The 53,951-nt window shown below is 73.2% G+C and carries 55 protein-coding genes; 31 read left to right on the plus strand and 24 right to left on the minus strand.

Annotated features, from left to right (window positions below):
• Positions 1–223: 223 nt before the first annotated feature.
• Both ACGFYY_RS06520 and ACGFYY_RS06525 read right to left on the minus strand, forming a co-directional pair.
• A complete protein-coding gene (locus ACGFYY_RS06520) occupies positions 224–1,627 on the minus strand; it encodes an alpha/beta hydrolase family protein (RefSeq protein WP_393707401.1) in 1,404 nt (467 codons plus the stop codon).
• 413 nt (positions 1,628–2,040) lie between these two features.
• Positions 2,041–2,709, minus strand: coding sequence for a TetR/AcrR family transcriptional regulator (locus ACGFYY_RS06525; protein ID WP_393707402.1), 669 nt, complete (start codon positions 2,707–2,709; stop codon positions 2,041–2,043).
• A gap of 96 nt (positions 2,710–2,805) precedes the next feature.
• On the opposite strand from ACGFYY_RS06525, the gene ACGFYY_RS06530 reads away from it, so the two are divergent.
• Entirely contained in the window at positions 2,806–4,014 is a 1,209-nt protein-coding gene (locus ACGFYY_RS06530) for an FAD-dependent monooxygenase (protein WP_393707403.1), read from the plus strand.
• Between the two features lie 40 nt (positions 4,015–4,054).
• On the plus strand, positions 4,055–4,504 hold the full coding sequence (locus ACGFYY_RS06535; RefSeq protein ID WP_365280378.1) for a nitroreductase family deazaflavin-dependent oxidoreductase: 450 nt from the start codon (positions 4,055–4,057) through the stop codon (positions 4,502–4,504).
• A gap of 91 nt (positions 4,505–4,595) precedes the next feature.
• Here ACGFYY_RS06535 and ACGFYY_RS06540 read toward each other — a convergent pair whose 3' ends face one another.
• Positions 4,596–5,003 (minus strand): PPOX class F420-dependent oxidoreductase, encoded by a 408-nt coding sequence (locus ACGFYY_RS06540; protein ID WP_109781942.1) that lies wholly within the window; start codon positions 5,001–5,003, stop codon positions 4,596–4,598.
• A 238-nt stretch (positions 5,004–5,241) separates the two neighbouring features.
• Between ACGFYY_RS06540 and ACGFYY_RS06545 the strand changes: the two genes are divergently transcribed.
• Entirely contained in the window at positions 5,242–5,718 is a 477-nt protein-coding gene (locus tag ACGFYY_RS06545) for a hypothetical protein (RefSeq protein ID WP_393707404.1), read from the plus strand.
• Here ACGFYY_RS06545 and ACGFYY_RS06550 read toward each other — a convergent pair.
• Genes ACGFYY_RS06550 through ACGFYY_RS06560 form a run of 3 tightly spaced genes read right to left on the minus strand, consistent with a single transcriptional unit; the run spans position 5,715 to position 10,323 of the window.
• Positions 5,715–7,283, minus strand: a complete 1,569-nt coding sequence (locus ACGFYY_RS06550) for a phytoene desaturase family protein (RefSeq protein ID WP_393707405.1) — start codon at positions 7,281–7,283, stop codon at positions 5,715–5,717. The genes ACGFYY_RS06545 and ACGFYY_RS06550 overlap by 4 nt on opposite strands.
• Positions 7,280–9,391: a tetratricopeptide repeat protein gene (locus ACGFYY_RS06555; RefSeq protein WP_393707406.1), complete on the minus strand. Its 2,112-nt coding sequence runs from the start codon at positions 9,389–9,391 to the stop codon at positions 7,280–7,282. The genes ACGFYY_RS06550 and ACGFYY_RS06555 overlap by 4 nt, the downstream gene beginning before the upstream one ends.
• Before the next feature lie 26 nt (positions 9,392–9,417).
• Positions 9,418–10,323 (minus strand): oxygenase MpaB family protein, encoded by a 906-nt coding sequence (locus ACGFYY_RS06560; RefSeq protein WP_393707407.1) that lies wholly within the window; start codon positions 10,321–10,323, stop codon positions 9,418–9,420.
• A 166-nt stretch (positions 10,324–10,489) separates the two neighbouring features.
• Here ACGFYY_RS06560 and ACGFYY_RS06565 point away from each other — a divergent pair, with 166 nt between their 5' ends.
• Positions 10,490–10,882 (plus strand): TOBE domain-containing protein, encoded by a 393-nt coding sequence (locus tag ACGFYY_RS06565; protein ID WP_365281592.1) that lies wholly within the window; start codon positions 10,490–10,492, stop codon positions 10,880–10,882.
• A 31-nt stretch (positions 10,883–10,913) separates the two neighbouring features.
• Here ACGFYY_RS06565 and ACGFYY_RS06570 read toward each other — a convergent pair whose 3' ends face one another.
• Positions 10,914–11,039 (minus strand): hypothetical protein, encoded by a 126-nt coding sequence (locus ACGFYY_RS06570; RefSeq protein ID WP_393707645.1) that lies wholly within the window; start codon positions 11,037–11,039, stop codon positions 10,914–10,916.
• A gap of 314 nt (positions 11,040–11,353) precedes the next feature.
• Here ACGFYY_RS06570 and ACGFYY_RS06575 point away from each other — a divergent pair, with 314 nt between their 5' ends.
• The 6 genes from ACGFYY_RS06575 (at position 11,354) to ACGFYY_RS06600 (ending at position 16,849) form a co-directional block, all read left to right on the plus strand.
• Positions 11,354–11,917 (plus strand): MepB family protein, encoded by a 564-nt coding sequence (locus tag ACGFYY_RS06575; RefSeq protein ID WP_393707408.1) that lies wholly within the window; start codon positions 11,354–11,356, stop codon positions 11,915–11,917.
• On the plus strand, positions 11,914–12,366 hold the full coding sequence (locus ACGFYY_RS06580; protein WP_393707409.1) for a VOC family protein: 453 nt from the start codon (positions 11,914–11,916) through the stop codon (positions 12,364–12,366). Before ACGFYY_RS06575 ends, ACGFYY_RS06580 begins: the two co-directional genes overlap by 4 nt.
• Before the next feature lie 109 nt (positions 12,367–12,475).
• Positions 12,476–12,664 (plus strand): hypothetical protein, encoded by a 189-nt coding sequence (locus ACGFYY_RS06585; protein ID WP_393707410.1) that lies wholly within the window; start codon positions 12,476–12,478, stop codon positions 12,662–12,664.
• Between the two features lie 33 nt (positions 12,665–12,697).
• Entirely contained in the window at positions 12,698–13,471 is a 774-nt protein-coding gene (locus tag ACGFYY_RS06590) for a DUF6338 family protein (RefSeq protein WP_393707411.1), read from the plus strand.
• A 38-nt stretch (positions 13,472–13,509) separates the two neighbouring features.
• Positions 13,510–16,431 carry a CHAT domain-containing protein gene (locus ACGFYY_RS06595; protein ID WP_393707412.1) on the plus strand — a complete coding sequence of 974 codons (2,922 nt, stop codon included), beginning with the start codon at positions 13,510–13,512 and terminating at the stop codon, positions 16,429–16,431.
• A gap of 31 nt (positions 16,432–16,462) precedes the next feature.
• Positions 16,463–16,849 (plus strand): hypothetical protein, encoded by a 387-nt coding sequence (locus ACGFYY_RS06600; protein ID WP_393707413.1) that lies wholly within the window; start codon positions 16,463–16,465, stop codon positions 16,847–16,849.
• Between the two features lie 50 nt (positions 16,850–16,899).
• Here ACGFYY_RS06600 and ACGFYY_RS06605 read toward each other — a convergent pair whose 3' ends face one another.
• Together ACGFYY_RS06605 and ACGFYY_RS06610 are read right to left on the minus strand one after the other, a co-directional pair.
• Positions 16,900–17,496, minus strand: a complete 597-nt coding sequence (locus ACGFYY_RS06605) for an NADPH-dependent F420 reductase (protein WP_393707414.1) — start codon at positions 17,494–17,496, stop codon at positions 16,900–16,902.
• A 42-nt stretch (positions 17,497–17,538) separates the two neighbouring features.
• Positions 17,539–18,369 (minus strand): inositol monophosphatase family protein, encoded by an 831-nt coding sequence (locus tag ACGFYY_RS06610; RefSeq protein ID WP_393707415.1) that lies wholly within the window; start codon positions 18,367–18,369, stop codon positions 17,539–17,541.
• A gap of 139 nt (positions 18,370–18,508) precedes the next feature.
• On the opposite strand from ACGFYY_RS06610, the gene ACGFYY_RS06615 reads away from it, so the two are divergent.
• Positions 18,509–19,414 carry a LysR family transcriptional regulator gene (locus ACGFYY_RS06615; RefSeq protein ID WP_393707416.1) on the plus strand — a complete coding sequence of 302 codons (906 nt, stop codon included), beginning with the start codon at positions 18,509–18,511 and terminating at the stop codon, positions 19,412–19,414.
• Positions 19,415–19,504: 90 nt separating this feature from the next.
• Positions 19,505–19,867 (plus strand): DUF1330 domain-containing protein, encoded by a 363-nt coding sequence (locus ACGFYY_RS06620; protein ID WP_393707417.1) that lies wholly within the window; start codon positions 19,505–19,507, stop codon positions 19,865–19,867.
• A gap of 42 nt (positions 19,868–19,909) precedes the next feature.
• Here ACGFYY_RS06620 and ACGFYY_RS06625 read toward each other — a convergent pair whose 3' ends face one another.
• Positions 19,910–21,100, minus strand: coding sequence for an acyl-CoA dehydrogenase family protein (locus tag ACGFYY_RS06625; RefSeq protein WP_393707418.1), 1,191 nt, complete (start codon positions 21,098–21,100; stop codon positions 19,910–19,912).
• Between the two features lie 124 nt (positions 21,101–21,224).
• Here ACGFYY_RS06625 and ACGFYY_RS06630 point away from each other — a divergent pair, with 124 nt between their 5' ends.
• Together ACGFYY_RS06630 and ACGFYY_RS06635 are read left to right on the plus strand one after the other, a co-directional pair.
• Positions 21,225–21,776, plus strand: coding sequence for a DinB family protein (locus ACGFYY_RS06630; protein WP_393707419.1), 552 nt, complete (start codon positions 21,225–21,227; stop codon positions 21,774–21,776).
• Between the two features lie 86 nt (positions 21,777–21,862).
• Entirely contained in the window at positions 21,863–22,549 is a 687-nt protein-coding gene (locus tag ACGFYY_RS06635) for a hypothetical protein (protein ID WP_393707420.1), read from the plus strand.
• 40 nt (positions 22,550–22,589) lie between these two features.
• On the opposite strand, the gene ACGFYY_RS06640 is transcribed toward ACGFYY_RS06635, so the two are convergent.
• From ACGFYY_RS06640 to ACGFYY_RS06650, 3 genes are all read right to left on the minus strand, one after another.
• Positions 22,590–23,129, minus strand: coding sequence for a hypothetical protein (locus tag ACGFYY_RS06640; protein WP_393707421.1), 540 nt, complete (start codon positions 23,127–23,129; stop codon positions 22,590–22,592).
• A gap of 84 nt (positions 23,130–23,213) precedes the next feature.
• Entirely contained in the window at positions 23,214–24,050 is an 837-nt protein-coding gene (locus ACGFYY_RS06645) for a class II fructose-bisphosphate aldolase (RefSeq protein ID WP_393707422.1), read from the minus strand.
• On the minus strand, positions 24,047–24,949 hold the full coding sequence (locus tag ACGFYY_RS06650; RefSeq protein ID WP_393707423.1) for an SIS domain-containing protein: 903 nt from the start codon (positions 24,947–24,949) through the stop codon (positions 24,047–24,049). The genes ACGFYY_RS06645 and ACGFYY_RS06650 overlap by 4 nt, the downstream gene beginning before the upstream one ends.
• Before the next feature lie 225 nt (positions 24,950–25,174).
• Between ACGFYY_RS06650 and ACGFYY_RS06655 the strand changes: the two genes are divergently transcribed.
• Entirely contained in the window at positions 25,175–25,954 is a 780-nt protein-coding gene (locus ACGFYY_RS06655) for a DeoR/GlpR family DNA-binding transcription regulator (protein ID WP_393707424.1), read from the plus strand.
• A gap of 90 nt (positions 25,955–26,044) precedes the next feature.
• Here the strand turns inward: ACGFYY_RS06655 and ACGFYY_RS06660 are convergent, their stop codons facing one another.
• The 3 genes from ACGFYY_RS06660 to tdh form a co-directional block, all read right to left on the minus strand.
• Entirely contained in the window at positions 26,045–26,959 is a 915-nt protein-coding gene (locus tag ACGFYY_RS06660) for a LysR family transcriptional regulator (RefSeq protein WP_109781967.1), read from the minus strand.
• An 84-nt stretch (positions 26,960–27,043) separates the two neighbouring features.
• The gene (locus tag ACGFYY_RS06665) at positions 27,044–28,252 is read right to left on the minus strand and encodes a glycine C-acetyltransferase (protein WP_393707425.1); all 1,209 of its coding nucleotides are present in this window, start codon (positions 28,250–28,252) and stop codon (positions 27,044–27,046) included.
• Between the two features lie 171 nt (positions 28,253–28,423).
• The gene (gene tdh, locus ACGFYY_RS06670) at positions 28,424–29,452 is read right to left on the minus strand and encodes an L-threonine 3-dehydrogenase (RefSeq protein ID WP_365277353.1); all 1,029 of its coding nucleotides are present in this window, start codon (positions 29,450–29,452) and stop codon (positions 28,424–28,426) included.
• A gap of 211 nt (positions 29,453–29,663) precedes the next feature.
• On the opposite strand from tdh, the gene ACGFYY_RS06675 reads away from it, so the two are divergent.
• The gene (locus ACGFYY_RS06675) at positions 29,664–30,572 is read left to right on the plus strand and encodes an alpha/beta hydrolase fold domain-containing protein (RefSeq protein WP_393707426.1); all 909 of its coding nucleotides are present in this window, start codon (positions 29,664–29,666) and stop codon (positions 30,570–30,572) included.
• 35 nt (positions 30,573–30,607) lie between these two features.
• Here ACGFYY_RS06675 and ACGFYY_RS06680 read toward each other — a convergent pair whose 3' ends face one another.
• Positions 30,608–31,345, minus strand: coding sequence for a class I SAM-dependent methyltransferase (locus ACGFYY_RS06680; RefSeq protein WP_393707427.1), 738 nt, complete (start codon positions 31,343–31,345; stop codon positions 30,608–30,610).
• A 187-nt stretch (positions 31,346–31,532) separates the two neighbouring features.
• Here ACGFYY_RS06680 and ACGFYY_RS06685 point away from each other — a divergent pair, with 187 nt between their 5' ends.
• Positions 31,533–33,785 carry a SpoIIE family protein phosphatase gene (locus ACGFYY_RS06685; protein ID WP_393707630.1) on the plus strand — a complete coding sequence of 751 codons (2,253 nt, stop codon included), beginning with the start codon at positions 31,533–31,535 and terminating at the stop codon, positions 33,783–33,785.
• A gap of 28 nt (positions 33,786–33,813) precedes the next feature.
• Here the strand turns inward: ACGFYY_RS06685 and ACGFYY_RS06690 are convergent, their stop codons facing one another.
• From ACGFYY_RS06690 to ACGFYY_RS06700, 3 genes are all read right to left on the minus strand, one after another.
• Positions 33,814–35,598: a glycoside hydrolase family 15 protein gene (locus ACGFYY_RS06690; RefSeq protein WP_365280229.1), complete on the minus strand. Its 1,785-nt coding sequence runs from the start codon at positions 35,596–35,598 to the stop codon at positions 33,814–33,816.
• A gap of 63 nt (positions 35,599–35,661) precedes the next feature.
• Positions 35,662–38,217: a discoidin domain-containing protein gene (locus tag ACGFYY_RS06695; protein ID WP_365280226.1), complete on the minus strand. Its 2,556-nt coding sequence runs from the start codon at positions 38,215–38,217 to the stop codon at positions 35,662–35,664.
• A gap of 169 nt (positions 38,218–38,386) precedes the next feature.
• Positions 38,387–38,950, minus strand: a complete 564-nt coding sequence (locus ACGFYY_RS06700; RefSeq protein ID WP_393707428.1) for a DoxX family protein — start codon at positions 38,948–38,950, stop codon at positions 38,387–38,389.
• Between the two features lie 125 nt (positions 38,951–39,075).
• Between ACGFYY_RS06700 and ACGFYY_RS06705 the strand changes: the two genes are divergently transcribed.
• Together ACGFYY_RS06705 and ACGFYY_RS06710 are read left to right on the plus strand one after the other, a co-directional pair.
• Positions 39,076–39,588, plus strand: coding sequence for a MarR family transcriptional regulator (locus ACGFYY_RS06705; RefSeq protein WP_365280220.1), 513 nt, complete (start codon positions 39,076–39,078; stop codon positions 39,586–39,588).
• A gap of 7 nt (positions 39,589–39,595) precedes the next feature.
• Positions 39,596–39,892 (plus strand): YkvA family protein, encoded by a 297-nt coding sequence (locus ACGFYY_RS06710; protein WP_365280218.1) that lies wholly within the window; start codon positions 39,596–39,598, stop codon positions 39,890–39,892.
• A gap of 39 nt (positions 39,893–39,931) precedes the next feature.
• Here the strand turns inward: ACGFYY_RS06710 and ACGFYY_RS06715 are convergent, their stop codons facing one another.
• Positions 39,932–40,567, minus strand: a complete 636-nt coding sequence (locus ACGFYY_RS06715) for an alpha-ketoglutarate-dependent dioxygenase AlkB (protein WP_393707429.1) — start codon at positions 40,565–40,567, stop codon at positions 39,932–39,934.
• A gap of 70 nt (positions 40,568–40,637) precedes the next feature.
• Positions 40,638–41,003: a VOC family protein gene (locus ACGFYY_RS06720; RefSeq protein ID WP_393707430.1), complete on the minus strand. Its 366-nt coding sequence runs from the start codon at positions 41,001–41,003 to the stop codon at positions 40,638–40,640.
• A gap of 194 nt (positions 41,004–41,197) precedes the next feature.
• Here ACGFYY_RS06720 and ACGFYY_RS06725 point away from each other — a divergent pair, with 194 nt between their 5' ends.
• The gene (locus ACGFYY_RS06725) at positions 41,198–41,641 is read left to right on the plus strand and encodes a hypothetical protein (protein WP_393707431.1); all 444 of its coding nucleotides are present in this window, start codon (positions 41,198–41,200) and stop codon (positions 41,639–41,641) included.
• Here ACGFYY_RS06725 and ACGFYY_RS06730 read toward each other — a convergent pair.
• Entirely contained in the window at positions 41,623–42,840 is a 1,218-nt protein-coding gene (locus ACGFYY_RS06730; protein WP_393707432.1) for an MFS transporter, read from the minus strand. The genes ACGFYY_RS06725 and ACGFYY_RS06730 overlap by 19 nt on opposite strands.
• Before the next feature lie 366 nt (positions 42,841–43,206).
• Between ACGFYY_RS06730 and ACGFYY_RS06735 the strand changes: the two genes are divergently transcribed.
• From ACGFYY_RS06735 to ACGFYY_RS06785, 11 genes are all read left to right on the plus strand, one after another.
• Positions 43,207–43,437, plus strand: a complete 231-nt coding sequence (locus tag ACGFYY_RS06735; protein WP_393707433.1) for a CbtB-domain containing protein — start codon at positions 43,207–43,209, stop codon at positions 43,435–43,437.
• 12 nt (positions 43,438–43,449) lie between these two features.
• Complete coding sequence (locus tag ACGFYY_RS06740) at positions 43,450–44,280, plus strand: CbtA family protein (protein ID WP_393707434.1); 831 nt, start codon at positions 43,450–43,452, stop codon at positions 44,278–44,280.
• A gap of 106 nt (positions 44,281–44,386) precedes the next feature.
• The gene (locus ACGFYY_RS06745; RefSeq protein ID WP_393707435.1) at positions 44,387–44,782 is read left to right on the plus strand and encodes an ArsR/SmtB family transcription factor; all 396 of its coding nucleotides are present in this window, start codon (positions 44,387–44,389) and stop codon (positions 44,780–44,782) included.
• Positions 44,783–44,952: 170 nt separating this feature from the next.
• A complete protein-coding gene (locus ACGFYY_RS06750) occupies positions 44,953–46,335 on the plus strand; it encodes an MFS transporter (protein ID WP_393707436.1) in 1,383 nt (460 codons plus the stop codon).
• A gap of 52 nt (positions 46,336–46,387) precedes the next feature.
• Positions 46,388–47,818, plus strand: coding sequence for a hypothetical protein (locus tag ACGFYY_RS06755; protein ID WP_393707437.1), 1,431 nt, complete (start codon positions 46,388–46,390; stop codon positions 47,816–47,818).
• A 96-nt stretch (positions 47,819–47,914) separates the two neighbouring features.
• Positions 47,915–49,171 carry an AAA family ATPase gene (locus ACGFYY_RS06760; protein WP_393707438.1) on the plus strand — a complete coding sequence of 419 codons (1,257 nt, stop codon included), beginning with the start codon at positions 47,915–47,917 and terminating at the stop codon, positions 49,169–49,171.
• Positions 49,168–50,439, plus strand: coding sequence for a VWA-like domain-containing protein (locus tag ACGFYY_RS06765; RefSeq protein WP_393707439.1), 1,272 nt, complete (start codon positions 49,168–49,170; stop codon positions 50,437–50,439). Before ACGFYY_RS06760 ends, ACGFYY_RS06765 begins: the two co-directional genes overlap by 4 nt.
• Positions 50,440–50,486: 47 nt before the next feature.
• Positions 50,487–51,071 (plus strand): RNA 2',3'-cyclic phosphodiesterase, encoded by a 585-nt coding sequence (gene thpR / locus ACGFYY_RS06770; RefSeq protein ID WP_393707440.1) that lies wholly within the window; start codon positions 50,487–50,489, stop codon positions 51,069–51,071.
• A 210-nt stretch (positions 51,072–51,281) separates the two neighbouring features.
• Entirely contained in the window at positions 51,282–52,286 is a 1,005-nt protein-coding gene (gene dhaK, locus ACGFYY_RS06775) for a dihydroxyacetone kinase subunit DhaK (protein WP_393707441.1), read from the plus strand.
• 51 nt (positions 52,287–52,337) lie between these two features.
• Positions 52,338–52,952: a dihydroxyacetone kinase subunit DhaL gene (dhaL, locus tag ACGFYY_RS06780; RefSeq protein WP_393707442.1), complete on the plus strand. Its 615-nt coding sequence runs from the start codon at positions 52,338–52,340 to the stop codon at positions 52,950–52,952.
• Positions 52,949–53,392: a PTS-dependent dihydroxyacetone kinase phosphotransferase subunit DhaM gene (locus ACGFYY_RS06785; RefSeq protein WP_393707443.1), complete on the plus strand. Its 444-nt coding sequence runs from the start codon at positions 52,949–52,951 to the stop codon at positions 53,390–53,392. Before dhaL ends, ACGFYY_RS06785 begins: the two co-directional genes overlap by 4 nt.
• A 74-nt stretch (positions 53,393–53,466) precedes the next feature.
• Here ACGFYY_RS06785 and ACGFYY_RS06790 read toward each other — a convergent pair whose 3' ends face one another.
• On the minus strand, positions 53,467–53,853 hold the full coding sequence (locus ACGFYY_RS06790) for an RNA-binding S4 domain-containing protein (RefSeq protein ID WP_030772809.1): 387 nt from the start codon (positions 53,851–53,853) through the stop codon (positions 53,467–53,469).
• Positions 53,854–53,951 lie beyond the last annotated feature (98 nt).

Raw genomic sequence — 53,951 nt, forward strand, 5'->3', positions numbered from 1 at the left:
CTCTTCGTCGGGGTGCTCTGCTCCCTGCGGGCGGCGCGCCGGCGCGCGGCCGCCCTCGGGCGGGCCGCCCCCGCCCCCCCGCGCCCCGCCCCCCCCCCCCGGCCCCCCCCCCACGTCCCCATGATGCGGAGTCGGGGCGGCCCCGGCCAGGGGTTTGTGTCCTGCCGGGTCCGTCCTGCGGCGGCCGGCCGGCCGTCAGCGGTCAGCCGTCAGCGGTCAGCCGTCAGCGGTCAGGGAGCGTCTTCTGGAGCCAGTCGAAGACGACTTCGCAGTGCAGCTGGGGGGCCATCGGGGAGCAGTGCAGCTGGGCGCCTTCGGCGGCCGTCAGTTTCAGGTAGTCCTTGGGCGAGGTGAGGGCGTCGTACATGCGGCGTGGCTGGCCGGGGTAGAACTGCTCGCCCTCGTAGTCCAGCACCAGGGTGGGGGCCTTGATCCGGCCGACGACATCGGTGATGGACAGCGCCTGGATCCGGGTGGCGGGGGTGTAGAAGTCGGTGAACAGCTTGCCCTGCCGGGCTTCGAGCATGGCCGGGACGGAGAAGGGCTCGAAGCGCTTCTTCATCACGTCGGCCGCGTCCGGAGGCAGTTCGGGGACGACCTCCTTGTTCCAGATGTCGTTCGTCTCCTGTTTGTCGGGGGTGAGGATCTGTCGGATCTCGGGCGGGAAACCCAGCCACGGCTCCAGACAGCCGGGCATGGCGACCAGCGCGGCGATCCTGGTCTCGAAGGCCGCCGCTCTCGGGGCGAGGTCCCCCGCCATGCTCAGACCCGTCAGGGCGATCCGCGCGGGGTCCACGTCGGGGCGGGCCGACAGCCAGTCGACGAGGGGCGTGACGACCTTCTCCCAGGTGGGCGTGAACACCACCTGGTCCACGAAGAGCAGCTGGCCCTGACCCGGCCCGTCGTAGACGAGCGCGTTCCAGCCCCGGTCCAGCGCGGCGGGGACCCCGTAGGTCCACATGTCGACGTTCTGGCCGTCGCTCCCGTTGGTCAGGATGACCGTCGGGCGGGGGGTGTTGCTCGTGTCGGGGCGGAAGAACCACACGGGCAGCGGCGTGCTCCCGTAGGGCACGTTCGCCTTCACCGGGGCGGGATCGCACAGGTCGCAGAAGGTGTCCCAGGCTCCGCGTCCGGCCTTGTAGAGCTGTTCCTCGCTGCCGGGGTCGTCCGACCCGAGGACGAAGAAGAGCGCCTGACCGTAGTACTGGGCGGCGCGCAGCGCCCGGAATTGCTTGGTCCGGCCGTCGGCCGGCGCGCCCGGAGGCGCCTTCAGCAGCTGGTCGCCGAGGGCACGGAAGGTCTTCACGTACGTCTGGGCGGTCAGTCCGGAGCCGTTGATCGTGTTCACGGCCGTCAGGACCTCGCCGACCTCGGCGGCGCCGGCGCCCGAGGCGCCGAGCGCCAGGAGGCCGTTGAAGTTGTAGCCCGGGTCCTTGAACAGGGTCATCACGCCCGGGGTGATGCCGCCGGCGGCCGCGGTGGGTGTGGCCGCGCTGCTGGAGGCCGCCGCCGGAGCACCGGGGGTGCCGCCCCGCGCGCAACCCGCCGCGAGGGCCGCACCGGCCCCGGCGGTGAGCAGGGCGCGTCGGGTGGGGCCGGAGTGCCGATCACCAGGTATGCGGTTCATGCCTCCGGAACGTAGCGCCGACCCGGTGCGCCGGCCTCCCGTCCGGTTCCGCGCGGGCCGCTCGGGGTCCGGCCCGGGTCCCGGTCGGCCGCCCTGAGCGGCAGGTGGCGGGGCCGGGGACCCGCGCGGGAGTGCGGCCGCACGGGCGACGCCGGTCTTGCGCCGTCCGGGGGACACGGCGCCGGGTTTCCGTACCCCGACCACCTGGGCGCAACGACGGCGGCGCCGCCGTACGCATGGGCCCCGACCGGCCGGGGGGGGAGAGGCCGATCGGGGCGGGCCCGGGCCGACCGGGGGGGGATGGTCGGCCAGGGCGTCCGGGGGTGGGCACGCGGTCCCACACCTGGATGAACGGTCAACCAACCCGGGAAGTTCCCGGCCTCGGTCGCGATCTCCGGAGCCCCCGCCGGCGGTCAGGACCCCGCGAGGACCGCGTCGAGCATCCGCCGGGTCACGGCGGTCAGTTCGGTGAGGTCCGGGGCCGGGCGGGAGCGGGCGAGGGCGCCGGCCAGCCGGTCGTAGAGCAGCCCGTCCGTCCAGGCGACCAGGAGGTCGGCGGCCTCCTCGGGCCGCCGTGCCCCGAGCGCTGCGAGGATGCCCGAGGCGCGGGCCCGGGCTCCCTGTCCCGCCCGGTGGAAGTCCGCCTCCAGTTCGGGGTTGCGGGCCGCCTCCAGGCTGAGTTCGAAGCGGGCCAGCTGACGCGCGCGGCCCACCGTCAGCCAGCGGTGCACCAGTCCGGCCAGCGCGGCCGCGGCGCTCTCCCGGTCCGCCGGTACCGGCGCGGGCCCGGGCGGCGGTGGGCCGTCCCCGCCGGATGCGCCGATGTCACCGATGTCATGGCTGTCGCCGAAATCTCCCACGTCGCCGAGGTCCAGCTCGGCCAGTCGCGCGTAGCAGGCCCCGATCAGCGCCGTCCTCGTACGGAAGTAGTACGAGGTGCTCCCGGCCGGTAGCCCCGCGGCGCCGTCGACCGCGCGGTGGGTCAGGCCCCGCAGCCCGGCGGAGGCGACGAGGTCGATCGCGGTGTCGGCGATCAGCGTTCTGCGGTCCGCCGCGGGCGGGCTCGTACGTGGGGTGGACATCGCCCCACTCTACAGCTGTAGAGTGACGGCATCGGACTCTACGGATGTAGAGGATCCGCGGAGGAGTACCGAGGAAGAGGAAGCGGGGGACTCGTCATGTCGACAGTTCAGCGTCACGCGGTCGTTGCGGGCGCGGGGATCGGCGGGCTCACCGCGGCCCTGGCCCTGCACCGGCACGGCTGGCGGGTCACCGTGTGCGAGCGGGCGACCGGGCCGACCGCCGTCGGCGCCGGAATCGTGCTCGCCCCCAACGCCCTGCGCGCCTTCGACACCATCGGCTTCGACATCACCCGTGCGGCGGGCCGCGTCGTCCCCGCCGCGATGGGCCTGCGCCGCCCGGACGGCCGCTGGCTCAGCCGCGCCGACACCGCCGCACCGGCCGCCCGCTTCGGGGGCCCGCCGCTCGCCCTGCACCGCTCGGCCCTCGCCGACGCCCTGGCCGGGGCCCTCCCCGCCGAGGCGATCCGCTACGGCGTCGCCGTCACCTCGGTGGACGACGCCGACGGCTCCCCCGTGGTCCGCACGGACGCCGGGGACCTCGACGGCGCCGACCTCGTCATCGCCGCCGACGGCATCCACAGCCCGTTGCGCCGCCAGTACTTCCCCGACCACCCCGGCCTGCACCACAGCGGCGAGACCGCCTGGCGTACGGTCCTGCCCGCCACCGTGAGCCCCGCCGGCGCGGTGACCGCCGAGACGTGGGGCCGCGGTGAGCGCTTCGGCGTGGTTCCGCTCGCCGATGGCAGGACCTACGTCTACGCCACGGCCGTCGCCCCCGAGGGATACCGCCCCGCCGACGTGCGCGCCGAACTCCTGCGCCGCTACGGCACCTGGCACGACCCGATCCCGGCCCTGCTGGAGCGGATCGACCCGGCGGCCGTGCTCCAGCACGACCTGTACGACCTGGCGGCCCCGCTCCCCCGCTTCCACCACGGCCGCCTGGCCTGGCTCGGCGACGCCGCGCACGCCATGACCCCCAACCTGGGCCAGGGCGGATGCCAGGCCGTCGAGGACGCAGCGGTCCTCGGCCACCTGCTGGCCGACGCCGGCCCCGAGCACGTCCCGGCCGCCCTCGCCGCCTACAGCGCGGCGCGCTGCGCCCGCACCGACGCCATCCGCGTCCGCGCCCGCCGGGCCGGCCGGGTCGCCGCCCTCACCCACCCTCTCGCCGTGGCCGTCCGCGACCTCGCCGTCCGCGCCACCCCGGCCCGGGCCACGAACCGGGCGATGGCTGCGCTGTTCGACGGATTCACGCTCCCGGACGGAATGGACACCGTGCCCACGGGCGTTGGTGCTCGTTGGTGAGGTTCGCTGACTGTTTCGACGCGAAGGCAGGCGGAGGCACATGACGACCGACATCGACTGGGACCACCCCACCGACCCCAAGGAGGGGAGCTGGCAGCTGGACCACGTCAAGCTCTACGTGGGGTCGGGCGGCTCGGAGGGGCAGTACTGGAACGGCACCCAGACCCTCCTGCTCACCACCCTGGGCCGGGTGTCCGGCAAGCCTGTGCGGACCCCGCTCATCTACGGTGAGGCCGACGGCGGTTATCTGGTCGTCGCGTCCAAGGGCGGCGACGCCGCGCACCCGCTCTGGTACCGGAACCTCTCCGAGCACCCCACGGTGCGCATCCAGGTCGGCACGAAGATCATGCAGGGGACGGCCCGGACCGCCACCTCGGAGGAACGCGCGGCGTACTGGCCGGTGATGGTCGGGCACTGGCCCGCGTACGACGAGTACCAGGCCAAGACGGACCGCGAGATCCCGATCGTCGTCATCGAACCCGTCGGCTGACGACAGCGGCCGGCGGGCCTCGGCCCAGGGCCGGCGGGCCTCGGCCCAGGGCCGGCGGGAGTCTCCCTCCCGGCGGCCCCTCCGGCGGGCGTCAGATCGAGCCCACGACCTTGCGCGGGGTGACCCGGACGACGACACGCTCGGCGTCGTCCTTCGACGCCGGGTTGAAGTCCGCGTAGTCCTTGCCCGTGTACTTGCGGGACAGGGCGTCGATCAGCTCGTACCCACCCTCCGTGGTCAGTGCGGCAGTGCCCCGGACCTCGGCGTAGGAGTAGGGCGCGTCCGCCGGGTTGATCATGACCGTGATCCGCGGGTCCGCGCGCAGGTTCTTCTCCTTGCGGCGGCCGACCGTCGTGGAGACCAGCAGGTCGTCGCCGTCCCGGGTGAGCCAGGTGATCGACAGCTGCGGACTGCCGTCCGGCTGGATCGTGGCCACGGTCGCGAAGACCGGGCTGTCGTCGATGAGCTTCTTCAGGTCGTCGGAGAGTGCGGCGGGCACGCGGCGGTTCCTTCCCTCGGCTGGCTGCCGTCCCCGGGCCGATGGGCCTCGGAGGGGAGCGACAACGCACAGCCTGCAAAATCGCCGGCGCCACGGGGGCCCGGCGGGCGGACGCGGCAGGCACGATCCACCCGTCCGGCCGAGCGCCGTCGCACCGCACCGGCCGCCCTCGGGCCGGGGGCCGGGCCGCGCATGGGCTGCTCCTACGATGGCCGGGACGACCAAGGAGCGAAACGCAGTGGAACTGATACCGCCGGTACCGGAGCGCGACCACGGACCGTACGAGTTGGACAGGGACGGGATCGCGTCTCTACTGGCCCGCTACGCGTTCGGTGACGCCTGTGTCCGTCGCGTCGTCCTCGATCAGGAATTCGGTCCGCGGACGCGGGGGCGCGTCGCCCGGATCGTGATCGATGCCCGGGTCGTGGCGGAGGACCTCCGGTGGGAGCCGGTGTGCCTGGACCTGACGGGCGTACAGCACCTGCGGATCGACGAGAGCCAGCACTTCTCCTGGGTCCTCTACGATCCGCCGATGTTCACTCATTTCGACGGGCTCATGCGGGTGGATCTGTGCGCCGAACGCTTCGGCCGCTCGTCCCCGCAGAACGCGCGGGAGGTCTTCGAGGGCTCGGACCTGGTCTTCTCGGCGACCGGTGGCACCTGGAGCGCCCTCCGGCCGTGGCAGGAGCAGGAGCGGAGACCGGTACGGCCCTAGCGCCCGAGTACCGCCATCGCCGCGTTGTGCCCGGGGACCCCGCTGACGCCGCCGCCGCGGACCGCGCCCGCCCCGCACAGCAGGACGTTGCGGTGGGCGGTCTCCACGCCCCACCGACCGCCCGCCTCGGCGTACGGCCAGGACAGGTCCCGGTGGAAGATGTGGCCGCCGGGCAGCCGCAGGTCGCGTTCCAGGTCCAGCGGGGTCTTCGCCTCGATGCACGGGCGGCCGTCCGCGTCGAAGGCGAGGCAGTCGGTGAGCGGCTCGGCCAGGTGTGCGTCGAGCTGCGCGAGGGTGGCGGTCAGGAGCACCTCGCGGGCCTGCTGGTTGTCCTTCTCGAACAGCCTGGCCGGGGCGTGCAGGCCGAAGAGGGTCAGGGTCTGGTAGCCCTGCTCCACCAGTTCCGGCCCGAGGATCGTCGGGTCGGTCAGCGAGTGGCAGTAGATCTCCGAGGGCGGTACGGAGGGCAGTTCGCCCGAGGCGGCCTCCGCATAGGCGCGGGCGAGCTCGGCGTAGCCCTCGGCGATGTGGAAGGTGCCGCCGAAGGCCTCGCTCGGGTCCACCGAGGTGTCCCGGAGCCGGGGCAGTCGCCGCAGGAGCATGTTGACCTTGAGCTGGGCGCCCTCGGGGGCCGGCGCCGCGCCCGCTGCCGGGGTCTCGCCGAGGAGTTCGGCCAGGGCCTTCGGGGAGGCGTTCACCAGGACCGTACGGCCCACCACGCGGCCCTCCCCGGCCGCCGTGCGGAACACCACCTCGGCCGGGGCGACCCCGTCCGTGTCGATCCGCAGCACCTCGTGGCCGGTCGCGATCTCGGCTCCGGCCGCCCGGGCCGCCGCCGCGAGGGCGTCCGTCAGCGCGCCCATGCCGCCGACGGGGACGTCCCAGTCGCCGGTCCCGCCGCCGATGACGTGGTACAGGAAGCAGCGGTTCTGCGCGAGGGAGGGGTCGTGCGCGTCCGCGAAGGTACCGATCAGCCCGTCCGTGAGGACCACCCCGCGCACCAGGTCGTCGGCGAAGTTCCGCTCCACGGCCTCCCCGAGGGGCTCCTCGAACAGCATCCGCCAGGCGGCCTCGTCGTCGATCCGGGCCCGCAGCTCCGCCCGCGTGGGCAGCGGCTCCGTCAGCGTCGGGAAGACCCGCTCGGCGACCCGCCCGGTGGTGCCGTAGAAGGCGCGCCAGTTCTCGTACTCCCGCTCCGAACCCGTCAGTCGCGCGAAGGACTCCCGGGTGCGCTGCTCACCGCCCCCGACGAGCAGTCCGCCGGGTCGCCCACCGCGCTCGGTGGGCGTGTACGAGGAGATCGTCCGGCGGCGTACCGCGAACCGCAGGTCGAGGTCGCGCACGATCTTCGACGGGAGCAGGGAGACGAGGTAGGAGTAGCGCGAGAGTCTGGCGTCGACGCCCACGAAGGGACGGCTGGAGATCGCCGCACCGCCCGTGTTCCCGAGCCGCTCCAGGACCAGCACCGATCGGCCGGCCCGGGCCAGGTACGCGGCGGCCACCAGACCGTTGTGCCCACCGCCCACGATCACGTCGTCGTACACGTCCCGCCCGAAGGTCGTCATGGCTCTTGGTAGCACACCTGGCCGAGCCGCTCCAGACAGTGTGCCTCGTCGGCGTGGGCCAGGACCGTGTCGGGATGTTCGTCGCCGAGGGACCGTTCGCGGATCCCGGAGAGGTCGCGGTAGATGGGCAACGCCTCGTCCCAGCGGCCCAGCCGGCCCAGCCCTCCGGCCAGTTCCCGGCGGCTGACCAGGGTGTCCGGGTGCTCGGGGCCGAGCACCTCGGCCCGTAGGGCACCCACCTGGCGGGCCTCGGCCACCGCTTCCGCCCAGCGTTCCAGACGGCCCAGGTTGACCCCGAGGACGTGCCGGGCGCGCAGCGTCTCGGGATCGGTGACCCCGTAGGCGCGGGTGCGGTCGCGGACCAGGGCCCGGAACAGGTCGAGGGCCTGGGCGCTCCTGCCGGTGCGGCCGAGCGCGATGCCGACCTCGTAGCGGGCGGCCAGGGTGTCGGGGTGGTCGGGGCCGAGTGCCCGTTCCCTCACGAGGGCGACCTCGTGGAAGGCGACCAGGGCTTCCTGCCAGCGGTCCAGGCGGCCGAGCGCGTACGCCGCCTCGTACCGGGTCAGCAGGGTGTCGGCGTGCTCGGCGCCCAGGACGGCGGCCCGGTCGGCGGCGACCTCGGCGGCGGTGGCGTGGGCGTCGGCGAACCGGCCCAGCGCGCCCAGTGCGCAGGCCAGGTTGTGCCGGCAGCGCAGCGTGTCGGGGTGGAGCGGGCCCATCGTTCGCTCGCGGGCGACGAGCACCGCGCGGTAGACGTCGTGCGCCTCCTGGTGGCGCCCGAGCCGACCCAGCTCGTACGCCGTCTCCTGGCGCGCCGCGAGGGTGTCGGCGTGGTCCGCGCCGAGTACCCGCATGCGCCCCTCGGCGACGGCCGTGTACCCGGCGAGCGCCTCCGCGGGCCGACCCTCGCGGCTGAGGGCGTACGCGCGCGCGTGGCCGGCATCGAGCGCGTCGGGGCCGCTGCCGCGCGGGCCGGCGGGGCGCGGGAATCCGTACGCGGCGGTGAGCCGCGGGTCCTCGGCGGGCGCGGGTCGGACGATGGTGGTGGTGCCGGGGTGGACCGCGGGGTGCTCGACGCGCGGGTGCGGGACCGACGGCCGGCCGGCGGGGCGCGCGGCCGTCCAGGCTCCGGTGAGCACGGCCCATTCGCCGCTGGCGGGCCGGGCGTCGATCCCGGCCTTGCGTCCGGCGGTCATTCCGCGGGCCCAGGGCGGGAGCGGGGCCTGGGCGCCGGGCAGCCCGCCCGGTCCCAGCCGTGCCTCGACGAGCCGGCGGTGCACGTGGCGGGCGTCGCCGGGCCGGTCCTCGGGGCGCTTGGCGAGCAGGTCGAGGACCACCTCGTCGAAGTAGCCGGGCAGCTCGGGGCGGTGCTCGCGCAGCGGTACGGGCGCGTTGTCGCGGTGGCCGACCAGCACCGACCAGGAATCGCCGAGGTCGAAGGGCGGGGCGCCGGTGGCGATCTCGTACAGGACGCAGCCGAACGAGTAGAGGTCGCTGCGGTGGTCGACCTCGCCGCCCGCGATCTGTTCGGGCGACATGTAGTGCGGGGTGCCCATGGCCATGCCACCGCCGGTGAGCTTGGCGGTGAAGCCGATGTCGTGGGCGAGGCGGGCGATGCCGAAGTCGCAGATCTTCACGGTGCCGTCGGTGAGCCGCATGATGTTGGCGGGCTTCAGGTCACGGTGGACGACGCCCTGGTCATGGGTGTAGCCGAGGGCGGCGGCCATCTGCTCGGCGATGTCGACGACGACGTCCACGGGGAGCGGCCGGGTGTCGTTGTCCTCCAGGAGCTGGCTGAGGTTGCGGCCTTCGAGGAGTTCCATGACGAGGTACAGGGGGCCGCCGGCGGCGCTGTCGTCACCGAAGTCGTGGACGACGGTGACCCCGCGGTGCTGGAGGGAGGCGGCCACGCGTGCCTCGCGCCGGAACCGCTCGCGGAGCACCTGGGTGAAGTGGGCGTCCTGCTCGGCGCCGATCGGCTTGAGGCACTTCACGGCGACCTGTCGGCCCAGCGATTCGTCCCGGGCGCGCCATACCTCGCCCATGCCGCCGCGCCCGATCAGATCGAGCGACCGGTAACGGCCCTGGATCAGTCTGGACTCCGCCATGTCTTAAAGCCGCCCCCGTTTTCGTGCTACGCCCTCCCCGGCCGGTCCAGTATGGCCGCTGATGTACGCAGTGTGTACGGCGAGGGGCGACTCCCGGGGCCCACGCGACGCATCGCTTTCAAGATGTGACCTGGAGGCAGCTGCCAGCGTAGACCTGCGGGAATGCTGCGCAGCACGTGTCCGGTGAGGCGCAGGCGCCGGGTGACGCTGCGCGGGGCCGGTGCGGGCCGCCCGTACAGCTGGTGCGCCCAGCCCGGGAGGGAACCGTACGCCAGACCGGCGATCGGCGGCCACAGCAGGTTTCGGCCACGTACGAGAAGGGCAGGGACGGGCGGGCCGCGCAGGAAGTCGTCCACGGCGAGGGCGTCGGGGCCGGCGGCGAGTTCGGGGCGGATCTCCTCGAAGTACGCGGCGAGCCCGGCGGTGTCGGCGGGGACCTCGGTCGGGTCGAGGCCGACGAGGCGGGCGCCCACGCGGTTCTCGTCGACGTAGCGGTCGGCCTGGGCGGGGGTGAGGCGGACGCCGGAGCGGCGCAGCACGTGCAGGAAGCTGTCGATCTGAGCGCAGTGGATCCACAGCAGCAGCTCGGGGTCGTCGACGGGGAAGCGTTCACCGGTGTCCGGATCGGTGGCGGACAGTTTGCGGTGGATGGCGCGGACGCGGAGGCCGGCGCGCTCGGCGGCCTCGGTGGTGCCGTAGGTGAGGGTGCCGACGAAGTCGGCGGTGCGCAGCAGCCGTCCCCAGGCGTCCTGCCGGAAGTCGGAGTTCTCCATGACCCCGCGGACGGCGCGCGGGTGGAGGGCCTGGAGGTAGAGGGCGCGGAGTCCGGCGATCCACATCATCGGGTCGCCGTGGCACTGCCAGGTGACGGACGACGGGCCGTACAGACCCGGGTCGGCTCCGGGGCGTGGTCCGGTCACGGTGGTCCCCATCGCGTTCCTCCCCGTCACAGGCGGCCGGCGGCTCCAGCCTACCGAGCCGGGGCGGCCGTCGGCAGGACCTCGGGAGCAGGGCCGCCGTCCCCTCCTGGCACCCGCCGATCTCCCGCCGGGACGTCGGCGGGACGTCGGCGGGACGTCGGCGGCATAGAGTTGCGGCGTGCAGCTCTACACGATCGGCGAGGCCGCCCAACTCCTCCGCGTCAGCACCGACACCGCCCGCCGCTGGGCGGACGCGGGCCGCTTCCCGACCCTGCGGGAAGGCAACAAGCGAATGATCGAGGGCGGGCATCTGGCCGCCTTCTGCGTGGCGCTCGCCCAGGAGGCCGCCGAGGGGGACGGCGAGTCCGCGACCTCGGCGCGCAACGCGCTGCCCGGGATCGTGACGGCGGTGACGCTCGGCGAGGTCTCCGCCCAGGTCGAGATCCAGTCCGGCCCGCACCGGGTGGTCTCCCTGCTGACCCGCGAGGCGGTCGAGGAACTCGGACTCGCGGTCGGCGTGCGAGCCGTCGCCCGGGTGAAGTCCACCAGCGTCCACATCGACCTCGACTGACCGCGCCGCCCCGGTGGCTTCGCCGGCCTGCTCAGGCCTTGTCGAGTTCCGTGTCGAGGGCGAGGGCCGCGACGATCAGGGCGAGGTGGGTGAAGCCCTGCGGGAAGTTGCCCCACTGCTCGCCCGTGCGCCCGATCTCCTCCACGAAGAGCCCCACGTGGTTCGCGTGGGCGAGTCGAAGCGGGGCGCGCAGAACCGGTTCAGCACTCCCTCGGAGGAGGCCCGCGCGCAGGTCTTGAGGTCCCCGATCGGACCGTGCTCGGCGATGGGCGGACAGGGACGCATCGGCCCTCCACGGTTCGCGGGGCGGCCTGGGGCCGCGAGGACCGCGGCCACGGCCTGGCGTGGCCCGGGCCGCCTCTCCTTCTCGGGGCCCGCACCGGTGATCGCCACGCGGACACCGGCGCGGGCCCCGAGCCCCGGACTCCGGGCCGGCCGCGGGTCCGGTCCGGGCCATGACAGGGTGACGGCATGACGACGCACCACGAACCCGCATCCCCGCCCCGCCCCCGGCCCTGGTCGGACACCACCACGACCCACGCGGACCTCGTCGCGGTGAAGGCGCTCGTCTACGACCCCTGCGGCTTCACCTGCTCGCGACCGGTCCCGGAAGCGGAGAGCGCCGATTACGCCGCCCACACCCTCACCGTGGCCGGCCTGGCCGTCCGGTTCCGCGCGGCGCGGACGACCCCCACGAAGGTCGGCCAGTTCGTCACCGTCTGGAAGCGCTCGCCGGAGGGGCCGATCCAGCCGTTCGACGCCGCGGACCCGGTGGACCTCTTCGTCATCAGTACCCGCGACGGTGAGCACTTCGGCCAGTTCGTGCTCCCGCTGGACGCGCTCCGCCGGCACGGCGTCGTATCGACGGGCGGATCCGGCGGCAAGCGCGCCTTCCGCGTCTATCCGCCCTGGGTGACCACCACCAACCGCACGGCCGACAGCGCGCAGAAGTGGCAGCTGGACCACTTCCTGCCGCTGCCCCGGCCCGAGGACGGTCCGGTCGACCTGGACCGCGCCCGGAAGCTCTACACGTGAGCCGGCCGGCCGGTGGCACGCTGCATCACATCGAGCTGTGGGTGCCGGACCTCGACCGCGCGATCACGTCGCTCGGCTGGCTCCTGGAGGCCCTGGGACACACCCCGTACCAGCACTGGGCCGACGGCCGCAGCTGGCGCCTCGGGCCGACCTACCTGGTCGTCGAGCGGTCCCCGGCCCTCACCGCCGACCGGCACGACCGCTGCCGGCCGGGACTGAACCACCTGGCCTTCCACGTGGAGGACGCGGTCGCGGTCGACCGCCTGACCGCGGAATCGACCCGCCACGGGTGGCGGCTGATGTTCCCGGATCGCCATCCCCACGCGGGCGGCCCGCGGCACTACGCCGCCTACCTGGAGAACGACGACGGCTTCGAGATCGAACTCGTCGCGCTTCCCTCCCCTCAACAGAGCGGGGAAGAAGGGGAATTCACCCGTACTCCGGAGTAGCCGGGCAGTGGGTCCCTACCATGGACGACGAAGCGTCCGCCGCCGCGCGTGACGGCACGCCGACCCCGTCCGACCCCAGCCCGCGGGAGCACCCATGCCCAGTCCCCGGATGCCTGACGACGCCGAGACGGATCCCGCCGAGGACCTGACCTCGGACGGCCACCGTGCCACCGACATGCCCTCGATCGGCGACCCCGCTCGTATCGCGCTGCCGGACCCGTTCGCCGAGGCGGACGCCGAACTGCTCCGACAACCGGCGCCGTCCATGGATCCCGAACCGACCGACGACCGGTCCTGACCCGACGCGGAGCGGCCGACGCGAGCACCGCCGATGCCCACGACGTTCACCGCCCTCGCCGTACTCCTGGCGGCCGCGGCTCCCGGATACGCGTTCGTCCGTATCGTCGAAGTCAAAGTTCCCCGGCGGCGCCGGAGTTCCGTGATGGAACTCGTGGACCTGGTGTGTGTCGGAGCCGCCGGCAGTGTCGTCGCCGTACTGACGGTCCTCCTCCTGGCCCGTCGCTGGACGGCTCTGCTCCCCCTGGAGGGGCTGCTCCTCGGGACTTCCTACGTACGCCCGCACATCTGGCAGGCCATCTGGTCGGTCGTCCTCGCGCTCACCGTCAGCGTCTGCCTGTCCGCGGCGGCCGGCCTGGGAGAGGTCTGGCGTCGACGCTCGGCCACACGCAGCACCTCGGCCTCCGCCCTCCACCGGGTCGCCGAGACGACACCGCCGGGACTCCACCCCTTCCTCGCGGTGCACCTGGCCGACGGCCGGGTGTGGGAGGGCTTCCTGAAAGGCATGGACGACGAGCGTGGTCCTCTCGGTGAGGGCGATCTCGTTCTCCAGGGGCCCCTCTCGGTCACCGTCCCTTCCCGGGGCCGGATCCGACACCCCGCGCAGTTCGCCGTACTGCCCGGATCGCAGATCGTCCTCGTGTACGGGTCCTACCTGCGCCCCGAGGCGCGAGTGCCGTCACCGACCGACCCGCCGGGCCACCAGCCGACGAACTCACCGGACGACGCACCGGCCGACCCACCGACCGTCGCACCGGTCACCCCTCACCCACCCCGTACCGTCGTCCCACCCGAGGCCATGCCATGAACGCACAGGACCGTGCCCGACCGGACGACACCCCGGCAGTGTCGACGGAGAGGGCCCTCGCCGCTCTCGGCGTCACGGAACCACCCGGTGAGGCCGGCCTGCACCGGCTGCGCGCCCCCGTACTGCTGGACCGCTCCCCCGACGGCGTGGACGAGGTGCGCCGGACCGTCGCACAGGCACGCGCGGACGGGGACGACCACCTGCTCGGGCGCGCGCTCTTCCTGCTCGCCCAATACGCCTGGCAGCAGGACGACTATCCGTCGACCGTGGAGAACGCCGACCTCGCCCGCGCCGCCTACGAACGAGCCGGAGACCGGGTGGGTGTCGCCCGAGCCGCGCAGTCCAGGGCCAACGTCCTGCGCATCACCTCCCACCGGGACGCGGAGGGCGCGCTGACCGAGGCCCTGCTGCTCGCACGACGCGCCCAGGACGCCGTCACCGAGGCCACGCTCTGGTTGGACCTCGCCCTGGTGGCCCAGAAATCGGGCGACACGGCCACCTACGCGGCAAGGATCGAGGAGGCGGAGCGGTGCCTGCGACCCTCGCTCCTCGCCGCGGGGCACGCTGCGCGCAACCTCGGGGAGGTCAAGGAACAACGGCGCGAGGTACAGGCGGCACGGGACAGTTACGGCCGGGCGGTGCGGCTCTACGAGGACGCGGGCGCACCCGCGCCGGCGACCGCCACCGTGCTGCTGTGGTGGGGGCGTACCGAACGCGTCCAAGGCGACGCCGAGCGGAGCCGGGAACTCCTGGAGGCCGCCGTCCGGAAGGCGACCTCGGGCGGTGGCGACCTGGTGGCCGAGGCCGAGAGCCGCCGGGAATTGGCCATGGCCGACAAGCTGGCGGGGAACCTGCGCGAAGCCATGGACGGCTATCGACGGGCTCGTTCGGCACTGCGTCGGATCGAAGGCGTGAATCCGTTGACGCTCGCCAACATCGAGTTCGAACTGGGCGAGCTCCTCGGCGCGCTGTCGGGCCCCGAGCACTCCCGCCGCCACTTCGAGGAGGCGTACCGCTGGTACCGGGAGGCCGACGAACCCCGAGGACTCCACAACAGCTCACGCGAGCTCGCCGAACTGGCCATGGACGCAGGCGACCTGAGCAGCGCCCGCGATCTGCTGACGCGCGCGGTCGCACCGCTGGGCCGGCAGACGGCGGATCCGATGAACCGGCTGCGCATGCTCACCTCCCTCGGCCGGCTGCTGTCCCTCGAAGCCCCGGCCACCGTGGATCCCCCTCGGCACCACCGTCGCGCCGGGCGGGTGCTGACCGCTGCCCTCAACGGGTTCGAGCGACTGGGGCAGTTACGCAACGAGGCCCTGGTCCTCCTCGTCTCGGTGCGCGGCGGCCTCGGGGTGGGCGGGTACTCCCCCATGGAGGCCGGCGAGGAGGCGATCCGGCGCTACGGCAGCGCCAACGACCGACTGGGCGAGATCGAAGGACAATGGGCCCTGTCGCAAGCCTGGTCGGAGGCGGGGGACGAGGTGCGAGCCCTGGCCCACGGGCGCAGCGCACTGCTCGCGATCGAGGAGGTCCGAGCGACATCGCCGGACGCCGTCACGCGGGCGGGTTTCCTGCACGGCACCCGCTCCGCGGCGCTCCCGCTGCTCATGCCGGCCGTGTCCGGGGACCCCGCCTTCGCCGAGCAGTGGTTGGAGTCCGCGCGTGACTGGGCCATCACCGGAGCTCTGCGTACCGGCGTGGCCGATCTCTCCCCGGACTTCCGTCGGCTGCACGCCGAGCTGAAGCGCCACGAGGACGAGCGACCTCCCGAGGGGGCTCCGGCCGCGCGGCGGACGACGTGGCAATCCGCCCACCGGGCCCTGCACGAAAGGCTGTTCTTCGCCTTCACCCAGTCCTTGCCCACGACCGAACAGCGCACGGGATCCGCCGCCACCGGGATCGAGCCGGGGAACGAACAGGCCGAGATCGACCACCATCGACTCGGCGCCCGTGAATACGCCCTGTACGTCGAGCTGTTCACCGGAACGGACCGGACCGTGGAGGTCGTCTCGGTGTGCCGGCATCCGAACGGCTCGCTGGAGGCCACCCACGGCCCGCTGTCGACCGAGGCCGTCGCCCTGCTCGCCCGCTTCCGGGACGGGCAGGACGTCGGTCAGGACGGCGAGTCGTCCTTGCGCGCGGACGGCGCCTGGTCCGAGTTGGCCGACCGTCTGCTGCCGTCCGGCCTGCACTCCGTACTGGGTGCGTGCGCGGAGACGGACCCGGTTCGACTGTTCGTCCTTCCCGCCAACGAGCTGTGGAACGTCCCCTACGCGGCCCTGCCGCTGAGCGGGAGTACGGGACAGCTCGTCGACAAGGCCGTGATCACCCTGACGCCGTCGATGCGGACCCGCTCGGCCCGGCACGAACAGCCCGCCCGGCACGGTCGGCCGCGCGGACTCGGGGATGAGCACACGGTCGTCGGGCTCTTCCCCACGGACGCCCCCATGGGCCGGCTCGAACGGGAGCGGCTCGGGAAGGTCACGAAGGTGCGGCGCGTCTCCTCCTTCGAGCAGTTGGCGGGCGCGCTGGCGGAGGGAGCCTCGGATCTCCTCTACTGCGCCGCGCACGGCGAGGCGGGACATCGGCCCGGGCAGGACATCCTCACCGAGGCCGGGGCACTCAACGACTGGTCCGTACTCGAACTGGCGGTGCCCGCCACGGTCGTCCTCGGCTGCTGCGGCAGCGGCCGGATCTGGCACCAGCCAGGCAGCGAGCCGTCCGGACTGGCGCTCAGCTTCATGCTCGCCGGCGCCCGCCAGGTGGTCGCCCCGATCAAGAAAGTGCACGGCAGTACGTGCGCGCACCTCCTGCCGGACCTGGCGGAACGCGTTCTGGACGGACAGGATCCCGCCGCCGCGCTGCGTGCTCTGCAGCGCGGGGCCCGCGACAGCCCCGTGACTCCACGCCTGCGGGACGAATGGCACCTCTTCCACTGCATCGGCGCCGTCAGGTGACGCGTGGAGCAGACAACCAGGAGGCATGACGATGGACGAATACGAGGAATTCAGGAACCTGGCCCGCGCCGTGGTGGGACAGCTGCACGCGAAGGGGAAGGCGAGGACGACCGTCTCCCATGAACGGGTCACCGTCGAGGGCTGGATCGTGGATCACGGGAACTCCTACAGTTCGGAGACCCGCTACTCCCGTGCCCTCGGGGACTGGAGGGAGGTCTGGGGGAACAACGACCAGATCATCCTCGGTACGGATGCGGAGCTCTACTCGTACTCCTGGGGGGCCGAGGAGGGCGGACATCCTGTGGTGACCGAGAGGCACAGCTCACTGAGAAGGCTGGAGGCCAAGGATCTGGTCGGCCGCGAGGGGGCACCGTTCAGTTCCTACACGGAGAAACTGAAGCGTCTCCGCTGGTCCTGAACATCCGGCGGAGCGGTGTCTGCGGGTCAGCGGGTCAGCCGGCGGGCGGGTCAGCGGGCGAGGGAGAGGGCGAAGGGCGCGAATCCGTCGGCGCGGATCACGTGCGGCACGAACAGGATCGCGGCCTCCGTGGCGCGGGCGGTACGGATTCCGCCGAGGTCGGTGATCCACTCCTTGCGCCAGCCGAGGTCGGTGAGCAGTTCGCGGACGGTCCGCTTGGCCTGCGGGTCCTCGCCGGAGAGGAACGCGGTCGGCGGCTGGGACAACATGGCCGGCGCGGTCATCACCGGGAAGAGCATGGTGTTGAGCGTCTTGACGACGCTGGTTTCGGGGAGCGCCTCCTGGAGCTGCTCGGCGAGGCTGGAGCCGGGGTGGAGCAGGTCGGCGGGCAGTCCGTCCGGACCGTCGGTGGTGGCGTTGGAGACGTCGACGAGGATCTTGCCCCGCAGTTCGGCACGTAGGGCGGTCATGCGCTCGAGTGAACCGGCGCCCGGTGTGGCGTTGATGACGATCCGGGCGCCGCGGGCGGCGTCGGCGGCGGCGCCCGGGGTGCGGTCCGCCACGGTGACCTGATGTCCCGCCCGGGTCAGGGCGGCGGCCAGGTTGCCGCCGACGCGGCCGTTCCCGAGTACGGCGATCTCGTTCATATCGATGTCTTCCTCTTGGTCTTTCGGATGCTCGTGAAGGGGTCAGCGGGAGAGCGTCGAGGCGGCTTCGGCGTGGATGCCGGGTGCGGCAGCCAGGAAGCTGTCGCTCTGCGGGGTCCAGGGGCGGCCCTCGGCGTCGGAGATCCGGCCGCCGGCCTCCAGGACGAGCAGTGCGCCGGGGAGCAGGTCGGCGCGGGCGCCGGCGAACTGCCAGAAGGCGTCGGTCCTGCCGGCGGCCACGTTCACCAGGTGCAGGGTCGCGGGCACGGCGGTGCGAACGACGAGTGCGTCGAAGAGCATCGCGGTGATCGAGCGGCCGACGCGCCGCACGACCTCCGCGTCCTCGTCCGGCCGGGCCTGGCTGGTGGCGACGATGCTCAGGTCGAGGTGCGCGGTGTCGGAGACACGCAGAGGCCTGCCGTCGAGGTGGGCGCCCGCTCCGGCGAGCGCGGTGTAGGTCTCTCCGGCCAACGGCAGGTGGACCACGGTGAGTACCGGCCGGTTGTCGCGTACGAGGGTGGCGGTGACCGCCCACTCCGGCAGGGCGTGCAGGTGGTTGACGTTGCCTTCGGCCGGATCCACGACCCACCATTCGCCGGACGGCAGCGCGCCCCCGTCGAGTTCGTCCTCCACCCAGCCGGCCTCCGGGCGCAGGTGGGTGAGGCGGGGGCGCAGGATGGCGAGGGCGGTGTCGTCGTTGGCGGCCAGCGCGTGCATCAGCTCTTCGCGGGTCCGGTGGCGGACGACCTCGCCGAAGCGCTCGCGCAGCGCCGCGCCCGCCGTTCGCACGGCGAGCACGGTCTGGGCGAGCAGGTCGGCGTCGGAGGTGGGAACGGAGACCGGGACGGTAGCGGTCTGCAGGGTTTCGGACATGGTGGTGCTCCTGTCTCGGGCGGGGGTCGGTGAGGTCGGCCGGGCCGATCCGCGCGTTCCGTCGCGCGCTTTCACCTCAACGGTAAGGAGCACCATCGTTAACTTCAAATGCATGTCAGGAACGATTAGCATTACTCACATGCAATTGGATCTGAACCTGCTCACCGCGCTCGATGCGCTGCTGGAGGAGGGCAGCGTGGCCGGGGCGGCCGCGCGCCTGCACGTCACCTCCCCCGCCATGAGTCGGAGCCTTGGCCGCATCCGGCATACGACGGGGGATCAGATCCTGGTGCGCACCGGCCGCACGATGACCCCGACGCCCTATGCGCTCGCCGTCCGGGCGCAGGTGCACGAGCTGCTGCACCAGGTCCAGGGGGTCCTGGCGCCGAGTCGCGCACTCGATCTGGCGATGTTGGAGCGCACGTTCACGCTGCGCTGGCACGATTCCCTGGTCGCCCTGGGTGGACCGGCGCTGCTCGCGGCCGTGCGCGTACAGGCGCCGGGGGTGCGCCTGTGCTTCGTCGCGGAATCGAGCGTCGACACACCCGGGTTGCGCCGCGGCGAGGTCGACCTGGAGGCGAACGCCAACCGCCCGAGCGCACCGGACATCCGCGCCGAGAACGTGGGCCAGACCCGCCTCGTCGTCGTCGTGCGACGGGGCCATCCCCTGACCCACGACAGCACCCTCACCGCGGAGCGGTACGCCGCGGCCGAGCACGTCACCGTCTCGCGACGCGGGAACTTCGGCAACGCCCTCGACGACGCCCTCGCACGACTCGGCCTCACCCGCCGCGTGGTGGCGACCGCGCCCACCGAAGCGGCCGCGTTCGCGTTCGCGCGCGACTCCGATCTGGTGATCAGTGTCCCCGAAGCCGTCACGCGCTCCACGGTCGCCGACCTCGGCCTGGTCGTGCTCCCCCTGCCGCTCGAACTCCCCTCGGCCCCGGTCTACCTGTCGTGGCATCAGCGGTACGACAACGACAACGCCCACGCCTGGCTACGCGGGCTGGCGCGGGACGCACTGACCGCGTGCGGAGCACCGTAGGGGGCGATTACCTCCGAGGTAATCGCACCGCCCGACCACCCTCGGCTACCTTCGCGGTCATCACTCACCCCGGACCGAAGGAGCCCCGTGGTGCCCGCTTACGGCTTCGCCCATCTCCGCAGCCGTCGGAGTCACTCCGACGTCGTCGAGTACCTGGAACGTATCCAGGCAACCCTCGACCCCTTCTCAGGTCGCTTCGTCATCCACGGGCCGCCGGCGGAGGTCGTGGAGGGCACGTGGCCCGGCAGCATGGTGCTGATCGAGTTCCCCGACCTGGCCGAGGCCCGCGCCTGGTACGGCTCTCCGGCCTACCGCACCATCCTGCGCCTGCGTACCGACCACATCGAGGGCGACCTGCTGCTGATCGAAGGTGTCGGCCCGAACTACCACCCGGCCGAACGGGCCCGCACGCTGCGGGCCGAGGCAGACCGAGCGAACAGGTCGACCCCGTAGGCCGCCCTGCGCGGTGCCGATCGACCCACGGTTCCGTCGGGGTCAGCGGCGTACGCGTGGCATGCCGAGGCCGATCCAGGAGATGATCTCGCGCTGGATCTCGTTGTTGCCCCCGCCGAAGGTGAAGATCACGGCGCTGCGGTAGCCGCGTTCGAGTTCGCCGTGCAGGACCGCGCCCGCCGAGCCGTCCTTGAGGGAGCCGGCCGCGCCGACGATCTCCATCAGCCAGGCGTACGCGTCCCGGCGGGCCTCCGAGCCGTACACCTTCACCGCGGAAGCGTCCTGCGGCGTGAGGGTGCCTGCCTGGACCGCGCCCACCATCTGCCAGTTGAGCAGCTTCATCGCGTCGAGCCGGGCGTGGGTGCGGGCGAGGCGGCCGCGGACCCAGGAGAGGTCGATGACCCGGCGGCCGTCGGCGAGTTTGGTCGCGGCGGCCCAGCGCTGGACGTCGTGGAGGGCCCGGATGGCCATGGTGCCGTGGGCGGCGAGGGTGACGCGTTCGTGGTTGAGCTGGTTGGTGATCAGGCGCCAGCCCTTGTTCTCCTGGCCGACGCGGCGGCTCGCCGGAACGCGGATGTTCTCGTAGTAGCTTGCGGTGGTGTCGTGCGAGGCGAGGGTGTTGATCAGGGTGCAGGAGTAGCCGGGGTCCGAGGTCGGTACCAGGAGCATGGTGATGCCCTTGTGGGCCGGGGCGTCCGGGTCGGTGCGAACGGCGAGCCAGACCCAGTCCGCGGTGTCTCCGTTGGTCGTCCAGATCTTCTGTCCGTCGACGACGTAGGTGCCGGTCTCCTCGTCGCCCTCGCGGACGGCTTTGCACCTGAGCGCCGCGAGGTCGGTGCCGGCGTCGGGCTCGCTGTAGCCGATGGCGAAGTCGATCTCGCCGGCGAGGATCTTCGGCAGGAAGTAGGCCTTCTGCTCCTCGGTGCCGAACTGCATGATGGTCGGCCCGACCGTGTTGAGCGCCATCAGCGGCAACGGGACGACGGCCTGTGCGGCCTCGTCGAAGAAGATGAACTGGTCCATCGGGGTCATCCCGCGGCCGCCGTACTCCTCGGGCCAGCCGACCCCGAGCCAGCCGTCGGCGCCGAGTCGGCGGATGGTGTCCCGGTAGAAGCGCTTCTGGGCTGCCGGGTCCTCGTAGCGGGCGTAGACGTCCTGCGGCACGAGCTCGGCGAAGTACGCACGCAGTTCGGTGCGCAACTGCTGCTGCTCAGGCGTGTATTCGAGGTGCACGGCCCCTCCGGGGTTCACGGTCCAACCGGGCGCTGTGGTGGCGGCGGTCAGAGTAGAACCTGTTACAAGAATTCGGAAGGACCCGGGCGTCGGCCGTTCGAGGCCGGTGTTCATAATCGCCATCATGACGAGCCCACGCAGCAGAGCGGAATTTTTCGTCGAGCCCGAGCGGGACGGCCGCTTCAGCGGCCCCGCGACCGGGGACGAGCGGCAGATGCTGGTCGCCTTCCTCGCGGACCAGCGAGCCACCCTGGAGCTCAAGTGCATCGGGTTGGAGGCCGAGTTGGCACACCGGGCGGTGGAGCCGTCCACGCTCTCCCTGCTCGGACTGGTACGGCACCTGGCCGATACGGAGCGCCGCTGGTTCCGGCTGGTCCTGGCGGGCCAGGACGCGCCGCCCCGCTTCTCCTCGGCGGAGGAACCCGACGGGGACTTCGACGGGGCCCTCGCCGACCCCGCGGCGGTCGAGGCGGCCTGGGAGGCGTGGCGCTCCGAAGTGGCCTTCGCCGAACGGTTCGTGGCCGAGGCGCCCGATCTGGACGTCGAGGCCGTCGACACGTGGCGCGGGAAGGTGTCGCTGCGCTGGGTGCTGATCCACATGGTCGAGGAGTACGCGCGGCACAACGGGCACGCCGACCTCCTGCGCGAGCGGATCGACGGGGCCATAGGCATCTGAGCACACGAGTCGACTCCCGACCGACCGGAATCGCACCGACCGGAATCGCATGTGCGGTTCGGCCGTCTGACGCACAATGGGGGGATATGGACATCGACGCATGGCGCCGCGAGGACCCCGAGTTCACGCGCGCGGTGACGCAGATCCACGAGCCCGGCGCCCTCCCCACGGACCCCGAGATCCCGGCCCGGCACGCGTACTGGGAGCTGCTACCGGGGGACGTGCGGGCCCGGCTGCTGGAGAAGGCCGGCCGCTGCCTGACCTGGTGGGCCGGGCCGGATTCCGAGAGGCGGCCCGCCGCGCTGGTGGTCGGGGACCGCGGGCTGTGCCGGGTCGGCCAGGTGCTGCGGGACGGAGTGCCGGAGTTCCGCGGGCGGCGAGCCCGGGTGGAGCCGGGCTCGCTGCACAGCCGGTCCTTCGACGGGAGTCCGCCGGCGGACGGGCGGGCCACCGCCCCGGGCCTGCCGGGGGCTCCGGTGGTGCGCATGGAGCTGGACCGGGAGGCCCAGGGGGTGCTCGGCCATTTCCCGCTCCCCGTCCAGGACTTCCTGCAGCGGCCCTTCCTCACCGGGGAGGACGGCGTCACCGCCGACTGGTACTACGACGAGACCGTGGAGCCCGACCGGACCATCTGGTTCGTCGCCCTGGTCCTGTCGACCGGGCACGCCGTGACGCTCGCCGAGGGCACCCGCACCCTGGACCGGGGCGCGCGCCCCGACCAGGCCCGATGGCACGGGATCCAGTACCACCGGGCCCGCCTCGTACCGCGCTGACCCCCGCCCCGGGAGTACGGGAGTACGGGAGTACGGGATGTCAGGTGAAGAGGTACAGGACGTCGAAGTGGACGAGGTCGCGGTCCGCGTCGAAGAGGTACCGGCCCGTCGGAGTCCCGTCCGAGGGCTGCTCGGCGGCGCCCCGGCCGTTGGCGTACGCGTCGAAGCCCGGACTGTGCTGCCAGGTCGCGGCGGCGGGCAGGTACTGCTTCAGCGCGGCAGGCAGGTCGGACGGCGCACCACCGGCGGCGAAGGCGTGATCGGGCTTGCCGGTGATCGCGGCCGCCCCGCCGGCCGGAAGGCGGGCGAGCCCGACCACCCGGATCCGCGAGTCGGGGCTCGGGATGCCCCGGTCCCCACCCTTGTCGTCGATGTCGTAGCCCAGCCAGTGCGCGTCGGTCAGCTCGCCCAGGAACGGCCCGAGCCGCCGGTTCAGCGGCTCCAGGTCGGTACGGACCTCGAGACGGGTCCGCGGCTCCGGCCACAACAGGTAGGTCATGCCCGCACCCACCGTCAGCAGCGGGAGGCCGGCGATCAGCAGGAATCGGCGGCGGTTCGTGTGTCCGCGCTGCGTGTCCATGATCGCCGTCCCCCGTACCCCGTACCCCGTGACCCGTGGCCGGTGACCGGTCATCTGCCACCGACCACCGGTCACCGGCCACCCTCAGTTCAGGGCGCCGATCATAGCCGTAGCCGTCGCCGCCATCGCTGTACGGGCCGCCGTCAGGTACGGCCGGGGGTCCGCCGGGGTCAGGTGGGTACGGATGGCCTCGGTCATCGCCACATTGAGCGCGGTACCGATGTTGACCTTGCGGATGCCGCCCGCGACGGCCGCCGCGAGTTCCGCGTCCGGCAGCCCCGAGGACCCGTGCAGGACGAGCGGCACGTCCACGGTCTTGGTCAGCCGGGCCAGCAGCACATGATCCAGGGCCGCGGTCCGGCTGGTCATCGCGTGGCTGCTGCCGATGGCGACGGCCAGGGCGTCGACCCCGGAGTCGGCCACGAACCGCCGGGCCTCGTCGGGATCGGTACGGGCACCGGGCGCGTGCGGGTCGAGCGGCGCGGCACCGTTCTTGCCGCCGACCTCGCCCAGCTCGGCCTCGATCCACAGCCCGTTGGCGTGTGCCCAGTCGGCGGCGGACCGGGTGGCCTCCAGGTTGTCGGCGTAGGGGAGTTGCGCGGCGTCGTACATGACCGAGCTGTATCCGGCGTCGCAGGCCTGCCGGAGCAGCTCGGGGCTCTTGACGTGGTCGAGGTGCAGGCCGACGGGGACCCCGGCGGCCTCCGCGCACGCTCCGGCGGCCCGGGAGATGGGCAGCAGCCGCCCGTCGCGGAACTTCACGGCGTTCTCGCTCAGTTGGAGGATGACCGGCAGACCGGCCGCCTCGGCCCCGGCGACGACGGCTTCGGCGTGCTCCAGGGTGATGATGTTGAAGGCGGCGACGGCCCGGCCGGCCGCGGCCGCCTCCAGGACCAGGTCTCCGGCACGGACGAGGCTCATCGGACGGCCTCCTCGCCGGTGGTGAGGATGACCGAGCGCGTGAGGTTGCGCGGTGCGTCCGGATCCAGCTGCCGGTGGGCGGCGACGGAGAGGGCGAGACGGTGCACGCGGACCAGTTCGGCCAGCGGATCGAGCCCTCCGGGCACCCATTGGGAGCCGGTGGCCCGGACCTGTTCGGCGAGCCCGTCGGGAGCTTCGTCGAGCGACCACGTGACGGTACCGGGCCCGGAGACGCTGATCGGCCCGTGCCGGTACTCCATCGCCGGGTAGGACTCGGCCCAGGACAGCGAGGCCTCGCGCATCTTCAGCGCGGCCTCGTGGGCGAGTCCTACGCTCCAGCCGCGGCCGAGGAAGGTGAACTGTTCCCGGCCGGCGATGTCGGCGGGCAGCGGCTCGACGAGGGCGGTCCGGGCGTCGGCGACCGCGGAGGGGGTGTGCAGTCCGACGTGGGCGCGCAGCAGGGTGAGCGCGGTGGTCGCGAAACGGGTCTGCACGACGGACTGTTCGTCGGCGAAGTCGAGGACGACCAGCTCGTCCGCGGCGGTCATCACAGGGGTCGCCGGATCGCCGACGACCGCGGTCGTGGGGACGCCCGCGTCGCGGAGCCCGGCCAGCAGGTCCAGCACCTCGGTGGTGGTGCCGGACCGGGTCAGGGCGATGACCCGGTCGTAGCGGCGGTGGCGCGGGAACTCGGAGGCGGGGAAGGCGTCGGTCTCGCCCTGGCCGGCCTCCTCGCGCAGCACCGCGGCCGCCTGGGCCATGTAGTACGAGGTCCCGCACCCGACGATCGCGGTACGCTCCCCCGGCTGCGGCAGCACCGCCCGCCGGGCCGGGGCCAGTTCGGCGGCCCGCTCCCAGCATGCGGGCTGCGTGCCCAACTCGTACGCGACGTGACTCATGCAGGCTCCCTCGTGCGGCAGGCGGCTCTGAAGGCTCGATTGCGTGTTCCTGCAAGGTAGCGGCCGGTTTCACGCAACTTCAAGCATCCACGACGGGAGCGGCTGAGTTAGTGTCGCCGGGTGGGCCGACGGGACCGCCGGAAAACGCCGTGGACACGTGGAACGCCGTGGAACGCCGTGGAACGCCGTGGAACGAATGACGCAGAGCATCGAAGGGGGCGGCCGATGACCCGCAAGGAGCGCTGGCAGGCGCTGCTGGATCTGCTCGTGGAGCGGGGCGAGTTGGAGGTGGAACCGGCGGCGGAGACCCTCGGCGTGTCCGCCGCGACCATCCGCCGGGACCTCGACCAGCTCTCCGAGCAGCAGTTGCTGGTCCGTACGCGCGGCGGAGCCGTGCTGCACGGGGTCTCGTACGAACTCCCGCTCCGCTACCGCACATCGCGCCGCGCCGCCGAGAAGCAGCGGATCAGCGAGGCGGTGGCGGCCCTGATCACCCCGGGCGAGGTGATCGGCCTGACGGGCGGCACCACGACCACCGAGGTGGCGCGGGCCCTGGCCGGGCGCCCTGACCTGGCCCAGGGCTCGCCGGCGCTCACGGTGGTGACCAACGCCCTCAACATCGCGGGAGAGCTGGTGATCCGGCCGCAGTTCAAGATCGTACTGACGGGCGGGGTGGCCCGCCCCCAGTCGTACGAGTTGACCGGCCCGCTCGCCGAGCAGGTGCTGGGCCAACTCGCGGTGGACACGGCGGTGCTCGGCGTGGACGGCTTCGACCCGACGGACGGCGCGGCGACCCGCCACGAGGACGAGGCCTCGATCAACCGTCTGCTGTGCGAGCGCGCCCGCCGGGTGGTCGTCGCGGCCGACTCCAGCAAGCTGGGCGTCCGCGCGTTCGCCCGGATCTGCGCGACGTCGTCGGTGGACGTCCTGGTGACGGACACCGGCCTGACGGCGGAGGTCGCCGGGGAGTTCGCGGCGGCGGGCGTGGAGGTGCTGCGGGTGTGATGCCGAGGCGGCGGAGCCGGGAGCCCTCAGGGGGTGTCCACCGCACCCGTCCAGGCGCGCGGGGGCGAACGCATGTGCCCGGGGCAGCTCTCAGTGGGCCGGCAGGCGCTCCGATTCCCGGACCAGGGCCGCCAGGACGGGCGCGATCAGCGGGTGGGTCTCGCCGCCGCGGCGGGTCGCCGCGAAGACGCGGCGGGTGGCCGCCGGGCCCGTGACCGGGCGGACCTGGACCTCCTTGAGGTCCATGCCGCGCAGGGCCGAGCGCGGGACGAGGGCCACTCCGGCCCCCGCGCCCACCAGCGCCGTCACCGCGCGGAAGTCGTCCGAGGAGTGCACGAACCGGGGCTGGAAGCCGGCCAGTTCGCAGGCGAGCAGCGTCACGTCGTGGCACGGGTTGCCGGGGTACTGGCCCACCCAGTCCGAGTCGGAGAGCTCGGCCAGCGACACCGCGGGCAGGTCGGCCAGCGGATGCCCCGAGGGCAGGACCGCGTCGAAGGGTTCCGCGTACAGCGGGAGGACGGACAGTCGGGCGTCGTCGGCGCCCGGGCCACCCCGGTACTCGACGGCCAGCGCGAGGTCCGCCTCGCCGTCCAGCAGCAGCGGCAGGCTCTGGTCGCCCTCGGCGTCCCGGACCCGCAGCCGGATGCCCGGCCGTTCCAGCGCGAGCCGGGCGATGGCCGGGGCCAGTACTTCCGCGATGCCGGTCGCGAAGGCGGCGACGGTGACCTCGCCCGCCGAACCGCCCGCGTACGCCGCGAGTTCCGCCTCCGCCCGCTCCAGCTGGGCGAGCACCTCGTGGGCGTGGCCGAGCAGGATCTCGCCGGCCGCGGTGAGCCGTACGCCGCGCCCGCTGCGGGTGAGCAGGGCGTGGCCCGTCTCCTGTTCCAGCGCCGCGAGCTGCTGGGAGACGGCGGAGGGGGTGAGGTACAGGGCTGCGGCCGCGGCGGTCACCGTTCGGTGGTCCGCCACGGCCCGCAGGATGCGCAGCCGGCGGGGGTCGATCACCCCACCATTGTCTCAGGGTGCGCAGGCCCCTCCGACCTCGTGCTTCCCTCCGACCTCGTACTTCCCTCCGACCTCGTGCTTCCCTCAGGCCCCAGCGGTCCCGAGGGCCGCACGGGCGTCGATGAAGGCGGCCACGGCGCGCTCGACGTCGCCCGTCGAGTGGGCCGCGGAGAGCTGGACGCGGATGCGCGCCGCGCCCATCGGCACCACCGGGTAGGAGAAGCCGATCACGTACACGCCGCGCTCAAGGAGCAGCTCCGCCATCCGGGCCGCCTCGGCCGCGTCGCCGATCATGACGGGGGCGATGGCGTGGTCGCCGGGCAGGACCTCGAAGCCGGCCTCGGTCATCTTCGTGCGGAAGAGCGCGGTGTTGGCGGCGAGGTGTTCGCGCAGGTCACCGGCGGACTCCAGCAGGTCCAGGACCTTGAGGGAGGCGGCTGCGATGACCGGGGCGAGGGAGTTGGAGAAGAGGTACGGGCGCGAGCGCTGGCGCAGCAGCTCCACGATCTCGGCGCGCGCCGCGACGTAGCCGCCGGAAGCGCCGCCCAGGGCCTTGCCGAGGGTGCCGGTGATGATGTCGACGCGGTCCATGACGCCGTGCAGTTCGGGGGTGCCGCGGCCGCCGGGTCCGACGAAGCCCACCGCGTGCGAGTCGTCGACCATGACCATGGCGTCGTAGCGGTCGGCCAGGTCGCAGATCTCCGCGAGCGGGGCGACGTAGCCGTCCATGGAGAAGACGCCGTCGGTGACGATCAGCTTGCGGCGGGCGCCGCCTTCGGTTGCTTCCTTCAGGCGGGCTTCGAGCTCGACCAGGTCGCGGTTGGCGTAGCGGAAGCGGCGGGCCTTGGAGAGGCGGATGCCGTCGATGATCGAGGCGTGGTTGAGGGCGTCGGAGATGACCGCGTCCTCGGCGCCGAGGAGGGTCTCGAAGACGCCGCCGTTGGCGTCGAAGCAGGAGGAGTAGAGGATCGTGTCCTCCTGGCCGAGGAAGGCGGAGAGCCGCGCCTCCAGCTCCTTGTGCACCTCCTGGGTGCCGCAGATGAAGCGGACGGAGGCCATTCCGTAGCCCCAGCGGTCCAGCGCGTCCTTCGCGGCGGCGACGACCTCGGGGTGGTCGGCCAGCCCCAGGTAGTTGTTGGCGCAGAAGTTGAGCACCTCGCCGGCGGCGCCGCCCGAGGTGACGGCGACGGCCGCGTTCTGCGGGGTGCCGATCACGCGCTCGGGCTTGTGCAGGCCGGCGGCGCGGATCTCGTCGAGGGTGGAGCGCAGGTCCTCGCGGACGGTCTCGAACATGGTGCGGTTCTCCTTGTGCGGCGGAGGGCGACGAGGGAGGGGGCCGGGCCCCGCGGAGGGGGGGAGGGTTGCGGGGCCCGGCCCGAGGGAGATGGTTCGTGGGTGCGGCGGCCGGTCCGGCGGGGCGGTACGGCAGCCGGACCGGCGCGGCGGGGCCGGTGAGGCGTCGGGTTACGCCGTCCAGTCCAGGATGATCTTGCCGCTGCGGGCGGTCGACGCCTCGTCGAAGGCGGCCTGGAAGTCGCGGTGCGAGTAGCGTCCGGTGATGACCGGGCTGAGGTCGAGCCCGCCTTCCAGCAGTACGGTCATCGCGTACCAGGTCTCGAACATCTCACGGCCGTAGATGCCCTTGATCGTGATCATCGAGGTGACCACCTTCGCCCAGTCCACCGGGAACTCCTGGGCGGGCAGGCCCAGCATGGCGATCCGGCCGCCGTGCGTCATGTTGTCGATCATGTCGCGCATGGCCTCGGCGCGGCCGGACATCTCCAGGCCGATGTCGAAGCCTTCGCGCAGCCCGAGCTTGGACTGCGCCTCGGCGATCGAGGACTCGGCGACGTTGACGGCGAGGGTGGCGCCCGCCTTGCGGGCGATCTCCAGGCGCTCGGGGCTGACGTCGGTGATGACCACGTTGCGCGCGCCGGCGTGCCGGGCCACGGCCGCCGCCATGATCCCGATCGGGCCGGCGCCGGTGATCAGTACGTCCTCGCCGACCAGCGGGAAGGACAGCGCGGTGTGGACGGCGTTGCCGAACGGGTCGAAGATCGCGGCGACGTCCAGGTCCACGGCGGTGCGGTGCACCCACACGTTCTGGGCGGGCAGGACCACGTACTCGGCGAAGGCGCCGTCGCGGCCGACCCCGAGGCCGATCGTGCTGCGGCACAGGTGGCGGCGGCCGGCCAGGCAGTTGCGGCACTTGCCGCACACCAGGTGGCCCTCGCCGCTGACCAGCGCGCCGACCTCGATGTCCTGGACGTCCGCGCCGAGCGCCGCGACCTCGCCGACGAACTCGTGGCCGAGGACGAGGGGGGTCTTGACCGCGCCCTGCGCCCAGCCGTCCCAGGCACGGATGTGGAGGTCGGTTCCGCAGATGCCGGTGCGCAGCACCTTGATCAGCACGTCGCCGGGGCCGTATTCGGGCTCGGGGACGTCCATGAGCCACAGGCCGGGTTCTGCCTTGTGCTTGACGAGTGCCTTCATGGGGTGGCTCCAGGCATGCGGAAGGGTACGCCGCGGGCGGATGGGCCCGAACGGCGGCGGTGACGTGCACCAATCTGCCGATCGGCGCGGTGATCAGTCCATCGAGACTTTCTTAAGCGGGTCGACAGCACAGCTTCACGCCTATGCTCCTCCCGTGACGGGGAAGGGGCACGCGCCGGCGACGGCGCGGGGAAAAGGGGAGGTGAGGGGCGTGCCGAGTCTGCGGAGCCGGGCACTGTCGGTGGCGCTGTTCGCGGCGGGACGGCGAAGACGGTACGCGAGCGCGGAGGCCGTCCGGGCCAGGGTGGCGGAGTCCGCCCGCAGGCCCGCCTCCCATCTGCCGCCGCGTTGGCTGGGGCGGGTCGCCGACATCTCGCGGACCTTCGTCGGAGCCTGGCCGGTGTACGACGTCTCCCCGCTCGGGGCGGAGCCCGCGGCCCATGTGCTCTATGTGCACGGCGGCGCCTACGTCGACGAGTTGGAGCGCCCTCACTGGGCGCTGATCCGGACCCTGGTCACGCGGGCGCGGGCGCGCGTCGTCGTGCCGGCGTACATCCTCGCTCCGCGCGGTACCGCCGACCGGACCGTCCCGGTCGCCACCGACCTGCTGAGCGGCCTGATCGCGAGCGGCGGCTCCGGCGCGACGGTGCTGATCGGGGACTCGGCCGGGGCCGGGCTGGCGCTGGCGGCCGCTCAGCGGCTGCGCGACCGCGCCGGGGACCAGCCGTCCCGGATCGTGCTGATCTCGCCCTGGCTGGACGTGAGCGTGAGCCATCCGGACCAGGCGGCCATCGAGGCGGCCGATCCGCTGCTGGCCCGCCCGGGGCTGCTGGAGGCCGGTCGGTTGTACGCCGGGACCCTGGCCGCCGAGGATCCGCGGGTGAGCCCGCTGCACGGCGGCTTCGCCGGGCTGGCGCCGATGACGGTGTTCACCGGGACCCGGGACGTGCTGACCACGGACAGCCGTGAGCTGCTGCGCCGGGCCCGCGCGGAGGGTGCCGAGGTGGAGTTCCACGAGGCGGCGGGACTCCCGCACGGGTACCCGCTGCTGCCCGTCCCGGAGGGGCGGGCGGCGCGCGAGCGGATCGTCGAGCTGATCAGGTCGACGGCGGAGCTCTGAGGGCACGGCGGCGGCGGATCGGTGCGGGCCGCCCGCTACGCCGTACAGGTCATCAGTGAGCTGATCGGCCAGGCGCGGTACGCCGTCCAGTACGCCTCGTCGCGTACGGAGTCGGCGGGTGGGGTCCGGTTCGGCTGCCAGCCGACGGTGACGAAGCCCGCTTCGACGGCGGCCTCGGCCAGGTCGGCGTGGGCCCACTCGCGGAATTCGAAGGGCACCGGTGGTTCGGTCAGGAAATGTGCCTTGAGCAGCGGCGCGTCGCCGTCGTGGACCCGGTCGAGGATGCGCACCCCGTACGGCGACCAGTCCACGCGGGGGAACGCCCCCGCGTTGGGGACGATGGCCAGCAGCCGCCCGCCCGCCCGCAGGTGGGCGCGGACGGACCGGAACATCGCGTGCAAGGCCCTGCGGTCGGGCGCGTAGCTGAAGACGTACGCGGCGGTCGCGAGGTCGAAGGGGCCGAGGTGCGGCAGGCCGGCGGCATCGGCGACGTGGTACTCGACGTCCGGCCGGTCCTTGGTCGCCTCGTGCTCGCGGGCCTGGCGGATCATCTCCTCCGAGACGTCGACACCGACGGTCCGCCGGGCCCCGCCACGGGCCAGCAGCCGTGTGTTGTATCCGTATCCGCAGGCCAGGTCGAGGGCGTCGAGCCCACGCACCCCGCCGAGGGCGTCGAGGGCTCCGTGCAGGGTGTAGGTGTCGGCCGCGGAGAAGGCGGCCGTGCTCGTGGACTCCGCGTAGCGCTCGCCGATGGTGTCGTACTGGAACCGCATGCTCTGCCTTCCGGGGGCCTGCCGGGGGTGGGACGCCTCGGTATCGTGCCCCGCGGCGGCGTCCGGGGCGTGGCCCGCACACCCGTGCGTCCCCCGGACGAGGGAAGCGGTCGGCCTAGCGGCCGGGGCACGGTCGCGACCGGCCGGGATGCAGGGGCCGCCGCCGAGGGCGCATCCTGGCTGTGTGATGGCCAGAGCGGACAGCGTCGGCGCCGCGCCGGATACCACCGATGCCCCTGATGCGACGGCCCAGGTGCTCGTACGGGCCGTCACGAGTGCGCTGGAGGCCGTCGGGGGGTACGCGGGCGGGATCTACCTGCGCTCGCCCACCACCGGGCTGCTGCTGCTGGCCGTGTTCACGGGGCTGCCGTTGCAGCTGTTCCGGCCCTGGTGGCGGATGCAGGTGAACCGCCCGTACCCGGTGGCCGAGGCCTACCGCTCCGGGCAGGCCGTGCTGCTGCCCGACGCGGAGTCGGCGATGAGCCGCTTCCCCCAGCTGATGGCCGGGCTGCCGTACCCCTTCGCCTCGCTGTACGAGCCGGTGACCGCCGGGACGGACCGGTTCGGTGTGCTGGTGGTGCTGCGCGAGGCGACCCCGGGGCTGCCGGTCGGGACGGCGGACCGCGACCGGCTGCGCCGGGCCGCCGAGCAGCTGGCCGCCGACCTCACCGCCCTCGCGGAGGCCGGGGGGCGGGTGCTGTGGGAGGGCGACCCGATGGGCGTGCCGGCGCCACCGCCCGAGGCCGGTCCGGAGGGTGCGCGCAGGGCCGCGGACCGGCTGCCGCAGGCGGTGCTCTCCCTGGACCGGGAGGGCCGGATCGGCTACGTGAACACCGCTGCGGAGCACCTGCTCGGACTCGACGGCCCGCATCTGCGGGGGCGGCTGGTGTGGGAGTCGCTGCCGTGGCTCGGGCATCCCACCTACGAGGACCACTTCCGGGCCGGCTTCATGTCCGGCGAGCCGGTGCACTTCCCCGCCCGGCGCGGCCGGCACGCGCCCGGGCAGTGGCTGTCGGTGGACCTGTACCCCTCGGCCGACGGTGTGACCCTGACGCTGGGCACCTCCGCGAAACCGGCCTACGCGCCCGAGTCACGGACCCGCCAGGACCCGGGCGCGGACACCGACAGCGACACCCGCACCGCCGCCGCCACCACCGACACCGACACCCGTACCGCGGCCGGCACCGGCGCGGACGGGTACGCGGACCTCGACGTGTCCGCCGAGGAGGCTTCGGCCCTCTACCGGCCGGTGGCCCTCGCCATCGCGCTGACGGAGGCGGTCACGGCCCGGCAGGTGTCGGCGGTGGTGACCGAGGAGCTGCTGCCGGCCTTCGGGGGCCGACAGCTGGCGATCTACCTGCTGGACGAGCGGCATCTTTACCTGGCCTGGGAGACCGGTTTCCCGCAGGGCTTCCTCAACCGGTTCGACGGGGTCTCCCTCGATGTCCGGCTGCCGGGAGTGGAGACGCTGACCACCGGCCGGCCGATGTTCTTCGAGTCGATGCAGCACTTGGCCGCCGCCTATCCGGGCATCCCGTTGGACGCCGACGTCGGCGCCCGCGCCTTCCTGCCGCTGATCGCCTCCGGCCGTCCCGTCGGCTCGTGCATCCTCGGCTTCGACTCGCCCCGCGGCTTCAGCCCGGAGGAGCGTACGGTGCTGACGGCGTTGGCCGGGCTGATCGCGCAGGCGCTCGCACGGGCCCGGCGCTACGACAACGAGGTGGCGCTCGCCCGCGGTCTGCAGTCGGCCCTGCTGCCGCACCGGCTGCCGGTGCGCGAGCACGTCGACACCGTCGGCCGCTACCTTCCCGGCACCCAGGGCATGGAGGTCGGCGGCGACTGGTACGACGTCGTCGAGACGGGCTCCGGCCTGCTGGCCCTGGTCATCGGGGACGTCCAGGGCCACGGTGTGGCGGCCGCGGCGACCATGGGCCAGCTGCGCAGCGCGGTACGGGCCTTCGCGCTCAGCGGGAGCACCCCGGAGCAAGTGGTGAGCGGCACCAACCAGCTGCTCATCGACCTGGATCCGGGCCAGTTCGCGAGCTGTTGCTACATGTTGCTCGACCCGGCGTCGGGCTCCGTCATGGCGGCCCGGGCCGGGCACCCCCAGCCGCTGCTGCGCCACCCGGACGGCCGGACCGAGGTGCTGGACCTGGCGGGCGGGGTCGTGCTCGGCATCGATCCGGAGGCCTCGTACCCGGTCACTGGGCTGCGGCTGACCCCGGGCTCGATCCTCGCCCTGTACACGGACGGGCTGGTGGAGCAGCCGGGCCTCGACATCGACGTCGGGGTGGAGCGGCTGCGGACGGCCCTGGAGGCGGCCCGGCCGTCCCCGTTGACCGAGACCGCGGACCGGCTGATCAGCGAGGCCGGCAGCAGCGCCGACCGGCCGGACGACATCGCCCTGCTGCTGGCCTCCCGCACCGGCGGGGACGCGTAGGCGGTCCAGGGCCTGTCCTGCGGTCGGTTCAGTCGGGGCTCGCCAGGGTGAGCGCGGTGTTGACCAGGCCGACGTGGCTGAACGCCTGCGGGAAGTTGCCGAGTTGGCGTCCGGCGAGGGGGTCGTACTCCTCCGCGAGCAGGCCGACGTCGTTGCGTACGGCCAGCAGACGCTCGAACAGGGCGCGGGCCTCCTCCCGCCGGCCCGTCATGTGCAGGGCGTCGGTCAGCCAGAACGAGCAGGCGAGGAAGGCGCCTTCGTCGCCAGGCAGCCCGTCCACCGTGGAGTCCGCGGTGCTGTAGCGGCGGACCAGTCCGCTGCTGCCGAGCTCGGCGCGTACCGCGTCGACCGTGCCGATGACCCGTGGGTCGTCGGGCGGCAGGAAGCCGACCCGGGGGATGAGCAGGGTCGCCGCGTCGAGTTCCTCGGAGCCGTAGTACTGGGTGAAGGTTCCGCGCACCGGGTCGTAGCCCCGGTCGCACACGTCGCGGTGCACCTCGTCGCGCATGGCCCGCCAGCGTTCCACCTCGCCGTCCAAGGAGGGGTCGCTCTCCAGGGTGCGTACGGCCCGGTCGGCCGCGACCCACGCCATCACCTTGGAGTGCACGAAGTGGCGGCGGGGGCCGCGGACCTCCCACAGGCCCTCGTCGGGGCGCTGCCAGTTGCGTTCGAGGAAGTCGAGCAGCGCGAGCTGGATGCGCCAGGCGTGACGTTCGGAGGGCAGCCCGGCCGACCTGGCGAGGTGGAGGGAGTCGATGACCTCCCCGTACACGTCGAGCTGGAGCTGGTCGACGGCGGCGTTCCCCACGCGGACCGGGGCGGAGGAGGCGTAGCCGCGCAGCCAGGGCAGTTCGCTCTCGGGGATCCGCCGCTCGCCGCCGATGCCGTACATGATCTGGAGGTCGGCGGGGTCGCCCGCGACGGCGCGCAGCAGCCACTCGCGCCAGGCGCGGGCCTCGTCGAGGAAGCCGGTGGACAGGAGCGAGCCGAGGGTGAGGGTGGAGTCCCGGAGCCAGCAGTAGCGGTAGTCCCAGTTGCGGACGCCGCCGAGCTCCTCGGGGAGGGAGGTGGTGGCCGCGGCGGCGATGCCGCCGGTCGGGGCGTAGGTGAGGGCCTTGAGGGTGATCAGGGAGCGGGTGACCGCCTCCTCGTACGGGCCCTCGTAGCGGCATTGCGAGGTCCACTCCCGCCAGTCGGCGAGGCTCTGGTCCAGTGCGTCGAAGGGGTCGCAGGGCTCGGGGCGCGGCCGGTGCGAAGGGTGCCAGGTCAGTACGAAGGCGACGCGCCGGCCGGCGGTGACCGGGAACTGGGAGCAGGTGCTGTTCGCCTCGCCCCAGGTGCGGACCGGGGGTTCGCTGCGGAACCAGGCGGAGTCGGGTCCGGCGACGGCGACCCGGTCGCCGTCGCTGCGGCGCACCCAGGGCACGACGTGGCCGTAGTCGAAGCGAAGGCGCAGGGTGCTGCGCATCCGGACCGTGCCGCTGATGCCCTCGACGATGCGGATGACGTCGGGGGCGACCTCGCGCTGGGGCATGAAGTCGGTGACCTTGACGGTCCCGGTTTCGGTCTCCCAGTACGATTCGAGGATCAGCGAGCCGTCGACGTAGGCGCGGCGGGTGCAGGGCTCGCCGGCGGTGGCGTCGAGGGGCGCGATGCGCCAGTGGCCGTTCTCCTCGTCGCCGAGGAGCTTGGCGAAGCAGGCCGCCGAGTCGAAGCGCGGCAGGCACAGCCAGTCGATGGACCCGTCGCGGCCGACCAGTGCGCTGGTCATCAGGTCGCCGATGAGTGCGTAGTCTTCGATGGGTTGTGTCATTTGTGCGCTATTCCCCTGAATGTCCGGGGCCAATCAGTTCGGCCCCGGACACCGCTCATGGCATCAGGAGATCGTGACGAACTGACCGATGCTCGGTACGCCCTGGGCGTCGAGGGCGAAGAGCATGTAGGTGCCCGGCAGGACCACACCGGTGTCGGCGGGCACGGACACCTGGTACGTGCCGCCTCCCGTGGCGGTGGACACCACGGGGACCCGGCGCTGGTCGTTGTCGGTGGAGTGGGTCGCGGCGGCGGCCCGCATCAGGACGAAGGACGCCACCGGACCCTGGGTGCTCACCGAGAGCGAGGCGCCGGGAGCGGCCCTGGGGGGCACGCCGGCGGTGATGGCGGGACGCGGCTTCGGGGTTCCGTCCGCGTTGAGCAGGTACGGCGGGGTGAAGATCGCCCCGTCGGCGTGGTTGGTGGCGCAGTCGCCGCACAGGCCGCCGCCGCCGGAGAAGATCCGTCCGTCGGGCAGCAGGTTGGCCACGCTGTGGTAGTTGCGCGGAACGGCCATGGTGGCGAGCGGGGTGAAGGTGCCGGTCGCCGGGTCCCACAGCTCGGGGGTCATGACGGAGGTGGCGTCGCTGAACGGCACCGGATAGGCCTGGCCGCCGAAGACGGCCACCTTGCCGTCGGGCAGGACCACGCTGTTGCTGAAGGCCCGGGCATGCTCCATGTCACCCGTGCGGGCGGCCTGGACCTGACTGCCCGAGATGCCCACGGTGTAGGCGCGCTGAGTGGCGGGGCTGTCCTGGTAGGCGGGTGAGCCGCCCAGGGTGAGCAGTTTGCCGATGTCGTAGGCGACGGCGTTGCCGGTCATGGCGTCCTGGCTGTCGGCCCGGGTGCCGGCGGAGGTGATGCCGCCCTGCCCACTGGTGGAGATCCAGTTCATCTGCTTGCTCGGGCCCAGTTGCAGCACCTTGCCGCCCGAAGTGGCGTGCAGCCACATGTGGTTGTCGGCGCGGTAGGGTCCGGCCGGGTCGGCCGTGAGCGCGGGGGCGGCGGGCACCCCGGGGAGGGTGCGCCAGGTGCGGGTGTCCGGGGACCAGACCTCACCGGCCTTGTCGGTGCCCGTGGCTCCGCTCCAGGACCCACCGAGGACGAAGGCCTCGCCGGTGGAGAGCAGGGTCATGGCCTGGTAGCCGCGGGCTATGTTCATGCTCGTGGTGGCGGACCAGGCGTCGGTGGCCGGGTCGTAGATGCTCGCCTTCTCCGCGTTGCTGCCGCCGGTGACCAGGACCCGGCCGTCGGCGAGCATGGCGATGCCGGGACAGAACATGTCGTGTCCGGTGTTGTCGATGCGCCGCTGGGTGACCTTGCCCGTCTTCAGGTCCAGGATCGCGGTCTGCGTGTAGCCGTTGCTGCCGCCGAAGCGGTCGACGGCGTACGCGGACCAGGCCAGCAGCTTGTCACCGGGCAGGGCGGCGGTGGCCACCGGCACCAGCGGGAAGCCGGTGATCCGGCCCCAGGAGCCGTGGACGGCCGGGCTGGAGGGTCCGCTCAGGCGGATCTCACCCGCGGAGGTCCACGGTCCGCGGCCGCCCGCCTCGCTGGTCGCGGTCAGCCGGACGAAGCGGGCGGATGCGGAGCGGGTGAAGGTGGCGGTCTTGACGGTGTCGTCGTCGCGCCAGGTACCCGTGGCCACCGGTGTGCCGAAGGTGACGCCGTCGGTGCTGGTGGAGATGGAGTACGCGCCCACGCGCCCGTTGGGCCCGGTGGAGCGGGGATGGTAGACGAGGGCGGAGACCACCTCCGTGCGGTGCATGTCGATGGTGATGCTGTGCGGCAGCGGGGTCGGTGTGGGCACGTACCTGCTGTGCCAGAGGGTGTTGTCCTTGCCGTCCAGCACGTTGGCCGCGCGGCCGTTCTCGCCGCCGGTCTCCTCGTCGCTCGCCGTGGCCGTCCATCCGGCGCGGGACAGGTCGATGGTGGCCGCCGGGGTGCCGGGATCGCCCAGCAGGTCGATCTCGGCGGCGGAGGACCAGGGTCCACGGCCACCGGCCTCGCTGGTCGCGGTCAGCCGGACGAACCGGGCGCCCTGCGGGGCGAATCCGAGGGTCTTGGGGCTGGTGTCGTCCGCGAGCGTGCCGGTGGCGACCGGGGTCGCCCAGCCCAGTCCGTCGGCACTGAGGCTGATGCTGTACTCACCGATGCGCCCGTTGGGCCCGTTGGTGCGGGGGCGGTAGACGAGGGCGGAGACCACCGCCGTGCGGTGCATGTCGACGGTGATGCTGTGCGGCAGCGGGGTCGGGGTGGGCACGTACTTGCTGTGCCAGAGGGTGGCGGCGTTCCCGTCGAGGACGTTGTTCGCGCGGCCGTTCTCGCCGACGGTCTCCTCGTCGCTCGCCGTGGCCGTCCATCCGGTGCGGTCGAGGATCGGAGCCGTCGGCTCCATCGCGTTCGCGGGGACGATGCCGTGGTGCGGCGACTGTTTCGCCGTCTGTTGGTCGAAGGGTACGGGCGCGGGACGGGGTGCCGGGGCGCGGCCGGCCGCTGCCGTGCTCGTGACCACGAACATCGGGGTCAGACCGATCAGCAGGGAGCCGAGGCCGAGAGCGATGAGCAGATGGGAACGGCGTATCGCGCGGTGGAAGGCGAGGAAGCGCCTGGACTGCAATCTGACCTCCTGGGGCGAACTGATGTGCCCCGTAGAAGATAGGTGAGCACAGCAGCAACTCACCTGAAGTCAAAAAGAGTTGGCGCAAAACCGTATGGCCGGTCGGAATACGTCGACGCCGGGTGGACCACTGCGGCCCACCCGGCGTCGCGCGAAAGGCAGACCGGCCCTAGTCGCGCACGAGCAGCATGACGGCGGCGAGGACCACGCCGAGGGCGACAGCGAGCGCGCCGTGGGCGAGGCGGTGGCCGCGCAGGACGGGCACGAAACGGTCGACGGCGTACCGGCCGGGGCCGGTGAGGGCGAGCGCCGCGGCGCCCGCGGTCAGCAGCAGCTCGTACTCGATGCCCTTGGGGGCGAAGAAGGAGTCGGTGCCGTGGACGGCGATCGCGTTGATGAGGGTGCCGACGACGGCGGCTCCGGCGAGCGGGGTGAGCAGCCCGAGGACGAGGCCGAGCCCGCCGAGGGTCTCGGTGAGGCCGGCGAGGACCGCCATGGCGTCGCCCGCGGGGTAGCCACTGGCGGTGAAGAACTGACCGGTGCCGCTGATGCCGCCGCCCCCGAACCAGCCGAAGAGCTTCTGCGAGCCGTGCGCCGTCATGGTCAGACCGAGGACCAGGCGCAGGAGGAGCAGGCCGGTGTCGTGGCCGGGGGTGGAGAGGGCGGGGAGGGCGGGGCGTACGGCCGGTGCGGCGGCCTGCGGCTTCGTCGCGGTGACGGAGGGGCTGGTCATCGGGGGGGGTCCTTCCGGTCGGGCGGCCCGGTGGGGAGGCAGGAAGAGGGTTGTTCAAATTCGAACCGCTGAGCCCCGACCCTAACCATTGATTCAAATTGGAACAACCCGTGTAGTCTGGAGCCATGCCTGAACCGAGATGGTTGGACGACCGCGAGATGCGCGCCTGGAGCGGCTTCCTCGCCGCGTCGGCCCTGGTGAACCGCCGTCTCGACCAACAGCTCAAGGACGACGCCGGGCTCTCGCACCCCCAGTACGAGATCCTCGTACGGCTCGCCGCCGCGCCCGGGCGCGAACTGCGGATGACCGAGCTGGCCAACGGCCTGATCAACTCGAAGAGCGGGCTGACCTACCAGGTCACCCAGATGGAGAAGGCCGGCCTCGTCCGCCGCCGCAGCTGCCCCTCCGACGTGCGTGGCGTCTTCGCCGTTCTCACCGACGCCGGCAGCGCCAAGCTGGAGGAGGCCGCCCCCGGACACGTGGCGACGGTCCGGGAGATCCTCGTCGACGTCCTCACCGTCGAACAGCTCGACGCGCTCGCTGACGGGCTGGGCGAGGTCGGCCGCCGGCTGCGCGGAGAGGCCGCTCGAACGGAACCGGCCGCCGCCGAGGTATCCCGGCCCGATATCGGGGTATAGGGCCGCCATGGACGGAAAGGTCTGGCTCGCCCTGGGCACGCTCCTCGCGGTGGGGGTCGCGATCTTCGCGGCCGTGCTGCTCACGCGGGTCTTCGCGGCCCGGCGACTGCTCGTCGACGCGGGGATCCCGCTGCAGGACAAGGCCCTGTTCTGGGTCGCGGTCGTCTACACCGTCTCGCCGGTGGACCTGATTCCGGACCCGGTGTACCTGGACGACATCGGGATCCTGCTGCTGGCGCTGCGCTCGCTGCACGCGGCGGCCGGGGCCGCCCGCTCCCCGAAGGAGCCCGGCGCCACCGCGTGACGGGGCGTTCCCGGTCGGACGTGCCGGTCGAAGTCCGGATCAGCGGACGTCGCGGGGCCGGAACTGGACGCTGATGCGGGGACCGACGGCCCGCGCCGACTTGGGTACGGCGTGCTCCATCGTCCGCTGGCAGGAGCCGCCCATCACGACGAGGTCACCGTGCCCCAGGGGCAGCCGCAGCAGCGTGGCCCCGCCCCCGCGGGGCCGGAACGCGAGATCGCGCGGGTCGCCGACGGAGACGATGGCCACCATCGTGTCCTCGGTCGACGAACGGCCGGTCCGGTCCCCGTGCCAGGCGACGCTGTCGCGGCCGTCGCGGTACAGGCAGAGACCGGCGGTGGTGAAGGGCTCACCGAGCTCGGCGGCGTAGTGGCGGGTCAGCACCTCACGAGCGGCGGTGAGCGAGCCGTGCGGCAGGGGCTCGTCCGCCCCGTAGAAGGCGAGCAGCCGGGGCACGTCCACCTCCCGCTCGTACATCTGCCGCCGCTCGGCCTGCCAGGGCACGTCGGCGGCCAGCCGCTCGAAGAGCGCGTCCGCGCCCCTCAGCCAGCCGGGCAGGTGGTCGACCCAGGCGCCCGCACCGAGTTCGGTGCGCCGCATGCCGTCGAGAGGGCCGAGCCGGATCTCGTCGCCCTGGTCGAAGAGGGAACCCTGAAGGCCCTGAACCGCGTGCATGACTCCAGCCTAACCCCGATAACCGAACACATGCGCGAATACATCGAAGTGCGTGGGCGCGCCCCCGCCGTCAGCCTCGGGGTGGGGGCTGGTGGAGGCCGAAGGGCGTGCCCTGGTCGTCGTGGCAGAGCCGGAAGCGCCCGAACCGGGCGATCGACTCCTCGCCGCCGCCCAGGTCGATGTCGTCGATCGAGCCACCGAGCGCGCGGACCTGTTCGACGGCCACCGCCATGTCGTCGACCTCGAAGAAGAGGTACGGGCGCGCGCCCGGATCGTTGTCGTGCAATCCACCGGGGACGTTCGGGGTCCGGATGGCGAACCCACCACCGTCGCTCGAGCCCGGTCCGAAGGTCCAGCCGAACAGACCGCCGAAGAAGGTGCGGGCCCGCTCGGCGTCCCCCACGCCCAGCTCGAAGAAGGAAACCTCACCGACCATCGCCGACTCCCGACTCCCGTCGCCCATCGCCCGGCGCCCGTCGGCCTTCGGCCGTGCCCGGGCCGTGCTCCCACGGTAGGTCCGAGCCCGTCCGGTCGCACCCGGCGACGGCGGCGACCGAGGCGTCGGCGAAACCGGATCGACGGCGGCGTTCCCGCGCGCGAGCATGCGCTCACCGAACCGCCGGAGGAGCCATGGGATCCAGAGACGCCGACATCGACTTCACCTTCTTCGACCCGACCACCGTGCGCGCCGTCTTCGACGCCCTGACCCCGGCGGGCTGGTCCGCCGAGGAGGTGCCCGGCTGCGTCAGGTACCTGATCAATGACGCGGCCGACCTGTACGACTGGTCCGCCGGAGCCCCCGAGCGACTCGACGAGCTGCTGACGGAGCTGGACTCACCGGCGCACCTGCCGTACGTCGTCTGTCTCAACGTCTACGCACCGCGGGCGCGGACGGGCGGCACCCTCATGTTCCACCCCGGTCGCACGGCGGTGTCCTTCAGTCCCGTCATCGACCGCCGGCGCATCCCGGGGGCACCGGAGTTCACCGACCTCGCCTGGTACCTGCACGCACTGGTTCCGGGCCTGGTCACGACGGGCCTGAAGGGCTACGAGGCTCACGAGATCCGCTGGTAGGGAGTCATGGGCGGCCGGCAGAGCAGGGTGACGACCACCGACGCCCCGGCCGCGACGGCCATCGCCGTTCCCGGGGCGAGGTACTGCGCCAGGCCTCCGACGATCGCGGCGCCGATCCCCTGCCCGGTCATCCGGCCGGCCGACTCGACTCCCTGGACCTGGCCCCGGATGGCTTCGGGGGTCTCCTCGAGGAGCTGCTCCTGGAGGGGCAGGGTGGCCGCGAACCCGATCCCGGCGAGGCCCACCGCGACGGCAGCGTCCACGACGGGCGGGTGGACGGCGAACAGCAGGAAGGGGCCGGCGAGCAACAGCCTCAGCCCGAAGCCGAGGCGGCGGCGCCGGTCGGCGTCGAGCAGCCGGCCGACGATCAGGTCCCCGAGGAGCATGCCCGCCGAAGTGGCGCCGAGGAGGATGCCCGCCCGGCCGGGGTCGTAGGAGAGGAACAGGGCCTCACAGCCGACGATCAGGCCGTTCGGGACCCACAGGTTCAGCAGCAGCGTCCGGCGCCCGGGGTGGGCGAAGAGTTCGGCGTTCGTCGTCCAGGTCCGGCGCAGCCCGGGTCGGCGGGTGAGCCGGATCGAGTGCTCCCGGACGGTGGCGGCCACCACCGCCGCGCCGAGGGCGGTCAGGGCCGCGGCGAGGACGAAGACCCCGTACGGGCCGATGTACCGCAGGAGTAGGGCGCCGGCCGCGTAGCCGACGATCACCATGCCGCCCGCGGTGACGTTCATCAGCGAACGGGCGGGCGCGTACGCCGAGCCGGGTACGACCTCGGCGAGCAGCCCCAGCCGGGTACCGGTGCCCAGGGACTGGAAGAAGCCCAGCGTCAGCAGCAGAGCGAACCGGGCCGCGAGCGGCAAGCCCGGGACCGCCTGGGCGGCGACGCCCGCCAACGAGACGGACTGGAGCAGGAGGAGGGTCCGGCGGGGCCGTTTCCCGTCCGCGACGGACATCAGGGTCAGCGCGCCGAGCACCGTCGCGAACGTGGCGCCGTACATGCTCACGGCCGTCAGGAACGGTGAGCCGGTCCGGTCGTTGACGAGGGTGCCGAGCGCGAAGCCGGACAGGGTGCTCGCGGCGACGGTGAGGGTGAAGCTGAGGTAGAGGCCGCCGAACTCCTTGTTGCGGAGCAGGGCGCGGTAGCCGGTGGTGGGCGTGGTCGGGGGTGCGGCGGGACCGGTGGTCCGGTGTGAAGGCATGAAAAAAGCCTCCGGACACATGCACGGGGCACGCACGCCGAAGGCCAACGGGGTTATTCTAGCAGTCGTACCGGGCCAGTTGACGGACACTCCGGATGTCGTGAGCGGCACCGGAACCGTATTACCGCAGCGTAGGCTTGTGATCAGGGACTCACGGTCTTGGCCGCAGGCGCTGCGCACGGTAGCGTCACGGCGACATTTCCACATAGCGACGACGGCGAGACGGAAGTCCGGTGTGAATCCGGCATGGTCGCGCCACTGTGTGCTGCGGCGGCATCTCCACGATGGCGTCGCGGCGAGTCAGACCCGAGGACCGTCGTCCTGCACCACCGTATGGGACGCGTTGTTCCCCGAGGAGGTTCCATCATGGCCGAGGCGATCGCTTCCGCTGCCATATCCACCCCCGCCGCCGGCTCCGTGTCGGCTCCGCTGCCCGTCAAGGCCGTCCTGCCCTGGGCGCTGTTCGTCGGTCTCCTGATGCTCGTGGCCCTGTACTTCGTCGGTGCCGAGCAGGGCGCCACCGCCGTGTTCGCCGGCGAGGGCGTGCACGAGTGGGTGCACGACGGTCGCCACCTGCTCGGCTTCCCCTGCCACTGAGAGGCCACGCACATGTACGCCTCCACTGTCAGAGGACTACTGGTCCGCGGCATGCTCGCGGGCCTGATCGCCGGGCTGTTCGCCTTCGCCGTCGCCTATGTGGTGGGTGAGCCGCCGGTACGGGGTTCCATCGCCGTCGAGGAGGCCGCGGCGGCCGAGGAAGCCGCCCCCGCGGCCGGCGCTCACGCCGGGCACGGCGGTGCCGCCTCCGCTGCCGAGGAGGAGGAGGAGGAGCTGGTCAGCCGACCGGTCCAGTCGACCTTCGGCCTGGCCACCGGTGTCCTGGTCTACGGGGTCGCGCTGGGCGGCATCGCCTCCCTCGCGTTCTCGTTCGCCCTCGGCCGCGTCGGCGGGTTCAGCCCGCGGGCCACGGCCGCGCTCACCGGGGCGGGCGCGTTCGCCCTCGTCTACCTGGTGCCGTTCCTGAAGTACCCGGCCACCCCGCCGGCGGTCGGCAACCCGGACACGATCGGGCAGCGCACCACGCTGTTCTTCCTGATGATCCTGCTGAGCGTGCTGCTCGGCGTCGGCGCGATCATCCTCGGGCGACGGCTGGCACCGCGCCTGGGCAACTGGAACGCCACGCTGGCCGCGGCGGGCGGCTTCGTCGTCGCCACCGCCCTGGCGTTCGCGGTCCTGCCGGACAACAGCGACGCCGTCCAGCCCGGTTTCCCCGCGGCCCTGCTGTGGGAGTTCCGGGTCGCCTCGCTCGCCGTCCAGCTCGTCCTGTGGGCGGTGTTCGCCGTCGTCTTCGGAGTCCTCGCCCAGAAGCTCCTGGCCACGCGCGCCGAGGGCACGCGAGCGGCGGCTCCGGCTCAGCAGGAGGCGCCCGCGCTCGGCTGAGGTCGACCGTGACGCCTGTGCCCGGGCCCCGCCCACCCCAGCCGGGGGTGGCGGGGCCCGGGCACAGGCGCGTCCGGGCGTCCGCCGGCCGTCCTACGATGTGCGCATGAGTGCAGGCGGACATCCGGCAGGCGCACCCGGCACGCAGCCGACGCGGGGCACGCGCGTCGCGCCGGGCGCCCAGGTCACGCCGGAACGCGTTGACCGGCTGGAGGCCGCCGCGTCCGTACTCGCCCTGCTCGCCGACCGCACCCGCCTGGCACTCATGGAACACCTCGGCCGGGGCGAGGCCGATGTCACCACCCTCACCGAGGCCTGCGGAGCCGCCCGCCCGTCCGTCAGCCAGCACCTCGCCAAGCTCCGTCTGGCCGGACTGGTCACCACCCGCAAGGACGGCCGCCGGGTCGTCTACGCGCTGGGTCACGGGCATCTGCGGCGACTGGTGGACGAGGCCCTGAACGTCGCCGACCACCAACTCGGTTCCCTCCCACCGCACGACTGACCGACCCGCCCACCGCATTCGACGGTCGGGCGGTCGGGCGCCAGGAGCTGTCCCGCGACGATCGCGGCGAGCGTGAGCCCGCACGGCGCACAACAGGTGCACAGGTGCGCACATGTTGTCTACGCTGGAGTCGACATGCTGTCATCGATCCGCCGACCGGGACGGGGACCGTGCTGTCCGTACTGCGCAACAGCGCCTATCGCCGCCTGTTCACCGCCCAGGTCATCGCCCTGGTCGGAACCGGCCTCGCCACCGTCGCGTTGAGCCTGCTCGCCTACGAACTCGCGGGCGAGAACGCCTCGGCGGTCCTCGGCACCGCCTTCGCGATCAAGATGATCGCGTACGTCACCATCGCCCCGCTGATCGGCGCGGTCGCCGACCGGATTCCCCGCCGTGTGCTGATGACGGCCATGGACCTGATCCGCGCCGCTGCGGCGGCGGCCCTTCCGTTCGTCACCGAGATCTGGCAGATCCACGTCCTGATCTTCCTGCTCCAGGCGGCGTCGGCGGCGTTCACCCCGACCTTCCAGGCCACCGTCCCCGCGATCCTGCCGGCCGAACGCGACTACACCCGGGCCCTGTCGATGAGCAGGCTCGCCTACGACCTGGAGAGCCTCTTCAGCCCGGTCCTGGCCACGGCGCTGCTCAGCCTGGTGTCCTACGACTGGCTGTTCGCCGGTACGACCGTGGGCTTCCTCGCCTCCGCCGCGCTCGTGGTCGCCACCGCGCTGCCCGGACCCGCCCCGGTCGAGCGCACCGGCGACCGCGCCAAAGCCCTCTTCGGCACCCACCTCTTCCGGGCCACCCCCCGGCTGCGGGCCCTGCTCGCACTCGACCTCGCGGTCGCCGCCGCCGGCGCCGTCGTCCTCGTCGACACCGTCTCCCTGGTACGGGGCCACCTCGGCCGTCCGGCCGGCGCCGTCGCGCTCGCCCTCGGGGCGTACGGAGCCGGGTCCATGGTGATCGCGTTGCTCCTGCCCCGCCTCCTGCGACGCACCACCGACCGCGCCGTGATGCTCCGTGCCGCCTTCGCCCTCCCGGTGGCCCTGGTGGCCGGGGCCGCCCTCACCGCGACCGGCCCCCACACGTGGTCCTGGCCCGCGCTCCTGGCCGTCTGGGCCACGATCGGCGCCGCCTGCTCGGCCGTGCTGACTCCGAGTGGCCGGGTGATCCGCCGCTCGACCGCCGACGCGGACCTGCCCGCCGCTTTCGCCGCCCGGTTCTCGCTCTCCCACGGCTGCTGGCTGCTCACCTATCCACTGGCCGGGTGGCTCGCCACCGGGGCGGGGCTGCCGGTCACCGTCCTGGTCCTGGGCGCCGTCTCCCTGGGCGCCACCACGGCCGCGGCGACGACCTGGCCGGCCCGGGACCCGGACCGGCTGGAACACGTACACCCCGATCTGCCGCCCGACCACCCGCACCTCGCCGACGCCCGCCCCGCCACGGACGGTTGGCGACACGGGCACCACTACGTCATCGACCGGCACCACCACCGCTGGCCCGGAAAAACCCCTGGCCGGTCGTACCGCGGAGCGTTACGATCACCGCGATGACCACTCACTCCCTTCACAGATCGGGGGTCCCGTCCACGCAAGGTGAGCGCTGATGCCCACCGAGAACGTGCACGGGGATTCCCGCCTCTCCCTCTGGCTCCGCGTACGCGAGTACGCCGTGCCGGCGTCCATGATCGAAACCGCGACCGCCCGCCGCTCCGCCGGGGACTGGGCAGGGGCCTGCGCCGCCGCGGGCATCGACGTCGATTTCGATCTCCGTTTCCTGGCGCGCTCGCGCGGCCACGACCTCGCGGCCCGGATCCGGGCCGACCTTCGCCATCTGGCGCCCGACCTGTTGCGCTGGCACATGCCGCGCATCGCTCCCGACGGACTGCTGCGCCCCGGCCTGACCCTGTCCCTGGCCCGCTACGACACGGCCGCGCCCGACGATCCGCACGGCGTGCACCCCGTACGCCCGGTGAACCCGGTACACCTCGTGGCCAGGACTCCGCCGGCCTGGGCCGACGGCGGTCAGCGCATCAGCCTCGCCCTGTGGGACGGAACCCGCGCGGAGCACAGCCCTTGGGGGGATCAGCAGCGCCGGGGCCGCCCCGACCGCCGGTTCCGCCTCGACCTGCACCGCCACCTGTGGGACGCCCGTAGGACCGACGAGCTGCGGGTCCGCTCCGGAGCCGACCGGCCACCGGCCGACGGTCTGCCCGCACCGGACCCCGAGCTCCTCGCGGCGCTCCCGGCCGGGCACCGGTGCGCCGTCGACCGGTGGGCCGCCGAGGCCGGGATCCTGCTCCGCGCCGAGGGCCGGACCAGCGGCGGCGTCGCCGTGCGGTTGGGCGCCCGGCAACGGCTGCTGCTGGACCTGGTCGCCGACGGCCCCGGGCCACCCGTGCTGCGGATCGGGGCGACACCCGCCGACGGCAGCGCCTCCGCGCTGCCGATCCTGCCCGACGCGTCCGTCCGGACCCTGCCCGACCTCGACCTGATCCGGGCCGGCTCGATCGACGCCGGGCGACTGCACCCGCTGGTCGCCGCGGCGTTGGTACCGGGCCGGGCGCCGACCGGACCGACCGGGACCGCGGACCGCTCCGGGCAGCCCCGCCTCGTCGACTGCCGGGGCGCCCGGCACCGTATCGGCCAGGTCGACGGGGTCCTGTCCGCGCTGGACCACGACCCGGCCGAGATCCGCCGGGAGGAGCTGCTGGCCGCGCTCGGCGGTACCCCGCTGCCCTGCCTGCGGGCCATCGACGCGGCGCACCGCCGGCCGGACTGCCTCACAGGGGTCCGCGAGCGCCTGGACCACGGCGACATCGCCGGCGCCCTGGCCGTGGTGGAGCGGCTCCTCGGCCCGGACGCCGTGCTGCGTGCCGGGGCGCTACGGGACGAGCTGCAGGCGGCGGCGCAACGGCGGGTCACCTACGGGCTGTTCCGGGCAGGCCTGGCCGGGCCCGGCCCGGGCCGGATCCGTGCGGGAGCGCCCCGCCCACGGGACCACCGGCTCCACCCGCGCCAAGCACACGCCCGCTGACCCCTGGGCGCCGCTCCCCCTCACCTCCGGCGCCCCGGCCCTCGCCCCCCGGTCCCCTCGACCGGCCCTTCCTCACGAACCCACAGGTGATCACACATGCCCTCGCACACCCTGCCCACGCCCACCGACACCTCCTCCCGGCTCGACGTCGCCGACCGGCTGCTGGCCCTGCTGCGCGACACCACCACCGAACCCCGCCCCGACGACCAGTTGGCGGCCCTGACCCTGGCCGTGGCGGCCGACCTGCCCGTGCTGCTGTGGGGGGAGCCCGGTATCGGCAAGACCGCGGCCCTGACCCAGCTCGCCGAGGCCCTGGACCTGCCGCTGACCACGGTGATCGCCAGCGTGCACGAGCCGTCCGACTTCTCCGGTCTGCCCGTCGTCGGGGACGATCCCGCCGAGCAGGGTGTCCCGATGGCCCCGCCGGACTGGGCCGTGCGACTCGTACGGGCCGGGCGCGGCCTGCTGTTCCTGGACGAGCTGTCCACCGCGCCGCCGGCCGTCCAGGCGGCCCTGCTCCGCCTCGTACTCGAACGCCGGATCGGCTCGCTCCAACTGCCGCCCGGGGTACGCATCGTGGCCGCCGCCAATCCGCGCGGCTCGGCGGCCGACGGCTGGGAGCTGAGCCCGCCGCTGGCCAACCGGTTCGTGCACCTCCAGTGGACCCACGACCACGACGTCGTGGTCCGCGGGCTCGGCGGGACCTGGCCCCGGGCGACGCTGCCGAGCCTGGACGCCGAGCGCCTGCCGGCGGCCGTGGACCACGCCCGCCGTGCGGTGTGCGGGCTCCTCACCACCCGTCCCGCCCTCGTGCACCGCCTGCCCAGCGGTGAGACCCGCCGGGGAGGTGCGTGGCCGTCACCTCGTAGCTGGGACATGACGGTGCGACTGCTCGCCTTCGCGCACGCGGCGGACTCCTCCCGAGAAGTACTGTCCATGCTGGTCAGGGGCGCCGTGGGGGACGGTCCGGGGCTGGAACTGCTGGCCTGCCTGGACCGGATGGACCTGCCGGACCCCGAGGAACTGCTCGCCGATCCCGGCGCCGCCGACCTGCCCGAGCGGGGCGACCGACGCCAGGCCACGCTGGACGGCGTGGTCGCGGCGGTCCGCAAGCGCCCGGACAGGTCCCGCTGGGACGCGGCCTGGGCGCTCCTGGTGCGGGCCCTGGAGACCGGCGCCCCCGACCTGGTGGTCGTCCCCGCGACCACCCTCGCCGCGCTGCGCCAGGAGGACTGGGAGGTGCCGGAGTCGATCGAACGGCTCGCCGGAGTGGTGACCCTCTCCCGGCGCGCGGACCTCTCGCAGGAGCGGGCGGCGGCCCGGACCGGGGATGCCGTCGGGGTCGGCCGATGAGCGGATCGGCGACGGGGGCAGGTCGGGCGGGGGCACTGGACCTCGACAAGCTCTTCGCGGCCCGGCTGCACGCCGCCCGGGTCCGGCCCTACCTGGCGACAGCCCTGTTCGCCCTGCACACGGTGGAATCCCGGCGGGTACCGACGATGGCCGTCGACCGGCACTGGCGGTGTTACGTCTCCCCCGGGTTCGTGGACCGGACACCGGTGGAGGAGCTCGCCGGCGTCTGGGTCCACGAGGTGTCGCACCTGCTGCGCGACCACCACGGACGCGGTGACCGGGTCGCCCGGGAACGCGGGCTGACCGGCCCGGGGGAACGGCTGCGGATGAACATCGCCGCGGACTGCGAGATCAACGACGACGCGTACGGGGAGGGACTGGTACGGCCCGAGGGGGTACTGACACCGGAGTACCTGGGGCTGCGCCCGGGCGAGCTCATGGAGGACTACCTGCGGCAGTTCGGGCTCGGACCGCTGACGCAGGACCTGGTCTGGCTGGACTGCGGCAGCGGCGCGGACGGCCTGGAACGCGAGTGGGACCTGGGGCCGGACGGCGCGCACGGCCTCAGCGCGCAGGAGCAGGACGCGGTCCGCTTCCGGGTGGCGCAGGGGATCAACGGCCGTCCAGGAGACACGCCCGCGGGGTGGCGCCGATGGGCGGAGGAGGCCTTCCACCCGCCACAACCCTGGCGGGAGTTGCTGGGGGCGGCGGTCCGCTCGGCGGCCTCCGGCGCGGGCGCGGGCGAGGACTACAGCTACGCCCGCCCTTCCCGGCGCTCGGCCGCGTTGCCCGGCGCCGTACTCCCGAGCCTGCGGCGGCGACCGCCCCGGGTCAGCGTGGTCATCGACACCTCCGGTTCGGTCGGCGACGACGAACTGGGCAGCGCGCTGCTGGAGGTCGCCGCGATCGCCCGCGCCGTGGGCGGCCGTAGCGACATGGTCAGCGTCGTGCCGTGCGACGCGGCGGCCCGGATCGTGCACCCGCTGTGCAGCGGGGAGGGCATCCCGCTGCTGGGCGGCGGGGGCACGGATCTACGCACGGGATTCGCCAAGGCGCTCGGTACGGGACCTCGACCGGACGTGATCGTGGTCCTGACGGACGGACAGACGGCCTGGCCGGACCGGCGACCTCCGTGTCGGACGGTGGTGGGCCTCTTCGACCGCGGAACAGGGGGAGGTTGGAGCGAGAACGACCCGGACTACGTGCCGGACACCCCGCCCTCATGGGCCCGCGTGGTGACCATCGGCTCCGGCCCCGGCACGCGGTGACCCGCCGAAGATGACGAAAGGTGTTCCGACAGGATACGAAGACCCTCGTGAGTGAGAAGACCCAGGCGGAGACCGTCCGCGTGTTCATAGCGCTGGCCCCGCCCGACGAGGCGAAGGAAGAGCTGGAGAAGCGGCTGGAGCCGACCTACGCCGCGTACCCGCGCATGCGGTGGAACCGCATCGAGGACTGGCACATCACCCTGGCCTTCCTCGGCGAGCTCCCGGTCACCGCCGTCGACCTCCTGCGAGCGCCGCTCGCGGAACTCGCCGAGACCCGTAGGCCCCTGCGGCTCGCGCTGCGCGGCGGCGGGCACTTCGACGAGCGGGTGCTGTGGACGGGGATCGACGGGGACCTCGACGGACTGCACCTGCTCGCCGCGGAGGTCCGCGCCGCGGTCACCGACCGCGGCATCCCCTTCCACGGCCGGCCGCTGCGCCCCCATCTGACGCTGGCGCGCTCCCGCCGCCACGACACCACCAGCGCGGTGGAGGCCGCCGACGGACTCGACGGCTTCGCCGGGCGCCCGTGGGAGACCCGTCGCCTCCACCTCGTCGGAAGCAACACCGGCCGCGGTCCCGGCCCCATCCACTACCGCGACATCCAGTCCTGGCCCTTCGAGGGCGGCGGCTGACACCGCCGTCGCCGCCGGGCCGCCGCGCCGCCGAGCCGTACGATGGCGGTCCACGGGGCGGACTCCCCTACCGTCGCAGTGCGCGGTACGCGGCCGGCGCGCCGCCCGACGGGTCGCCACCGCATACGGCGAGAGGCGGCACCTGGGCCGCCGCCGAACCGCACGAGCACCGCTGAGAGAGTCACCTGCCAACCTCCCCGGGAGTCAAGCATGAGGATGCTCATCAACAGTCCGCAGACCGTGGTCGCCGATGCCCTGCGGGGAATGGCGGCCGCCCATCCCGAGCTGGACGTCGACGTGGAGCGGCGAGTCGTCGTACGGCGGGACGCGCGGGCCGGCGGAAGGGTCGGCGTGGTGTCCGGTGGCGGGTCCGGGCACGAACCGCTGCACGCCGGGTTCGTGGGGCACGGGATGCTGTCGGCCGCGTGCCCCGGGGAGGTGTTCACCTCCCCGGTGCCCGACCAGATGGTGCGGGCGGCCGCGGCGGTGGACTCCGGCCAGGGGGTGCTGTTCGTCGTCAAGAACTACACCGGGGACGTGCTGAACTTCGAGATGGCCGCCGAGCTCGCCGAGGAGGACGGCCTGCGGATCGAGCGCGTCCTGGTCGACGACGACGTCGCGGTGACCGACAGCCTGTTCACCGCCGGGCGCCGCGGGACCGGGGCCACCCTGTTCGTCGAGAAGATCGCCGGGGCGGCCGCCGAGGAAGGGGCGCCGCTGGAACGGGTGGCCGCGCTCGCCCGGCGGGTCGACGCGTGTTCACGGAGCTTCGGGGTGGCGCTGAGCGCGTGCACCACGCCCGCGAAGGGCAGCCCGACCTTCGACCTGCCGGACGGGGAGCTGGAGTTGGGCATCGGCATCCATGGCGAACCCGGCCGGGAGCGGCGCCCGATGATGTCGGCGCGGGAGATCGCGGAGGTCGCGGTGGGGGCCGTACTGGAGGAGCTCGCTCAGATCGGGCCGGCCGACGGTCCGGTGCTGGCGCTGGTCAACGGGATGGGGGCGACGCCGCTGCTGGAGCTGTACGGCTTCCATGCGGAGGTGGCGCGGGTGCTGGCCGAGCGTGGTGTGCCGGTGGCGCGGGCGCTCGTCGGCAACTACGTCACCTCGCTGGACATGGCGGGGTGTTCGGTGACGCTGTGCCGGGCCGACAAGGAGTTGCTGCGGCTGTGGGACGCGCCCGTCCGAACAGCGGCGCTGCGCTGGGGTATGTGACCGTATGGTGGCGGTGGGACCGGCCCGACGGGTGCGAGGCGAGGAGATCCGGTGCGTGACGCAGAGTTCTTCCGGCGCTGGATGGCGGCAGCGGCGGCCTCGGTGGAGCGGGAGGCGGACCGGCTGACCGAGCTGGACTCCCCCATCGGGGACGCCGACCACGGGAGCAATCTGCTGCGGGGCTTCACGGCCGTGCTCGCCGCCCTGGAGGCGGAGCCGACGGCGGCGGCGCCGGGCGCGGTGCTCCAACTGGCCGGGAGGACGCTGATCTCCACGGTCGGCGGGGCGTCGGGACCGCTGTACGGGACGCTGCTGCGGCGCACGGGCAAGGTGCTCGGGGAGTCGGCCGAGGTGTCCGACGCGGAGCTGCGCGAGGCGCTGTCCGAGGGGGTCGGGGCGGTGGCGCGGCTGGGCGGGGCGGCGCCGGGCGACAAGACGATGCTGGACGCGCTGGTGCCGGGGGTGGACGCACTGGGTACGTCGTACCCGGCGGCCGCGATCGCGGCGGAGAACGGGGCGCTGGCGACGGTGCCGATGCGGGCGCGCAAGGGGCGGGCGAGCTACCTGGGCGAGCGGAGCATCGGCCACCAGGATCCGGGGGCCACCTCGTCGGCGCTGTTGTTGGGGGCGCTGACGGACGTGGCGGAGCCGGAGGGTGCGCGGTGACGGCCGAGCGGCAAGGGCCCGACTCCGCGCCCGACGCCGGCCCGGCCCTGGTCGGCATCGTGCTGGTGTCGCACAGCGCGCGGGTGGCGGAGGCGGTGGCCGAGCTGGCGCGCGAGCTGGCGGCCGGCGGAGCCGTGGCTCCGGTGGCGGCGGCGGGCGGCACGGCCCTCGGCGGGCTCGGCACGAGCGCGGAGCGGATCGTCGAGGCCGCCCGGGAGGTGGACCGGGGCGCCGGGGTGGCCCTGCTGGCCGACCTGGGCAGCTCGGTGCTCACGGTGAAGGCCCTGCTGATGGAGGACGAACTCCCGTCGGGTTCGGCCCTGTTGGACGCGCCTTTCGTCGAGGGTGCGGTGGCGGCGGTGGTCACCGCGTCCACCGGAGCCCCCCTGTCGGCGGTCACGGCGGCCGCCGCGGAGGCGTACGCGTACCGCAAGGCCTGACGCTCCCGGGCGCGGCGTCGGCAAGGTTGCCGGCACCGCGCCCGGCCCGATCCGCCCCGATCGGCAGGACACCCCTAAGGCCGGCCGCGGAGGGTTTCGATGTCGCGGCGCTCGCGCTTCGTCGGGCGGCCCGCTCCCCGGTCGCGGATGCCGACCACGGCGGCCTCCACGGGCGTGGGCGGCGGCGGGCTGTTGTCGATCAGGCATTCGGCGGCGACGGGCGCGCCGACCCGCTTGGACACGGGCCGCTTGACGACGACGATCCGCTCGCGGCCCGCGTGGAAGAGCCGTACCTCGTCCCCCGCGCGCACGGGCTGCGCCGGCTTGGCCCGTTCCCCGTTGACCTTCACGTGGCCCGCCCGACAGGCGGTCGCCGCGATCGAGCGGGTCTTGGTCAGGCGCACGGACCAGATCCACGCGTCCACCCGTACCGTGCCCGTGCCCGTTCCCTCATCAGCCATGCCCCGACTCTAGCGAGCCGGGCCCGGCGGACCCGAACGAGTTTTGGCGGATGCGCCAAGAAGTATGGCATCTGCCATGGATATCAAGCCAACAGAAT

Origin of the sequence: Streptomyces sp. NPDC048331, from assembly GCF_043201215.1 — a bacterium.
Lineage (GTDB): Bacteria > Actinomycetota > Actinomycetes > Streptomycetales > Streptomycetaceae > Streptomyces.

Bases quoted from the DNA above. Each gene is read 5' to 3' on its own strand.
- ACGFYY_RS06520 (WP_393707401.1), bottom strand. From the start codon at position 1,627: ATGAACCGCATACCTGGTGATCGGCACTCCGGCCCCACCCGACGCGCC.
- ACGFYY_RS06525 (WP_393707402.1), bottom strand. From the start codon at position 2,709: ATGTCCACCCCACGTACGAGCCCGCCCGCGGCGGACCGCAGAACGCTG.
- ACGFYY_RS06530 (WP_393707403.1), top strand. From the start codon at position 2,806: ATGTCGACAGTTCAGCGTCACGCGGTCGTTGCGGGCGCGGGGATCGGC.
- ACGFYY_RS06535 (WP_365280378.1), top strand. From the start codon at position 4,055: ATGACGACCGACATCGACTGGGACCACCCCACCGACCCCAAGGAGGGG.
- ACGFYY_RS06550 (WP_393707405.1), bottom strand. From the start codon at position 7,283: ATGACGACCTTCGGGCGGGACGTGTACGACGACGTGATCGTGGGCGGT.
- ACGFYY_RS06555 (WP_393707406.1), bottom strand. From the start codon at position 9,391: ATGGCGGAGTCCAGACTGATCCAGGGCCGTTACCGGTCGCTCGATCTG.
- ACGFYY_RS06560 (WP_393707407.1), bottom strand. From the start codon at position 10,323: ATGGGGACCACCGTGACCGGACCACGCCCCGGAGCCGACCCGGGTCTG.
- ACGFYY_RS06575 (WP_393707408.1), top strand. From the start codon at position 11,354: ATGACGACGCACCACGAACCCGCATCCCCGCCCCGCCCCCGGCCCTGG.
- ACGFYY_RS06585 (WP_393707410.1), top strand. From the start codon at position 12,476: ATGCCTGACGACGCCGAGACGGATCCCGCCGAGGACCTGACCTCGGAC.
- ACGFYY_RS06590 (WP_393707411.1), top strand. From the start codon at position 12,698: ATGCCCACGACGTTCACCGCCCTCGCCGTACTCCTGGCGGCCGCGGCT.
- ACGFYY_RS06600 (WP_393707413.1), top strand. From the start codon at position 16,463: ATGGACGAATACGAGGAATTCAGGAACCTGGCCCGCGCCGTGGTGGGA.
- ACGFYY_RS06605 (WP_393707414.1), bottom strand. From the start codon at position 17,496: ATGAACGAGATCGCCGTACTCGGGAACGGCCGCGTCGGCGGCAACCTG.
- ACGFYY_RS06610 (WP_393707415.1), bottom strand. From the start codon at position 18,369: ATGTCCGAAACCCTGCAGACCGCTACCGTCCCGGTCTCCGTTCCCACC.
- ACGFYY_RS06615 (WP_393707416.1), top strand. From the start codon at position 18,509: ATGCAATTGGATCTGAACCTGCTCACCGCGCTCGATGCGCTGCTGGAG.
- ACGFYY_RS06630 (WP_393707419.1), top strand. From the start codon at position 21,225: ATGACGAGCCCACGCAGCAGAGCGGAATTTTTCGTCGAGCCCGAGCGG.
- ACGFYY_RS06635 (WP_393707420.1), top strand. From the start codon at position 21,863: ATGGACATCGACGCATGGCGCCGCGAGGACCCCGAGTTCACGCGCGCG.
- ACGFYY_RS06640 (WP_393707421.1), bottom strand. From the start codon at position 23,129: ATGGACACGCAGCGCGGACACACGAACCGCCGCCGATTCCTGCTGATC.
- ACGFYY_RS06645 (WP_393707422.1), bottom strand. From the start codon at position 24,050: ATGAGCCTCGTCCGTGCCGGAGACCTGGTCCTGGAGGCGGCCGCGGCC.
- ACGFYY_RS06650 (WP_393707423.1), bottom strand. From the start codon at position 24,949: ATGAGTCACGTCGCGTACGAGTTGGGCACGCAGCCCGCATGCTGGGAG.
- ACGFYY_RS06655 (WP_393707424.1), top strand. From the start codon at position 25,175: ATGACCCGCAAGGAGCGCTGGCAGGCGCTGCTGGATCTGCTCGTGGAG.
- ACGFYY_RS06665 (WP_393707425.1), bottom strand. From the start codon at position 28,252: ATGTTCGAGACCGTCCGCGAGGACCTGCGCTCCACCCTCGACGAGATC.
- tdh (WP_365277353.1), bottom strand. From the start codon at position 29,452: ATGAAGGCACTCGTCAAGCACAAGGCAGAACCCGGCCTGTGGCTCATG.
- ACGFYY_RS06680 (WP_393707427.1), bottom strand. From the start codon at position 31,345: ATGCGGTTCCAGTACGACACCATCGGCGAGCGCTACGCGGAGTCCACG.
- ACGFYY_RS06685 (WP_393707630.1), top strand. From the start codon at position 31,533: ATGGCCAGAGCGGACAGCGTCGGCGCCGCGCCGGATACCACCGATGCC.
- ACGFYY_RS06690 (WP_365280229.1), bottom strand. From the start codon at position 35,598: ATGACACAACCCATCGAAGACTACGCACTCATCGGCGACCTGATGACC.
- ACGFYY_RS06700 (WP_393707428.1), bottom strand. From the start codon at position 38,950: ATGACCAGCCCCTCCGTCACCGCGACGAAGCCGCAGGCCGCCGCACCG.
- ACGFYY_RS06705 (WP_365280220.1), top strand. From the start codon at position 39,076: ATGCCTGAACCGAGATGGTTGGACGACCGCGAGATGCGCGCCTGGAGC.
- ACGFYY_RS06710 (WP_365280218.1), top strand. From the start codon at position 39,596: ATGGACGGAAAGGTCTGGCTCGCCCTGGGCACGCTCCTCGCGGTGGGG.
- ACGFYY_RS06715 (WP_393707429.1), bottom strand. From the start codon at position 40,567: ATGCACGCGGTTCAGGGCCTTCAGGGTTCCCTCTTCGACCAGGGCGAC.
- ACGFYY_RS06720 (WP_393707430.1), bottom strand. From the start codon at position 41,003: ATGGTCGGTGAGGTTTCCTTCTTCGAGCTGGGCGTGGGGGACGCCGAG.
- ACGFYY_RS06725 (WP_393707431.1), top strand. From the start codon at position 41,198: ATGGGATCCAGAGACGCCGACATCGACTTCACCTTCTTCGACCCGACC.
- ACGFYY_RS06730 (WP_393707432.1), bottom strand. From the start codon at position 42,840: ATGCCTTCACACCGGACCACCGGTCCCGCCGCACCCCCGACCACGCCC.
- ACGFYY_RS06735 (WP_393707433.1), top strand. From the start codon at position 43,207: ATGGCCGAGGCGATCGCTTCCGCTGCCATATCCACCCCCGCCGCCGGC.
- ACGFYY_RS06740 (WP_393707434.1), top strand. From the start codon at position 43,450: ATGTACGCCTCCACTGTCAGAGGACTACTGGTCCGCGGCATGCTCGCG.
- ACGFYY_RS06745 (WP_393707435.1), top strand. From the start codon at position 44,387: ATGAGTGCAGGCGGACATCCGGCAGGCGCACCCGGCACGCAGCCGACG.
- ACGFYY_RS06755 (WP_393707437.1), top strand. From the start codon at position 46,388: ATGCCCACCGAGAACGTGCACGGGGATTCCCGCCTCTCCCTCTGGCTC.
- ACGFYY_RS06760 (WP_393707438.1), top strand. From the start codon at position 47,915: ATGCCCTCGCACACCCTGCCCACGCCCACCGACACCTCCTCCCGGCTC.
- ACGFYY_RS06765 (WP_393707439.1), top strand. From the start codon at position 49,168: ATGAGCGGATCGGCGACGGGGGCAGGTCGGGCGGGGGCACTGGACCTC.
- dhaK (WP_393707441.1), top strand. From the start codon at position 51,282: ATGAGGATGCTCATCAACAGTCCGCAGACCGTGGTCGCCGATGCCCTG.
- ACGFYY_RS06790 (WP_030772809.1), bottom strand. From the start codon at position 53,853: ATGGCTGATGAGGGAACGGGCACGGGCACGGTACGGGTGGACGCGTGG.